Here is a 56,062-nt window from a genome sequence, read left to right on the forward strand (position 1 = left end):
GCGCTCGCGGTCGCCCTCGGTCACCTCAAGGGTGTAGGGACGGATGCGGTGCTCCTGGAGCTTGGCCTCGATCAGGGCCAGTGTCAGTTTGGAGCCGATCAGCGGGATGTCCGGCTTCTCCCGCAGCAGGTACGGAACGCCGCCGATGTGGTCCTCGTGGCCGTGGGTCAGGACGATTCCGTCGATGTCCTCCAGTCGGTCCCGCACGGAGCTGAAGTCCGGGAGGATCAGGTCGACTCCAGGCTGCTCCTCCTCGGGGAAGAGGACGCCGCAGTCGACGATGAGCAGTCGGCCGCCGTACTCGAAGACGGTCATGTTGCGGCCGATCTCGCCGAGACCGCCCAGCGGGGTGACGCGCAGGCCCCCCTCGGGCAGTGGCGGCGGCGGGCCGAGTTCGGGATGCGGGTGGCTCAAAAGTCTCTCCTCACCACGCGCGCCACGCACCCTGGCGGGCACGTGGCGCGCGATCGTCGTGCACTTGCAGTTGTTGGTCCGTATCCAGTTGTGAAGTCTGTTTCAGAGCTGTACCCCGCCGGCGGCGAGATCGCGCTTGAGCTGCTCGGTCTCCTCCGGGGTCAGCTCCACGAGCGGCATGCGCAGGGGGCCTGCCGGCAGCCCCTGGAGCGCGAGGGCGGCCTTGGTGGTGATCACACCCTGGGTGCGGAACATACCGGTGAAGACCGGCAGCAGCTTCTGGTGGATCTCCATCGCCTTGGTGACGTCACCACTGATGTGGGAGTCCAGCAGAGCGCGCAGTTCGGGGGCGACCATGTGGCCGACGACCGAGACGAAGCCGACGGCACCGACGGACAGCAGCGGGAGGTTGAGCATGTCGTCGCCGCTGTACCAGGCGAGTCCGCTGGTGGCGATGGCCCAGCTCGCACGCCCCAGGTCGCCCTTGGCGTCCTTGTTGGCGACGATCCTGGGGTGTTCGGCCAGTCGGACGATGGTCTCGGTGTTGATGGGGACGCCACTGCGGCCGGGGATGTCGTAGAGCATGACCGGCAGGCCGGTGGCGTCGGCGATGGCGGTGAAGTGCCGGTACAGGCCCTCCTGCGGAGGCTTGCTGTAGTACGGCGTGACGGCCAGCAGGCCATGGGCGCCGGCCCGCTCGGCCGCGCGGGCCAGCTCAAGGCTGTGCCGGGTGTCGTTGGTGCCGGCTCCGGCGACGACGTGGGCGCGGCCTCCGACCGCCTCGACCACGGCCCTCACGAGCTGGGTTTTCTCCACATCGCTGGTGGTCGGGGACTCGCCGGTGGTGCCGTTGACGACGATGCCGTCGTTACCGGCGTCCACCAGGTGGGCAGCGAGCTGCTGCGCGCCGTCGAGGTCGAGATCGCCGTCCGCGGTGAACGGCGTGACCATCGCGGTCAGGACCCGCCCGAAGGGCGTCTGCGGTGTGGAGGTCGGAGCCATGGATCCCACGCTACTCGCAGCCGGAGGTCCGGTGCGCCCTCGGGAGGCGGTTGAGGAGCCCGGCACTGTCCGCTCGGGGGTTCAGACAGTACCGGGTCCGTAGGAAAAGCGTAGACGAACATCTTCAAAGGCCGCAATCCGGACATAGATCGCAGCGGTCCCGTGCTCTACGGGGCGACCCGCCCGTTGGCGTTGAACGCCTCGTGCGTCAGCGGCATGAGACCGGCCCAGTGCGCCTCCATCCGCTCGGCGACCATCTCGATCTCCCGCTGCGGGAAGGAGGGCACCTTCGCCAGCTCGTGCCGGGTACGCAGCCCCAGGAAGTGCATCAGCGACCGGGCGTTGCAGGTGGCGTACATCGAGGAGTAGAGGCCGACCGGAAGGACCGCGCGGGCGACCTCGCGGGCGACGCCGGCGTCCAGCATCTCCTGGTACGCCTCGTAGGAGCGGCGGTAGGAGAACTCCATGCTCTCGACGGCCAGCCGGTGCTGCCCGGCCGTGCCCTCTACGAACCGGTACTTGCCCGGACGCCCCTCCTGCACCAGCTTGCGGGAGGTGTCCGGCACATAGAAGACGGGCTCCAGCTCCCGGTACCTGCCGCTCTCCTCGTTGTAGCTCCAGCCGGCCCTGTGACGGTGGAACTCGCGGAAGACGAACAGCGGTGCGCTGATGAAGAAGGTCATCGAGTTGTGCTCGAACGGGCTGCCGTGCCGGTCGCGCATCAGGAAGTTGACCAGCCCCCTGGAGCGCTGCGGATCCTTCTCCAGTTCCTCCAGGGACTGCTCGCCCGCGGTGGAGACCCGCGCCGCCCACAGCACGTCGGTGTCTGCGGCCGAGTGTTTGACCAGCTCGACGGTCATGTCACTGCGGAAGCGGATGTCGGGGGCGTCGGACACCGGGGATCCTTTCGGTCGTGCCACGCGGGAAGTCGGGGCGGCGCACAGCCTATGGCGGCGACGTCCGCGGGGGCGACCTCGCCCCCGCCGGAACGGCAACGGGCACGTTCGCTGATATTCTTCCGCAAGCAGCAGAAAACGGGCACTCAATCGGACGCCTGGACGTTCCCCCTGTGGCAGTACAGATCACCCTTCGAGGAGCAGCAGCAGATGGTCCGCCGCGAGGAGTCCGTGCCCTTCGCCTTCGTCGCCGACTCCGGACACTTCCGCAGTAACGTCACTCCCCCGCGCCACCGTCCGTCGAGGACGGATGTGGCCGGTCGAGTGCTGCTGGGGGTGGTCGTGGTCGCCGGCCTCGTGGGGTCCCTGCTTCTGGGGATGCCGGCCCTGGAGACCCCACGGCCGCAGGACGGCGGGCCGGACCGGCCGACCGCCGCCGAGAGCCGCTGATAATCTCCTCGCTCACAGGCCCCCACCCACTGTGTCCGTGAGCGAGGATCCCGTGCCACTGCACTTCCTGACGGCCGACGGCGAACTGGACGCCACCGCCTCCGACGAACCGCTGCCGTACGAGGAGCGGGAGAGATGGCGACGACCGTACCGGCCGGGCCCCTGGCGGGTGGCCGGAGCGGCGCTGGCGCTGCTGCTCGCCGCCTACATGCTGATGTCCACCCTGATCATCGCCATGGCGGGCGCCACCGCGGAGGCGGTCGTGTGCCTGCTCGTCGCGGCGCTGGTGATCGCGTACGCGCTGCGGCTGGTGCGGGTGGGGGTGTGGGTCAGTGCCCGCGGGATACGCCAGGTGGGCCTGGTCTCGACCACGACGCTGTCCTGGCGGGACGTCTCGGCCGTACGAACCGTGCAGCAGCCGGTGAAGTGGCTGGGCATGCCGCGGACCGTGCAGGGTCAGGCCCTGCTCGTCGAACCGCGGCGCGGCGAGGCACTGAGGCCGGTGCTGACCGACCACAACGCCGATTTCCTGTCCCGCCCCGGCTCCTTCGACCAGGCGGCGGACGTGGTCGAGGGCTGGGCCGCGGAGAACCGCCGCCCCTAGCCCGCGCCGACCCGTCGGGCCCGGGGGCGGCCGGCGCCGTTCAGGCGGCGGTCTCCCGCACGGGCCCGCCGTCGTGCAGCGCGATGGCACGCTGCATGGCCTTGCGGGCCCGCGGGGTGTCCCGGGCGTCGCGGTAGGCCACGGCCAGCCGGAACCAGCAGCGCCAGTCGTCCGGGGCGGCCTCGGTCTCCTCCTTGCGCCGGGCGAAGACCTCGTCCGCCGACGCCTTGTCCAGGCGTCCGCCCGCCGTCCGCGCGGGCCCGTCCTGTGGCAGCCCGCCCTCGGCCTCCAGTTCCCGCGCCAGGCGGCCCGCGTTCCACGCGAAGCGGGTGTTGTGCCACAGGAACCAGGCCCCGACGCACGGGAGGACGAAGGCTACTGCCCCCATCCCCATCGCGGCAGGCTCGCCCGTCCTCAGCAGCAGCACGCCCTCCAGTGCCACCACCGCGAAGACGACGACCAGCGAGACGGCGAGGAAGGTGTAGGTGATCTTTCCGCCCATGGTTCTCAGTCCAGGTCCATGAAGTGCTCCAGCCCCACGGTGAGGCCGGGGGTGCCCGTCACGCGACGCACTCCCAGCAGGATGCCGGGCATGAAGCTGCTGTGGTGCAGTGAGTCGTGGCGGATGGTGAGGGTCTCGCCGGTGTCACCGAAGAGCACCTCCTGGTGGGCCAGCAGTCCGCGCAGCCGCACCGCGTGCACCGGGACCCCGTCCACGTCCGCGCCGCGGGCGCCGTCGAGGGCGGAGGTGGTGGCGTCCGGCTGCGCCGGGCAGGCCGCCTCGGCCCGTGCCGCGGCGATGAGCCGGGCGGTGCGTGTGGCGGTGCCGGAGGGCGCGTCGGCCTTGTTCGGGTGATGCAGTTCGACGACCTCGACGGACTCGAAGAAGCGGGCGGCCTGCCGGGCGAAGCGCATGGTCAGCACGGCGCCGATGGAGAAGTTCGGCGCGACCAGCACTCCGGTGCCCGGGGACGCCTCCAGCCAGGTGCGCAGCTTCCCGAGGCGCTCGTCGGTCCAGCCGGTGGTGCCGACGACGCCGTGGATGCCGTGGCCGACGCAGAACTCGAGGTTGCCCATCACCGCGTCGGGATGCGTCAGGTCCACCACGACCTGGGCACCCGCATCGGTGAGCGCCTCCAGGCAGTCGTCCTTGTCCAGGGCTGCGACGAGTTCCATGTCGTCGGCGCCCTTCACGGAGCGGGCGGCCTCGGAGCCGATGCGGCCCTTCGCGCCGAGGACTGCTACGCGGAGCTTGCTCATGTGCGTGTTCCCTTTCACGGGTACGGGCCCGCGGGGCCCGGGTCGGGCGGACCGGTCAGGCGACGGCTTCGTCCAGGCGGGCGCCCTGCCGGTCGGTCAGCGGCCCGATGACCGACAGTGAGGGTCGCCACCCCAGGATCTCGCGGGCCACCGAGCGGATGTCGTCGGGGGTCACGGAGGCGATCTTCGCGAGCATCCCGTCGACCGACAGTTGCTCGCCCCAGCACAGCTCGCCCTTGCCGATGTGGTTCATCAGCGCGCCGGTGTCCTCCAGCCCCATGACCGTGGAACCGGAGACCTGTCCGATGGCGCGGCGCAGCTCCTCGTCCCCCAGACCGTGCGAGGCGACGTGGTCGAGCTCGTCGCGGCAGATCTTCAGCACGTCGTGGACCAGGTTGGGGCGGCAGCCCACGTACACGCCGAACAGGCCGCAGTCGGCGAAGCCGGAGGTGTAGGAGTACACGCTGTAGGCCAGCCCGCGCTTCTCCCGCACCTCCTGGAACAGCCGGGAACTCATCCCGCCCCCCAGAGCCGCGCTGAGCACACCGAGCGCCCAGCGGCGCTCGTCGGTGCGGGACAGCCCGGGCATGCCGAGGATGACGTGGGCCTGCTCGGTGGCGCGGTCCAGCAGGTCGACGCGGCCCGCGGTGCGGATGCGGCGCGAGCCGCTCCGGGGGCCGACGGGCTCGGTGTCGGTGCGGCCCAGGGCGCCCGCGCGTTCGAAAGCCTCGCTCACCTGGCGTACGACCGTGTCGTGGTCGAGGTTGCCGGCGGCGGCGACGACCAGGTGGGTGGGGTCGTAGTGCCGGCGGTGGAAACGGGCGATCTGGTCGCGGGTGAGGGCGTTGATGGTGTCGGTGGTGCCCAGGACCGGGCGGCCCAGCGGTGTGTCGCCGAGCATGGTCCTGGCGAACAGGTCGTGGACGCAGTCCCCGGGATCGTCCTCGGTCATGGCGATCTCCTCCAGGACGACGTTGCGCTCTGCGTCGACGTCCTCGGAGCGGATCAGCGAGCCGGTCAGCATGTCGCAGACGACGTCGACCGCCAGCGGCAGGTCGGTGTCCAGGACACGGGCGTAGTAGCAGGTGAACTCCTTCGCCGTGAAGGCGTTCATCTCACCGCCGACCGCGTCGATCTCCGCGGAGATGTCCAGGGCGCTGCGCCGCCCGGTGCCCTTGAAGAGCAGGTGCTCCAGGTAGTGGGTGGCACCGTTGAGCGTGGGCGTCTCGTCACGGGAGCCGACCCGCGCCCAGATGCCGAAGGTGGCGGAGCGGACGGTCGGCACCGACTCGGTGACGACCCGCAGACCGCCGGGGAGCACGGTCTTGCGGACTGTGCCCGCGCCGTTTCCGGCGGCGACGGCGGACGGGGACCAGCGTCCGGAGACGGATCCGGGCACGGGTCCGGCGGCCGGGCGGGAGGCGTGATGAGGACGGGCGACGGCCCGCCCCACCGGGTCGGTGGGGCGGGCCGTCGTACGGGGCGTGCGCGTCACTTGGTCGCGGTGTCCTTCGCGTCGGTGGTCTCGGCGCCTTCCTTCTCGTCCTCCTCGAGGACCGGGATCAGCGACAGCTTGCCGCGCTGGTCGATCTCGGCGATCTCGACCTGGACCTTCTGGCCGACCCCCAGCACGTCCTCGACGTTCTCCACGCGCTTGCCGCCGGCGAGCTTGCGGATCTGCGAGATGTGCAGCAGGCCGTCCTTGCCCGGGAGGAGGGAGACGAACGCTCCGAAGGTGGTGGTCTTCACGACCGTGCCCAGGTAGCGCTCGCCGACCTCGGGCATCGTCGGGTTGGCGATGCCGTTGATGGTGGCGCGGGCGGCCTCGGCGGCCGGACCGTCGGCGGCGCCGATGTAGATGGTGCCGTCGTCCTCGATGGTGATGTCGGCGCCGGTGTCCTCCTGGATCTGGTTGATCATCTTGCCCTTGGGGCCGATGACCTCGCCGATCTTGTCGACCGGGATCTTCACGGTGATGATCCGCGGCGCGTTGGGGGACATCTCGTCCGGGACGTCGATGGCCTCGCTCATCACGTCCAGGATGTGCAGGCGGGCGTCGCGGGCCTGCTTGAGGGCCGCGGCCAGCACGGAGGCCGGGATGCCGTCCAGCTTGGTGTCGAGCTGGAGGGCGGTGACGAACTGGCGGGTGCCGGCGACCTTGAAGTCCATGTCGCCGAAGGCGTCCTCCGCACCGAGGATGTCGGTGAGGGTGACGTAGTGGGTCTCACCCTCGATCTCCTGGGAGATCAGGCCCATGGCGATGCCGGCGACCGGCGCCTTGAGCGGCACGCCGGCGTTCAGCAGCGACATGGTGGAGGCGCACACCGAGCCCATGGACGTCGAGCCGTTGGAGCCCAGCGCCTCGGAGACCTGGCGGATGGCGTACGGGAACTCCTCGCGGGTGGGCAGGACCGGGACGATCGCCCGTTCGGCCAGCGCACCGTGGCCGATCTCGCGGCGCTTGGGGGAACCGACGCGGCCGGTCTCGCCCGTGGAGTACGGCGGGAAGTTGTAGTTGTGCATGTAGCGCTTGCGCGTCACTGGCGAGAGGGTGTCGAGCTGCTGTTCCATGCGGAGCATGTTGAGGGTGGTGACGCCCAGGATCTGGGTCTCACCGCGCTCGAACAGCGCGGAGCCGTGGACCCGCGGGATCGCCTCGACCTCGGCGGCCAGGGTGCGGATGTCGGTCAGCCCGCGGCCGTCGATACGCTTCTTCTCCTTGATGACGCGCTCGCGGACCAGGGCCTTGGTCAGCGAGCGGTACGCCGCGGAGATCTCCTTCTCGCGCCCCTCGAACTTCGGCAGCAGCTTCTCGGCGGCCAGCGCCTTGACGCGGTCGAGCTCGGCCTCGCGCTCCTGCTTGCCGGCGATGGTCAGCGCCTGGGACAGCTCGTCGCGGACGGCCGTCTGCAGCGCCTCGTACACGTCGTCCTGGTAGTCCAGGTAGACCGGGAACTCGCCGACCGGCTTGGCCGCCTTGGCCGCCAGGTCCGACTGGGCCTTGCACAGGGCCTTGATGAAGGGCTTGGCGGCCTCCAGGCCGGCGGCGACGACCTCCTCGGTCGGCGTCTCGGCGCCGCCCTTGACCAGCTCGACGGTCTTCTCGGTGGCCTCGGCCTCGACCATCATGATCGCCACGTCGCCGTCGGGCAGGACACGGCCGGCGACGACCATGTCGAAGACGGCCTCCTCCAGCTCACTGTGGGTGGGGAAGGCCACCCACTGGCCGCGGACCAGGGCGACGCGGGTGCCGCCGATCGGGCCGGAGAAGGGCAGCCCTGCCAGCTGGGTGGAGCAGGAGGCGGCGTTGATGGCGACCACGTCGTAGAGGTGGTCGGGGTTGAGCGCGAGGATCGTCTCGACGATCTGGATCTCGTTGCGCAGGCCCTTCCTGAAGGACGGGCGCAGCGGGCGGTCGATCAGGCGGCAGGTGAGGATCGCGTCCTCGCTGGGGCGGCCCTCACGGCGGAAGAAGGAGCCGGGGATCTTGCCCGCGGCGTACATCCGCTCCTCGACGTCGACCGTCAGGGGGAAGAAGTCCAGCTGCTCCTTGGGGTGCTTCGAGGCGGTGGTGGCCGACAGCACCATGGTGTCGTCGTCCAGGTAGGCCACGGCGGAGCCGGCGGCCTGGCGGGCCAGGCGGCCCGTCTCGAAGCGGATGGTGCGGGTGCCGAAGGATCCGTTGTCGATGACGGCCTCGGCGTAGTGGGTCTCGTTCTCCACCAGGGAATTCTCCTCGTCTGCGTCCGTGCCCGTGTGGCGCGGACGGTGGCGGTGGAGCGTCTTCCCGTGCGGGCCGGTCTTCGATCGAAGCTCCCGGGGCCTTTCGCCCGGGGGCCACTACCGAGGACCGGCGGCGTGAAGGCGCTCCGCCTCGTTCTCGTATGTCGTTGTGGGACCAGACTACAAAGCTTCCGGCCTCCGTGAGTGCCTGTGAGGTGCCGCGAGTACGGCGAAGGGAGCGGTTCCCCTGCCGGGAACCGCTCCCTCTCACGGCGTACTACCGGGCGCCGGCCGCACCGCGGCGGATGCCCAGGCGCTCGACCAGCGCGCGGAAGCGCTGGATGTCCTTCTTCGCCAGGTACTGCAGCAGGCGGCGGCGCTGGCCGACCAGGAGCAGCAGGCCCCGGCGGGAGTGGTGGTCGTGCTTGTGGGTCTTCAGGTGCTCGGTGAGGTCCGAGATGCGACGGGTGAGCATCGCGACCTGGACCTCGGGGGAGCCGGTGTCGCCCTCCTTGGTGGCGAACTCGGCCATGATCTGCTTCTTCGTAGCGGCGTCGAGCGACACTCGATACTCCTTGGATTCTTCGTCGAGGCCACCGAGTGCCCCTGGTCTTCCGCGCAGGGGATCTTCCATGACTCGGGAGGCGGGGTCCGCTGGGCGCTGCCTCCAGGTGGTCACCGGAAGACGCGTACACAAACGGCCGCCGACAACCCTACCAGTCGTGCGACGGGCCGCTCACCGCAGGCCGCCGCCGAAACCGCCGGAGGGGCTGGGAGGTTCCGGTCGTCCGTCTCAGCCGGTCATGCTCCGTGCGGCGGAGTAGGCGTCCAGCACCGCCAGGCACAGCGGGACCGGCGACAGCAGGACGAGGCCCTCGGCGAAGTCGAGGAAGCGGCCCCAGAAGGGGGTGACGCCGCGCCGCGGCACGATCAGGCCGATGGCCGTGGCCAGTGCCGCCGCGCCGGCCAGGGCGGCCGACAGCCAGACGGTGCGCAGATCCAGCGGGCCGCTGTTCCCGGCCAGCAGTTCGCCCACCAGGTCGGCCGGCGGGTTGAGGGCCAGCCCCAGGGTGAGGAGGGCCAGGGCGGCCAGACCCGCGGCGAGGGTGCAGGCGACCTGGGCGGTGTAGCGGAACAGGCGGGCGCGCGTCAGCGCCGCCAGACCGGCGGCCAGGGCGAGGAGCTGTCCCCAGCCGGAGTCGGAGAAGCCCAGGACGGCCGCCGAGGCGACGGTGACGGCCGAGCAGCCGCCGACGAGGCCGAGCAGCGTCTCGTGGCCGCGGCGGGCCTGGGCCGCGATGCGGTCCGCGTCGACCGGGCCCGCGGTGTCCGGGGCGGCGTCGGGGTCCTCGTCGTAGCGCATGGTGCCGGCGCGCGGTGCGTTGTAGCCGATGGGGAGCCGGGCGAAACGGGCGGACAGGCCGGGCAGGAAGGCGATGGCGCCGATCGCCACGGGGGCGCACACGGCCGCGGTCTGCACCGGACTCAGCCCGGCGAGGATGCCGGCGAAGGTGGCCAGGGTGCCGATGGCGGCGGCGAAGGCGGCGGCGACGAACGGGCCGTCCCCGCCCGGCGTGGCGGCGATCAGGGCGACGGAGGCGACGAGGACGGCCACGCATCCGAGCAGGAACTGCAGTCTGCCGATGCCTGCGCCGTCCGCCAGGGGCAGCAGCCCGGAGCCGGCGATCATCACGTGCGGCAGGGAGGCGAGTCCGAGCGCCGCCGCGCAGGGGCGGTCGTCGTACACCCGGGCCCGTACCGCCGCGAAGGCGATCAGCAGCACTCCGGTTACGGCGGCGAGGACGCCCGGCAGGCTGTGCATGTCGTGGCGGACCGGGTCGGCGAACCACAGCACGAAGGCCATGAGTGACAGCAGCACCACACCGCCGACCAGCCCGGCGCCGCGCATCAGGTCGTCGCCCCACATCCTGCGGTCCTTCGAGACCGCGGAGGCGACCGCGTCGGAGACGTCGTCGAAGACGGCCGGCGGCAGCGACTCGGCGAACGGGCGGAGGCTGAGGACCTCGCCGTCCAGGACCCGCTGGGCGGCCAGGGAGCGGGCGCTGTCGAGCACGCCGCCGTCGCGGCGCACCAGGTGGTAGCCGACGGGGGCGCCCTCGGCGGAGGCCTGGCCGCTGAGGCGGAGGATCTCGGGGTACAGGTCGGCGACCGGGACGTCCTCGGGGAGGGCCACGTCGATACGGCTGTCGGGCGCGACGATGGTGATCCGGCAGAAGCCGGTGGCGGCTGCCGGTGCAGTCGTACTCACCTTGAGATCCCCCTCGTGGGCTGCTCGCTGGCTCACTGGCTCCACACGGTGCGCGCGGCACCTTCGCGGGACCCCGCGTTCTCCCGCGGCTTTTCACCCCTGGTCGGCCGCTCACGCCGCGCGTATGGCGCGCGCCACCCTACCGCCCTCCCGGCGCCGCCGGCTGCCAGTAGTATCGCCCCGCGCGGACCGGGTCCGTCGCCACGGGGGCGCCGGCAGACACACCACCGTCCCGCTCTGCCCGAGGGATTGATGCTTCCGTGAGCCAGATCGTCGTCAAGCGTCCGCCGCGGGTGCTCCCGCCCAGCGTGCCCGGCGAGGATCTGAGGCTCGAACCGCCACCCGAACTCCCGCGCGGACAGCAGGAGGGCATGCTGTTCCAGCTTCTGCCGATGCTGGGCATGGGTGGTTCGGTGGTCTTCTTCTTCATGCCGAACGCGCATCCCTTCATGCGCATCATGGGCATGATCATGATCGCGTCCACCGTGGCCATGCTCATCGCCACCATCGTGCGGTTCCGGCGCGGCACACAGGGCGAGATGGCCCAGATGCGCCGCGACTACCTCAAGTACCTGGCGCAGACCAGGCGCAAGGTCCGCAGGACGGCGCGGATGCAGCGGGACGCGCAGTACTACCTGCACCCCTCTCCGGACCAGTTGTGGACCCTGGTCGCCGAGTCCTCCCCACGCTTCGCCGGGGAGGCCCCCGGCCGGGTGTGGGAACGGCGCGCGAGCGACGACGACTTCGTGCACGTACGTGTCGGCCTGGGCGAGCAGCGGCTCACAACCCCGCTGGTGGCTCCGGAGACGGCGCCGGTGGACGAGCTGGAGCCGCTGACGGCCGGTGCGATGCACCAGTTCCTGCAGACGCAGGGAACCGTCGCGAACCTGCCGATGGCCGTGTCCCTGCGCGCCTTCTACCACCTGACGGTGAGCGGCGACCCGGACTCGGTGCACGGCGCCGTCCGCGCCATGGTCGCCTCCCTGGTCACCCTGCACTCCCCCGAGGACCTGGTGGTCGGCGTGGTGACCGGGCGGGACGGCGCCGAGCGCTGGGAGTGGGCCAAGTGGCTGCCCCACGTCCAGGTCTCCGGCGTCGCCGACGGCGCGGGCAGCGGGCGGCTGATCACGGGCGATCCCGCGGGCCTGGAGCATCTGCTGGGCGCGGGACTGGAGGGCCGCCCCCGCTTCAACTCCTCCGCACCGCCGCTGCTGGATCAGCCGCATGTGGTGGTCGTGCTGGACGGCGGTTCCGTGGTGCCCCCGGAGTCGATGCTGGCCTCCGCCGAGGGGTTGCAGGGAGTCACCGTCATCGAGGTCGTTCCCGGTGACATCGGCAGTCCGCGCGGCGGCCTGTCGGTGGTCGTACGCCCCGGTGAGCTGCGGCTGGAGTCGGCGCACGGCGCGGTGTACCGGGGCCGGCCCGACTTCCTCCCCCCGGAGACCGCCGAGGCGCTGGCCCGTCAGCTCGCCCCGCTGCGCATGGGTGCGGGCGGCGACGACGACGAACCGCTGCTGGCGAACCTGGAGTTCACCGACCTTCTGAGTCTGGGCGACGCCGCCTCGGTCGACGTGCGGCGCACCTGGCGGCCGCGGTCGACGGCCGAGCGGCTGCGCGTGCCCATCGGCGTGGGCGAGGCCGGCCAGCCGGTCATGCTGGACCTGAAGGAGGCCGCGCAGGACGGCATGGGCCCGCACGGCCTGTGCGTCGGCGCGACCGGTTCGGGCAAGTCGGAACTGCTGCGCACCCTGGTCCTGGGCCTGGCGGTCACGCACTCCTCGGAGACGCTGAACTTCGTGCTGGCGGACTTCAAGGGCGGCGCGACCTTCGCCGGGATGTCGCAGATGCCGCACGTGGCGGCCGTCATCACCAACCTGGCCGACGACCTCTCGCTGGTCGACCGCATGGGCGACTCCATCCGCGGCGAGCTCAACCGCCGCCAGGAACTGCTGCGCGACGCCGGCAACTACGCCAACATCCACGACTACGAGCGGGCCAGGACCGCGGGCGCTCCGCTGATCCCGCTGCCCTCGCTGGTGCTGGTCATCGACGAGTTCAGCGAACTGCTGACGGCCAAGCCGGACTTCATCGACATGTTCATCCAGATCGGCCGCATCGGCCGTTCGCTGGGCGTGCACCTGCTGCTGGCCTCGCAGCGCCTGGAGGAGGGACGGCTGCGCGGTCTGGAGACCTATCTGTCGTACCGGATCGGTCTGCGCACCTTCTCCGCGGCCGAGTCCCGCGCGGCGCTGGGCGTGCCGGACGCGTACCACCTGCCGTCGGTGCCCGGCTCGGGCTATCTGAAGTTCGGCACCGACGAGATGGTCCGCTTCAAGGCCGCCTACGTCTCGGGCGCCTACCGCTCCGGCGCCTCCGCCTCCGCCGGAACCGCCGGCGGGCCGCTGCCCGCCGAGCGCCGGCCGGTGCTCTTCACCGCCAGGCCGGTGCCGGTGCCCGCCCCCCGGCGCGCCGAGCCCGCCCCGGCCCCCGTACCCGCCGCCCCGGCCGACGACGACGCGCTGGCCGACACCGTTCTGGACGTCGTCGTGCGCCGGCTGGAGAACCAGGGCCCGGCCGCCCACCAGGTGTGGCTGCCGCCGCTGGACCAGGCGTCGCCGCTGGACGAGCTGCTGCCCGGCCTGGAGGTGGTCCCCGGCCGCGGCCTGACCCGGCCGGACCATCCGCACGCGGGCCGGCTGACGGTTCCCCTGGGCCTGGTGGACAAGCCGTTCGAGCAGCGGCGCGAGACGCTGCTGCGCGACTTCTCCGGCGCCGCGGGCCACATGCTGGTCGTCGGCGGCCCGCAGGCGGGCAAGTCCACCCTGCTGCGCACTCTGATCGCCTCCTTCGCCCTCACCCACACCCCGCAGGAGGTCCAGTTCTACGGACTGGACTTCGGCGGCGGCGGTCTGGCGGCCGTGAAGGACCTGCCGCACGTGGGCGGCATCGCCTCCCGGCTGGACCCGGAGCGGGTGCGGCGGACCGTGGCCGAGGTCGCCGGTGTGCTCAACCAGCGCGAGGAGTACTTCCGGGCCGGCGGTGTCGACTCCATCGCCACCTTCCGGCGCCGCCGGGCCCGCGGGGAGATCACCGACCAGCCGTGGGGTGATGTGTTCCTGGTCATCGACGGCTGGGGGGCCTTCAAGCAGGAGTACGAGATGCTGGAGGCCGTCGTCACCGACATCGCCTCCCGCGGTCTGGGCTACGGCATCCACGTCGTGGTGGCGGCCTCCCGGTACATGGAGGTGCGGCCGGCCCTGAAGGACCAGCTGCTGAACCGGCTTGAGCTGCGGCTGGGCGACACCATGGACTCGGAGTTCGACCGCAAGGTCGCGGCGAACGTGCCCACCGGTGTCCCCGGGCGCGGCCAGACGCCGGAGAAGCTGCACTTCATGACCGCGGTGCCGCGCACCGACGGCGTCGCCTCCGACGAGGAGCTCTCCGACGCCACCGCGGCGCTGACCCAGGCGGTGGCCGACGCCTGGCAGGGGCCCCCGGCCCCGCCGGTGCGGCTGCTGCCGCGCGAGCTGCCCGCCGGCCGGCTGCCGGGAGGCGGCGACCACCCGCGGTACGGCGTCGCCTTCGGCATCGACGAGAACACCCTGCGGCCGGTCTTCGTCGACTTCGAGACCGACCCGTTCTTCCTGGTCTTCGGCGAGAGCGAATCGGGCAAGACTGCACTGCTGCGTCTGCTGGCCAAGCAGATCTGCGAGCGCTACACGCCCGACGAGGCGCGCATCGTCGCCGCCGACTACCGGCGCTCGCTGCTGGGGGACATCCCCGACTCCCACCTCATCGTGTACGCCGCCATGTCCAACGCCATGGACACGCACATGGCAGCGATGAAGGACCTGATGGAGAAGCGCACCCCGCCGGAGGACGTCACCCCGCAGCAGCTGCGCGACCGCAGCTGGTGGCACGGTCCGAAAATGTTCATGATCATCGACGACTACGAGCTGGTCTCCACCTCCAGCGGCAACCCGCTGGCGATGCTCGCCGAGCACCTGCCCTTCGCCCGGGACATCGGCGTCTGCTTCATCATCGCCCGCAGCTCGGCCGGGGCCTCCCGCGCCTCCTACGAGCCGTTCATGCAGCGCATGAAGGAGCTCGGGGCCCAGGGCGTGGTCCTCTCCGCCGACCCCGGCGAGGGCGATCTCCTCGGCAATGTCCGCGGCCGGCCGATGCCGCCCGGCCGGGGCCACTTCGTCTCCCGCAAGCGCGGGGCCCCGCTGGTCCAGGTGGGCTGGCTGCCGCCGAGCTGACCCCCCTTCCCCCGGGTCCCCGGGGCGGCGGCACACCCGGCCCGCCGGCATGCCGCCGCCCCGGCGCGTTCCCGCGCCGGGGAAGAGCCTCCTCGACCGCTCCCGCACGCCCGGCGGGCGCCGGGTGCTGGGGCCGGGGGCCCAGGAGTTGCGCCCCCGGGACTCGTCGGCGCCGCCATCGCGTCGCGCTCCGTCCCGGAACGCTCCGGGCGGTGACTCCCCGGCCGGCCCCGGACGTGTCCGCGAGTCGTCTCGAACCGGCGTTCCCCGTGGTCCGGAGGTTGCGCGGACGCCCCTCGGAGCACGTACCGGGCTGTTATCTTGCCCGGGGGCCGTGAGCCGCGCAGCGCCGCGCCGGGCCCCTCACGTTCACCGACGCCGCGCCGGGGATCCGCCGGTGCGGCGTGGCACGGGGCACGCTCCCGTCGCCGGCGTCCATCGAGGAAGGACACTGATGGGGACTCAGCAGGATAAGGACGAGCTGTACGCGATGGACATCTCAGACGCCGTGTGGGAGAGCGCGCCCGGCGGTCCGGAGGACGAGAAGGTGGAGATCGCCCATCTGCCGGGCGGTGCCGTGGCCATGCGCAACTCCAAGGACCCCGGCACCGTGCTGCGCTACACCGCCGCCGAGTGGCGGGCCTTCGTCCTCGGTGTCCGCGACGGGGAATTCGACCTCAAGCCCTGAGACCCCGCGCCCCGGATCTCTCGCCGGCCGGGGGACGAGCGGAAAAGCGGGCGGGCGCGACGGACCCCAGGGGTCAGAACTCGAACCGCTGGGCCGCCTTGCGGTCCGTCTGCTGGTAACCGCTGGTCGATTCGACCAGGTTGTCGGCGATGGCGTTCAGGGTGGCGTTCAGGCCGCTGACGTCCCGGCCCCAGCCGTCGTGCTTGGCCTTGAACGCCTGCTTCGCCTCACCGTCCCAGGTGTTGACGACCTTCATCACCTTGTCCTCGAGCGCGTTGAGCTGGTTCGTCAGCTCCTTGGCCGCGTTGCGGACATCCTCCGCCGCGCTGATGACGGTGCCATAGGTGATCTTGATGGTCATTTCGGCCCCTACCTTCTCTGTATGGCTCGTTACTTGACGGTCGGGGTGACGCCCGTACCGGCGAAGTCGCTGATCGGGCTCGCCTTCGCCAGCTGGTTGAACTTCTCCATCTGGTCGATCTCGTTGGCGGTGAACCCGTCCTTGCTCGCCTGGAGGGCCTCCTCGATCATCTGGAGCCTGCCGTCCAGCTTCCGGGCGTACTCGTTCGTATCCCGCTGGAGCCGGTCGTAGGAGCTCGCGGCATCGCCCTTCCATGCGCCCTGGATCGTGTCGACCACGGCGTTCAGGTTGGAGATCTTGCTCTTGAGCTTGGCCTGCATGTCGTTGACCTGGTCGATCAGCGACTTGAGATCGGCATCATTTGACTGGAAGTCGCCGCCGCCTTCTCCGGACATACCGCTCTCCTCGAATGTGGTTGATGGTGATCACTGACTGGTCGTCATGGGTGCTCCGCGCACGGGCCCCGTCATGTCCTGCGGATCGTCCTCCGCACGAGAACGAATGCGCCGACGACCACGATGGCCGCCGCGGCACCCGCCCCCAGGTAGATCCACAGACTGCCGTCGTCCTCCGACGCGGCGGCCGCGGTCTCACCCTGGTCCTTCCGGTCCTCGTCCGTTCTCCCGGCACCGTCCCGGTCGTTCTTGCCGTCGCTCTCCCCCTCGGCGGAGGACGCCGCCGGCGGGAGGGTCGGTTCCGTGGCCTCGATCGGGTTCCTGTCCGGGTCTCCGGAGTCGCCCCCGCCGTCGAGTAGGTGGATGCGGGGCCGGACGGCACCGTATCCGATGTGCACGCTGGAGGCCCCCTCCTTCTTGTCCTTGCGCCCGGCGGTGTCCACCAGCACACGGAGGACCTGGTTGGCCGTCCAGTCGGGGTTCCTGGCCCAGATCAGAGCCGCCGAGGCGGAGGCGAGGGCGGTGGCCGAACTCGTGCCTCCGTCTCTGACGCAGTACTTCTGGAAGCTCTTGTCACACCAACCGGGCATCTCGCTTCCCGGAGCGGACAGATCCACGTTGACGCCGTACTGGGAGAAGCCCGTCACCTCGCCCTGCTCATCGGTGGCGCCCACGCCGACGACGCCGGGGTACGAGGCCGGATATTCTGGCCTGTTTCTTCCTTCGGCGTCGTTTCCGACGGCAGCAAAGAGCAGTTTCCCTTTACCAATGGCGTACTCGATCGCCTCTGCTCTAGCCGGGTCGTAGTACGGGCCTCCGAAGGACATGTTAATAATCTTGGCGTCGCTGTCGGCCGCCGCACGGATCGCCTTCACAAAACCGTTGGTTTTGGACTTGCCGTCGAGACCCTTCAGCGGAATTCGGTATGGGATGACCCTCGCTCCAGGGGCCAGTCCCCGGACGCCCCCGTTCTTCCCCGTGCCGGCGATGAGCTCCGCCATGGCCGTCCCATGGCCGAGGTAGTCGTCGGTGGCCTCCCCCGGGGTCCCGGTCATGTCCTCTCCGGGTAGTACCTGGCCCCGGAGAGCATCGGTGGAGTCGTTGACGCCGCTGTCGACGACGGCCACCTTGACACCTTCGCCCGTGCTGACCTTCCACATCTCCTCGGCCCGCATGGCGTCCAGGTACCACTGCTGCGAACGGACATCCTCCGCTTGAGCCACAGGTGCCGTCCCGACAAGGCATATGGTCCATGCACCGGTTACAGCCAGTGCGGAGAGCAGGCGCCGTCGCATACGCCGCGACGGCAACCTGTGGCCGTGGTCGTGTCCTGCCGTCATCGCCGCTCTCCGTCGTGGGTTAGTCGATAACAGGAGGGGCGGTTCCGTTGCGCCCCGTCCGCCAGGTCTCCTCGTCCTCGGTGAGGTGGCCGGGCCTGCGGGAGTCCTTCCGGTTCTCCTCGTGGGGGCCCGTGCCTCCGCCCCGTGGTACCGCGCCCACCGTGCTCTGGCCGACTCCACCCGCACCACCTGTGCCGCCTCTCGCCAGCCCGGAGCCGCCGGGCGTGAAGGGACGTACCGCGCCCCCCTGGCCGGGGGTGTTCCGGGGAGCTCCGACGGCACCGCCGCCGGTCGCCGCACCCGGCCTGCGCCCGGTAGGGCCGCAGCCCGTCCCCGAGCCGATCGCTCCCGTGCCCGCGGCTCCCGCCGGGGGCCGTCCCGTCGTGCCGTGCTCCGCTCCGACCACGGTTCCACGCGGGAGGCGCGGGCCACTGGACGTCCCTCCGCCCTGCTGCGGAGTCCCCCCGAAGATGCCACTGCCGCCCCGCCCCATGGGCGGTGCCGTCGCGGTGGGCGCCCTTCCGGCGGGAGGGCCGGAGCCCGTGACCGGCCGGGGGTTCGTGTTGTCCGCCGGCGGAACGGTGGACGGACCACCCGCACGTCCCGTTCCGGGCCGGCCAGGCCCCTGGCCCGGAGCGTGTGTGGTCGGAAGCCCGGAGGTACCCACCTGCTTGAGATTCCCCCCTCCTCCTCCGTGAGGGGGAGCAGGGGCGGGGCCGGGCAGGGCGGGGCCGGGTGCGGCGGGCCCGCCGCCCGTCGGGGCGGCCGGGGTGCGCGGGCCGGTGTCGGCGGGCGCGGTAGGTGCCACGGGAGCAGCGGTGTTCAGGTCTGTGCGCACAGGTTCCCGAGGCGCGGGGACTCCCCCGACGAATCCGGGTTCGCCCTGAGCGGAGGGCGTCGCTCCCACGCCGGTGGCCTGCGAGCCGTTCACGGGTCCCCCACCTCCGTGACCAGGAGACGCGGAGACGCCCCCACCCCCGGGGGCGGGTTTTCTCCCGTCCTCGTGCGGCGCGGGCGGCATGCCGACGTTCGGCATCGGGCCGAACTCCGGCTCCTCCAGGCCCGTCATGTTGTCGTGCGAGACCTTGTAGTAGGAGGCCAGGCGGTTCATCTGGTTGATGGCCTCCTGGCGGTTGTCCTCCTTCTCCCCGGCCAGCCTGTACCTCTCGCTGGACTCGTCGCGCTCCTCGGGCGGGATGCTCTCCAGGCGCGGCGCGGCCATGACCGCCGGATCGCGCTCGGGCATGCCGCCGCGCACCATGGACAGGCCGACTCCGGCGGCCTTCAGCTGGGTGCTGGCCTTCTCGGTGAAGTCCGCGAGGAGCAGGGTGTTCCTGCTCAGCTTCCGGCCCCACCCGCGGAAGCTGTCGCCGAACTCACCCTCCCAGTCGACCTTGTCGATGTGCTTCCTGAGGTCGTCGCCGACCTGTCTGATCTTGCCGCCCGCGTCCCAGAGCGTGTCGGCGGCGGTCTCGATGTCGGCCGGGTCCGCGTCGTCCACCAGGGAGAACATCTCTTCGAGGTCCTTGTTCTCGAAGTCCGTGGTGCCCATGACACTGTTGCGCGCGGCCATGCCCCCGAACAGGTCGACCGGGACGAGGGCGCCGTTCCGCTTGAGATCGGTCATGACGAGCTGTCCTGCGACGAACGGCTCCTCGGGCCTGTCCTGCCCGCTCTGCCCGTCCTTGTCGGTCACGGTCGTACCTCCCCCGTCAGTAGGTGACCCCGGTGGCCTCGTCCTCGGGCGGCTGCCTGCTCGCCGCATGCTGCTGATGCTGGTGGGCCCTGGTCTGGAGCGCCCAGAAGCGCCGCTTCAAGTCGTCCTCCAGGTTGCCGAAGCCGACGTCGGCACCGTGGACGGCGATGCGCATGGCCTCGATCTGGTCGCCGAGGACTCCGGAGAGCCTGGTGAGCTGGGCGTGCACCCGGGCGTACTGCGAGTAGACGCCGTCCGCCTCGGCGAACTCGCCCCCGAAGGAGGACCGCTTCACTTCCTGCTGCCCGACCTTCGTGGGGGAGGCGGGCGAACTCCCCAGATCCTCCAGGATGTCGTCGACCCGGTTCTTGAAGTCCTTGAGCGACTCGAGTTCACCCTTGAGCTTTCCGGTCGGCACCCCCATCAGGCTCCCCCTCCGCCTGCTCCAACGCACATCCCGATCCGTGCCCCATCACTCTAGACACTGCCTGTGACACGACGGCAACCCGGTTCTCCGGCGCGTCACATGGGCGTCCCGGCGCCGCGGACGCGGTCCTCGGCCGGTCCCCGTCTGCGCCGCCAGTCCCGGTACACCAGCGAGCCCCCGGCTATCACCGACACCAGGACGCCTCCGCCGACCACCGTGTAGGTGCCCAGGCGCCTGTCACGCTCCTGCGGGGTCTCGCCCAGGTGGAGTTCGGCCGGGGTCGGCGGTTCGGCCCGGTCCACACCCTCGCGGGCCACCGGCTTCCCGACCGGCCTGTCGTCCTCGGTGAGCGCCCGGACGGGGTCGACGACGCCCCAGCCCACATGGCGGTCGTGCCCGGGTACGGAGCGCTCGGCGGTCTGCGCGATCTGGGCGGCGATGTGGTGCGGCTCCCAGTCCGGGTGCTCGGCCACGAGCAGGGCTGCCACGCCCGCCACGTAAGGCGCCGAGAAGCTGGTGCCGTCGTCGGCGCAGTGGCCTCCGCCCGGGACCGTGGAGATCATGTCGACGCCGGGCGCGGCGACGTCCACGAAGTCGCCCGACTGGGAGAAGGGCGCCCTCTCGTTGTTCCGGTCGGAGGAGGCGACGGCGATGACGCCCTCGTAGGAGGCCGGATAGGTCTCCTTCACGTTGCCGCCCAGGCCGTCGTTGCCGGCCGAGGCGACGATGACGACGCCCTCGGCCAGTGCGCGGTTCACCGCCTGCTCGAGCTTTGAGTTGGGCAGCAGGGGCTCGGCGGTGTCCTGCGAGATGTTGACGACCTTCGCCCCGACGTCGACGGCGTGGTCGATTGCCTCGGCCATGCTGTCGGTGTTTCCCCTCCCGGCGGCATCGTTCTGCTGGATGGGGACGATGGTCGCGTCGGGGGCGATGCCGACGAAGCCGGTGTTCCCGGCCGGGCGTGCGGCGATGATGCCCGCGACCTTGGTGCCGTGGCCGACGGCGTCGTCCGTGCCGTCCTTCGCGGGAGGCTTGGGGATGTTGCCGTACTCGTCCTTCTCGGGGGCGGGCAGATTGCTCATGCCCAGTCCGGCGTCGACCGCGTCCTTCAACTGGGGGTGGTCGTCGTCCACTCCGGTGTCGATGACCGCGACCTTGACGCCCTTGCCCTTCGTCTTCTCCCACAGCTGGTCGAGGATCACCCGTTTCAGCGACCAGGGCCTGCCCTCGAAGGGCTTGGCGGGGAAGGTGCACTGCCCGGTGTCCGCGGCGGCCGGCGGCGCCCAGGCCAGGGGGGCTGCGACGGCGCCCAGGGCCGCCAGGCCGATCGCCGCGGCCGTCGGGAGCGCCGCCCACCTCGCCGGCGCGGGCGTGTTGGGAGCCGAAGTGTCCGTCATCTCGCGCTCTCCCGGCTCAGGAACCCTGCGGCTGCTTCGCCGCGTTCGTGCTCAGCCTCGGCCCGGTGGGCAGGAAGCCCGACCAGGCGGCGGGCACCGGGACCGGCCGGACGCCCTGGTAACCGAGCATGATCTGCGCCTGGTTGCCCTCCCGGACGCTCTGCGCCGGGTCCTTCTTCCTGCCGTCCGTGCCGATCCCGGACTCGTCGTGGCCGCTGTCGGTGTTCGCCTGCACCGCGTAGCGCAGACCGGTGTCGGTCACCAGGAAGACGCCACCGGAGCCGGTGTCCCGCCCTGTGACCTGGCGGAAGAGCAGGCCCGATCCGGGGGTCACGTAGGCGCTGGTGGCCCCGTTGGGGAGAGTGGCCGGGTATTCCTCGCCCGCCCAGGTGCTGAGCGTCGTGGTGCCCTTCTTCTCGTCGACGCCGCGCAGCACGTTGCACAGGGCGTCCCGGCCGCTGTCCGCCCGGTTGACCGCGCTCGGTTCCGCCCCGGGCCAGTTCCGGCTGTTCCCGTAGAAGGTGCTCTCGGGCCGGATGGCGCCGGCGCTGACCTCCCGGGCCTTGCCCTGCTGGCCGAGCGGGGTGGCCTGCGGACTGTTGAGCAGCAGCTTGGCCATGAAGTCGGTGACCGGCCTGGTCTGGCCCCTGAGCACCACGTAGTGCTGGTGGCCGGTTCCGGAGGGGGCGCGCAGCACCATGCCGACCCGGTTGGCCTCGGCGTCCAGGTCACCCGGGGCGCCGGCCGGGGTGCCCGTCCCCCCGATCCCCTCGGGGAACAGGATCGGGTCGCCCTGCCTGAAGGTCTTGAGCCAGTCACCGGTGACGTCCTGGGGGCGTGTGTTGCCGACGACGGTGCGCAGCAGAGTGTCGTCCGCCTCGATGGGGTACGCGGTGCCCTGCGCGTCGATGATGTGGAGGCCCTTGCCGGGGTCCCTGACGTACATCACCTGACCGCCGCGCAGCCGGTTCTTCCCCTCGACCCGCTTCTCGTCCCGGTCGGCGAGGACGAAGACCGCCTTCTGTACGCCGTCGTCGCCGGGCTGGACGCACACGGCCCAGCGCTTGCCCTTCGTCGCGTCCTCCTTGCCGGGCAGCCGGTCGGGGGCGTAGGGGATGCCGAGGGTGGCGCCGTGCGGGATCCTCCCGCTGTCGAGGACCTTCTCCTCGACCTCGACGATCCCGAACTTGCCGGGGTCCAGCAGGAGTTTCGCGGAGGCCAGGTTGAGCACCGGGTGGAGCTGCTTCTTCCCCCTGGTCTCGAGGACGACGTACCGGGTGGTGGACTCGCTGCCGATGATGACCTTCTCGCCGGGGTTGTCCCAGCCCTTGGGTGCCTTGGGTTTGAACATCCCCCAGGCCCCGAAACCCGCCAGGACCACGGCCCCGATGACCAGCCCGGGGAGCACCGCGCGCAGCGGGCGCGGCGCCCCCTCCTCGGTACCGGTCGGTGTGGGCTGGAGGAACGCCGAGACCAGCCGCTTCTTGGCGAAGGTGTAGGCGTTGAGCTCGTCCCGCCGTGATGCCATCTCTCGCTGCTTCTCCCCGCTGGTGGGCCCGGTGTCCCCCGGGGTTCCGGAGCCCGCCACTACTGCCTTCTGTCGGACCGGGCCCCTACTATGCCCGTTGGCGATCGGCGCTCGCTGCTCCGGTAGGGTGATCGCCCGACCAACGCCCTGGAGTCTCAGGGCGATTACGGACACAAGGGGATTCACAGGGGATGGGGACCGCCACGCGGGCCCGGACCGCCACGTCCGCGCCCGACAGCCCGGCGCCGGACGGCGCACACCCCGAGCCCGCGAGGCCGCATCCGGTGCGCTCGGCCACACCGCGCGCCGAGGCACGCCGCCGAGGCCTGGGGCCGCTCCGGCTGCACCAGCTGGTTCTGGCCGAGCTGGCCGCGGCGGGAGTGCTGGCCGCGGCCGCCGTGCACGAGGTCCTGGTGATCCCGGCGGCCGTGGTGGCCGTCGCCCTGCTGCTCCTGACGGTGCTGCGGCGGCGCGGCCGTCCGCTCCCGGAGTGGCTGGGCACCGTCATGGCTCTGCGCCGTCGCAGGCGGCGGGCCGCCGCCGAGGCGCTGCCGCCGGGCACCGACCCGGGCCTGGCCCCGGCCGTCGAGTGCGATCCGGCCCTGCGCAGCCTCACCTACGTCGACCGCGAACGGCGCGGCGTCGGCATGGTGGGGGACGGCACGTTCCTGACGGCCGTGCTGCGCGTCGAGCCCCGCCTCTCCGCTCTGCGCTCCGGCCCCGACGAGCGGCCCCTGCCGCTGCGGCTGCTCTCCGACGCCCTGGAGGTGGACGGCATCCGGCTGGAGTCGGTGCAGGCGGTGCAGTACACCCGGCCCGCCCCGGCGCCGCATCTGCCGGCGCAGTCGGTGGCCGCCTCCAGTTACGGCCCCCTCCAGGCTTCGTGCGGCGCACCGGCCGTACGTGTGACCTGGGTGGCCCTCAAACTCGACCCGGAGCTGTGCCGGGAGGCGGTCCGGGCGCGCGGGGACGGCCTGGAGGGCGCGCAGCGCTGCCTGGTTCGCGCCGCGGACCAGTTGGCGAGCCGGCTGGCCGGCGCGGGGTTCCGGGCGACGCTGCTGCCGGAACAGGAGCTGGTCACCGCGCTGGCGACGTCGGCCGGGGCGAGTCCGGCGGCCACGGCGCGGGCCGGGCGTCCCGACTCCGTCCCCGCACGGCGCACCGAGGAGAAGGCCCGTGCCTGGCGGTGCGACGACCGCTGGCACACCACGTACTCGGTGGCACGCTGGCCCGAGCTGGGGCCGGGGGCCGCTCCGCTGCCGTCGCTGGTGGCGTCGCTGACGGGGCTGCCCGCCCTGGCCACCACCTTCGGCCTGACCCTGAGCCGGGGCGGGAGCCGTTCGGCCGCGATACGCGGACATGTGCGCATCACCGCCCGCAGTGACGCCGAACTGGTCACCGCCCGGCATGTACTGGAGCGGCTGGCACGGGAGCACCACGTCGGGATCGCCCGGCTGGACCGCGAGCAGGTGCCCGGGGTGCTGGCGACACTGCCGCTGGGAGGGACACGCTGATGTCCGGATCCGCCGACTCGGTGCGCATGGCCGCACGTCCCCGTCTGGGATTCGGACTGCGCGGGCCGCGGACGGCCCGTCATGTCCTGTCCGTGGAGCAGTTGGACGCGCTCGCCCTGCCGGTCGGTGACGACGGAGTGGTGGCGGGAGTCGACGTCGAGGACCGTCCGGCCGTCATCGGCCTCCACCATCCGGCCCCCTACGACGTGGTGCTGATCGGCGGTCTGTGGACGGCTCAGGTGCTGTCGCTGCGTGCGGCGGGCACGGGCGCGCGGGTGGCCGTCGAGACCGGGCGGCCCCAGGCGTGGACGAGTCTGGCCCGGGCCGCGGGCGGCGACCAGCAGTGCATGACGCTCCACGACGTCGGCCGGGTTCCGCCGCTGGGCGCCACGGCCGTCTCGCCGGTGGTGGTGATCCGGGACTGCGGGATGAAACCGCCGCGCGGCCGGGTCTCCTCGGGTCCCTGGCAGTCGGTGCTGACGCTGCTTCCGTATCTGAGCCCGGTGGCCCCCCGGCTGCTCAGAGGCGCCTCGCTCACCGGAGTCCAGCAGGTCTCCCCCGAGGAGGCGCGGCAGGTGGGCAGGATCCTCTCCCTGTCCCGGCAGGAGGCCGAGGCGCTGTCCACGCTCGCCGACGGTGTGACGCTGTGGTGCGCGGGCCGGGACAGGCGGTTCGTGCTGACCCGGCCCACCGACGCCGAGACGGGGCTGCTGGGCGTGGCCCGGCGGCTGGACTGACGTCCGCCGCCTCCTGCACCGCCTCCACCGTCGCCCGCCCGCCGTCTGTCGTCCCGTCACCGGTCCGTTGTCCGAGCGGGACAGGACTGGGGCATGCCGTTTCGGCGCCCGTGGCGACTAGGGTGGACATGCGCGCGGCAGGACATTCCGAGGAAACATGCCGGAGGCCGCGGCGGCGGGGGAGCCGGTGGCCGGGTCCGCCCGTCGGCAGGGAGCGGTCCGCGCGGTTCGACCGGGATGCTCGACCAGATCAGCAGGAGGCATTGTGAACAGCGACCGGGACGAGATCCGCGTCGACGGGATCGAACCCGGCGACGACCTGCCCAAGGACGAACTCGATGCCACAGGCGAGTTCACCATCGACTACACGCCGCCCGCCTGGTACACGCGGAACGCCGACCCCGCCCCGCAGCCGCCGGCCGCTTCCGGTGACTCCGGGGACGCGGCGGGAGCGGACGGGACGGACGCGGGCACCGGTGCCGGTACGCCTCCCGCCTTCCCCCCTGCGACGCCGCACGGGGCCCCGGCGGCAGTCGCCCGGGAGGAGTCCGGTGAACCTCGGACCGGCCCGGAACCGGGGGCCGTCGACAGCGGTGGGAACGGACGGGACGGGCAGGACGGCCGGCAGGCGGAGCACTCCGCCGGCGACGGCCCCGTCACCGACGCGACCATGCGTTTCTCCTCCGCCGCGCTGCGCCGGGAGATCGCCGAACAGCAGGCGGAGGAGGAGCCCGCCGGGGGCGGGGACGACCGGGCGGAGAACACGGACGGCGAGCCGTCCGGTGGCACACTCCCCCGCGATGAGGCGCCCCCGGCCTCGGCGCCGTCCGCCGACTCCGAGGCCCGGCCACGGTCCCAGGGCGAGACGGGTGAGGAACCCGGGCTGGCCGACGGGCCCGCCGGGCCCGGAGCCGCCGGTGAGCCGCATCACTCCGCTCCGCAGGCCCCTGCGCAGCCATCGTGGCAGACCGCTCCGGAGGGCGGGGCACCGGTCGGACTGCCCCCTCTGCCGCCGCACTTCCAGCCCGCCGCTCCTCCGGCCGGCGCACCGGACCCGGCTGCGCCAGGCCCGCCCGTGCCGCAGGACGGTTACCACCTTCCGCAGCCGTCGGCACACCCCCAGCCGCAGCCGCCGGCAGCACCCGGCCCGCCTGCCCCGCAGGGGGGTTACGGCTTCCCCCGGCCGCAGCCCGCGAACGCGCCCGACCCGCCCGCACCGGAGGGCGGTCACGGCTTCCCACAGCCGCCGGTGCAGCAGCCCGGTCCGCCCCCCGGACCCGCGGCCGGTCAGGCCAAAGTCCCCATGCCGCCCCCGGAGCCCGCTTCCCAGGACGGCTACGGCTTCCCCCAGCCGCAGCCGCCGGCAGCCCCCGGCCCGCCTGCCCCGCAGGGGGGTTACGGCTTCCCCCGGCCACCCGCCGCGCCCCAGACCGGTCCCTCCCAACCGCTGCCTCCCGCCCAGCCCTCCGCGCCCGGCCCGCAGCCGCAGCCGCAGGATCCTCGTGCCGGCTCCGCCTGGCCCGACCCCCGTCAGCAGCCTCCGAGCCGGCCCGGCGCGCTCGGGTACACCGCGTCGGTTGAACTGTCCTCCGAACGCCTGCTGAACCAGAAGAAGAAGCCCCGCCCGCAGAGCAACCGCGGCGGCTCCCGCTTCCGCATCGGGGCCAGGAAGGAGGAGGCCGAGCGGCAGCGCAAGCTCGATCTCATCCGCACCCCGGTGCTGTCCTGCTACCGCATCGCGGTGATCAGCCTCAAGGGCGGCGTCGGCAAGACGACGACGACCACGGCGCTCGGCGCGACGCTCGCCAGCGAGCGGCAGGACAAAGTCATCGCGATCGACGCCAACCCGGACGCGGGTACGCTCGGCCGCCGGGTACGGCGCGAGACGGGTGCGACGATCCGCGATCTGGTGACGGCGATCCCGTACCTCAACAGCTACATGGACATCCGCCGGTTCACCTCGCAGGCGCTGTCCGGCCTGGAGATCCTCGCCAACGACGTCGACCCGGCGATCTCGACGACCTTCAACGACGAGGACTACCGCCGCGTCATCGGCGTGCTGGGTCAGCAGTACCCGATCATCCTCACCGACTCGGGCACCGGCCTGCTCTACAGCGCGATGCGCGGCGTCCTCGACCTCGCCGACCAGCTGATCGTCATCTCCACTCCGTCCGTGGACGGTGCCAGCAGCGCCAGTACGACGCTGGACTGGCTCTCCGCGCACGGTTACGGCGATCTGGTGCAGCGCAGCGTCACGGTCATCTCCGGGGTCCGCGAGACCGGCAAGATGATCAAAGTGGACGACATCGTGGCGCACTTCAAGACACGCTGCCGCGATGTGGTGGTCGTCCCCTTCGACGAGCACCTCTCGGCGGGCGCGGAGCTGGATCTGGACATGATGCGGCCCAGGACGCGCGAGGCGTACTTCAACCTCGCCGCCCTGATCGCCGAGGACTTCTCACGCCACCAGCAGGAGCAGGGCCTGTGGTCGCCCGGCGGGAACCCGCCGCTGACCGCGCCGCCCATCCCCGGCCGGCCCCAGCAGCCGCCGCAGCCCGGCCAGGTACACCCCGGCCACCAGCAGCAGCCACAGGCCCACCCGCCGCAGCCGCACCCCCAGCAGCCGTACGGACAGCCCCAGCCGTACCCCCGGCAGCAGCCGCCGCAGCCCGGCCACCAGCCGTATCCGGGCCCGCACGGCCACCCTGGTCAGCCCGGCCAGGCCCAGGCCGGTCCCTACCAGCCGCACCCCCACCAGCAGCCGCCCGGCGCCGCGGGGCCGCCCGTGCCCGGTGCGCAGTGGCAGCAGCCGGAGCGGTGACGGCGGCGCGCCGTCGCGGAACGTGAACGGGCCCGCCGGCCCGAGCCCCCGAGGGGCTCGGGCCGGCGGGCCCGTTCGTCCGCCCGTCCGCCGTAAGCGGGCCGGGACGCTCAGCCCAGCAGTTCCTTCGCCACCCGCACGTCCTCGGCCATCCGCTCCAGCAGCCCGTCCAGCGTGTCGAACCTCTCCTGCCCGCGGATGTAGGCCAGGAAGTCCACCGCGACATGGAGCCCGTAGAGGTCGAGGTCCACGCGGTCGATGGCGTACGCCTCCACCGTCCGCTCGGTTCCTTCGAACTGCGGGTTGGTGCCGACGGAGATCGCGGCGGGCATCGGCTCACCCTCCACCACCAGCCACCCGGCGTAGACGCCGTCCGCGGGGATCGCGGTGTGCGGCAGTGTCTCGACGTTGGCCGTCGGATAGCCCATCTCCCGTCCGCGCTGCGCGCCTCGGACGACGACGCCCTCCACCCGGTGCGGCCGGCCCAGCACCTCGGCGGCTCCCACCACGTCGCCCTCGGCGACCAGGCGGCGGATGAGGGTGGAGGAGAACGGCTCGCCGCCGCCCGCCTGCCCGCGCTCGAACAGGTCGACGACCATCACGTCGTAGTCGTACGTCCGGCCCAGCTCGGCCAGGGTCTCCACGGTGCCGGCCGCCCGGTGGCCGAAACGGAAGTTGGGGCCCTCGACGACGGTGCGGGCGTGGAGTCGGTCGACCAGCACCTTCACCACGAACTCGGCCGGCGACAGCTTCGAGAACTCCTCGGTGAAGGGCAGGACCAGGACCGCGTCCACGCCCAGTTCGGCCATCAGTTCCGCGCGCCGGTGGTGCGGGGCGAGCATCGGCGGGTGGCTGCCGGGCCGCACGACCTCGCTGGGGTGCGGGTCGAAGGTGACGACGACAGCCGGTACGCCCAGCTCGCGGGCGCGACCGACCGCCCTGCCGATGATCAACTGGTGCCCGCGGTGCACCCCGTCGTAGGAGCCGATGGTGACGACGCTGCGCCCCCAGTCCTCGGGGATGTCCTCCAAGCCACGCCAGCGCTGCACAGTGCCCGCTCCTCGCCGAATGCCAGTGGATGGTGCCGGGTCCAAGGGTGCCATGTCCCCCCGCCGCGTTCGCACGGGGACCCGCGCCGTAAGGCTCCCACCGGAAAGCGCCCCGGTGCGCGCCGTGATTCACTCCGCGCGCCCGCCAGGTGGGGTGATTCCGGGTCCGTAAGTGGACAGAGAACCGGATGCACACAGGAGGGGGATCGTGGGTGCGGGTGCCGCATCCGGCGCCCGCACCCACGGTGCGTACCGCCCCACCGGGCCCGGCCGGGCCCGGTCAGGCGAAGACGGCCAGGCTCCTGGCTCTGCCCTCCTGTTCCTCGACCAGCGCGAGGAAGCGGTCCTCCGGCCCGAAGACCGCGACCGGCCCGGGACGGCCGGACGGCGGCATGGCGATCCGCACGCCGTTGGCCAGCAGCCTCGCCCGGCGTTCGTCCACGTCCCAGCGCGGGAAGGCGGCCGCGGCCGCCTCGCCGACGGGCATGACGGCCAGCGACTCCTGGTGCTGCTCCAGGGTGCGCGCCGCGTCCAGGCCGTACGGGCCGACCCGGGTTCGGCGCAGTGCCGTGAGGTGGCCGCCGACCCCCAGCCCGGCACCCAGATCGCGGGCGAGCGCCCGGATGTAGGTACCGGAGGAGCAGACGACGGAGACCAGCAGGTCCAGCACGGGGGTGCCGTCCTCGGCACCCCCGTGCTGGACGTCGTGCACGGTGAAGGAGGAGACGGTGACCGGCCGGGCGGCCAGCTCCACCTCCTCGCCCTCGCGCACCCGGGCGTAGGACCGCCTGCCGTCGACCTTGATCGCACTGACCTTCGAGGGGATCTGGAGGATGTCGCCGGTCAGCTTGGCGACGCCGTCGTCGATCGCCTCGCGCGCGATGCCGTCCGCCGGTGCGGAGGAGGTGGTCTCGCCCTCCGCGTCGTCGGTGACGGTGTTCTGGCCGAGGCGGATGGTGCCGACGTACTCCTTCTCCGTCAGCGCCAGATGCCCCAGCAGCCGGGTCGCCTTCTCGATGCCCAGGACGAGGACGCCGGTGGCCATCGGGTCCAGCGTGCCGGCGTGCCCGACCCGGCGGGTGCGGGCGATGCCGCGCATCCTGGCGACCACGTCGTGCGAGGTGAAGCCCGCGGGCTTGTCGACGACGACCAGCCCGCCGGGCTCCTGGGTTCCTTTGCGTGCCACGGGTCAGGCGTCCCCGCCGTCCGTCCCGCCCCCGGAATCCGCCGAGCCCCGGGCGCCGTCCGCCTCCTCGGCGTCCTCCTCGTGTACGGGCTTGCGGTAGGGGTCGGGCTCGCCCGCGTACGTGGCGCCCGAGGACGCCTGCCGCACCTGGGCGTCCGACGCCCTGGCCCTGGCCAGCAGGTCGTCGATGGTGCGGGCGTTCTCCGGGAGGGCGTCCGGGACGAACGTCAGCGACGGCGTGAAGCGCACGCCGGTCTGCCGCCCGACCTCCGAGCGCAGCACGCCCTTGGCGCTCTCCAGTGCCGCGGCGGAGGCCGCCCGCTCCTCGTCGTCCCCGTAGACCGTGTAGAAGACGGTCGCCTCCCGCAGGTCGCCGGTGACCCGGGTGTCGGTGATCGTCACATAGCCGAGCCGCGGGTCCTTGATCCGCCGCTGGAGGGTCTCCGCGACCACGACCCGGATGCGGTCGGCCAGTTTGCGTGCCCGCGCGGTGTCGGTCATGTGTCTGCTTCCTTCTGTTTCGGATCGTTCGGTTCGGGTCCGGTCGGGGCTGCGCACCGGACGCGGTCAGTCCTCGTCCCCGTGGAACCGCCGCCGCACCGACAGCAGCTCCACCTCCGGCCGGGCGGCCACCAGCCGCTCGCACCGGTCGAGCACGTCCGAGACGTGCCCGGCGTCCCCGGAGACCGTCGCGAGGCCGATCAGGGCCCTGCGGTGGATGTTCTGCTCCCCGACCTCCGCGACGCTCACCGTGTACTTGCGCTGCAGCTCCGCGATGATCGGGCGGACGACCGACCTCTTCTCCTTCAGCGACCGTACGTCGCCGAGCAGCAGGTCGAACGAGATTGTGCCTACGTACATGGGGTGCGGGTCCAGCCGACCCGTGGGGCCTCGTGGGGCGAAGCCCTGCCGACTCCCGGCAGGACACGGGAAACCGTACACGCAACGGTTCCCGTTGATCGACGCATATAACGGCCGGGAGCCTCCCGCCGGGGCGGGAGGCTCCGTGGCCGTTCACCGGTGGCACCCACCGGCGGGGGTCAGGCGCGGGGCTTCTCCCGCATCTCGTACGTCGCGATGACGTCGTCGACCTTGATGTCGTTGAAGTTTCCGAGGTTGATACCGCCCTCGAAGCCTTCGCGGATCTCGGTGACGTCGTCCTTGAAGCGGCGCAGACCCTCGATGTTGAGGTTCTCCGCCACGACCTTGCCGTCGCGGATGAGGCGGGCCTTGGTGTTCCGCCTGACCTCGCCGGAGCGGATGATGACACCCGCGATGTTGCCGAGCTTGGAGGAGCGGAAGACCTCGCGGATCTCCGCCGTGCCCAGCTCGACCTCCTCGTACTCCGGCTTGAGCATGCCCTTGAGGGCAGCCTCGATCTCCTCGATCACCTGGTAGATGACCGAGTAGTAGCGGACGTCCACGCCCTCGCGCTCGGCCATCTGCGTGGCACGCCCCTCGGCGCGCACGTTGAAGCCGATGACGATGGCGTCGGAGCCGGTCGCCAGGTCGATGTCGGTCTCGGTGACCGCACCCACGCCGCGGTGCAGGATGCGCAGGTCGACCTCCTCGCCCACGTCGAGCTGGAGCAGCGAGGACTCCAGGGCCTCGACCGAACCGGACGCGTCGCCCTTGATGATGAGGTTGAGCTGCTGCACCTCGCCGGCCTTGAGCACCTTGTCCAGGTCCTCCAGGGAGACCCTGCGGGTGCGCTTGGCGAAGGCGGCGTTGCGCTCGCGGGCGGCGCGCTTCTCGGCGATCTGCCGGGCCGTGCGGTCCTCGTCGACCACCAGGAAGTTGTCGCCCGCGCCGGGGACGCTGGTCAGGCCCAGCACCAGGACCGGGGTCGCCGGACCTGCCTCCCCGACGTTGTTGCCCTTGTCGTCGAGCATCGCCCGGACGCGGCCGTACGCGTCGCCGACCACGACCGTGTCGCCGACCCGCAGGGTGCCGCGCTGGACCAGCACCGTGGCCACCGCGCCGCGGCCGCGGTCGAGGTGGGCCTCGATCGCGATGCCCTGCGCGTCCTGCTCCGGGTTGGCCCGCAGGTCGAGCGAGGCGTCCGCGGTCAGGACCACGGCCTCCAGCAGCCCGTCGATGTTCAGGCCCTGCTTGGCGGAGATGTCGACGAACATGGTGTCGCCGCCGTACTCCTCGGCCACGAGCCCGTACTCGGTGAGCTGGCCGCGCACCTTGGTCGGGTCCGCGCCCTCGACGTCGATCTTGTTGACTGCCACCACGATCGGCACGTCGGCCGCCTTGGCGTGGTTGAGCGCCTCGACCGTCTGGGGCATCACACCGTCGTTGGCCGCCACCACCAGGATCGCGATGTCGGTCGACTTCGCACCGCGGGCACGCATGGCGGTGAACGCCTCGTGGCCCGGGGTGTCGATGAAGGTGATCTTCCGGTCTTCGCCGTTGACCTCGGTGGCGGCCTGGTACGCACCGATGTGCTGGGTGATGCCGCCGGCCTCGCCCTCGATGACGTTGGTCTTGCGGATCGCGTCCAGCAGGCGCGTCTTACCGTGGTCGACGTGACCCATGACGGTCACCACCGGCGGGCGCGAGACGAGTGCCTCCTCGCCGCCCTCGTCCTCGCCGAACTCGATGTCGAAGGACTCGAGCAGTTCGCGGTCCTCCTCCTCCGGGCTGACGATCTGGACGACGTAGTTCATCTCCTCGCCGAGGAGATGAAGCGTCTCGTCGGAGACCGACTGGGTCGCGGTGACCATCTCGCCCAGGTTGAACATCACCTGGACCAGCGACGCCGGGTTGGCGTTGATCTTCTCCGCGAAGTCGGTGAGCGACGCACCGCGCGACAGCCGGACGGTCTCGCCCTTGCCGCGCGGCAGCATCACGCCGCCGATGGACGGGGCCTGCATGGCCTCGTACTCCTGGCGCCTCTGCCGCTTCGACTTGCGGCCGCGTCGCGCCGGACCGCCGGGACGGCCGAAGGCGCCCTGCGTGCCGCCGCGGCCACCGGGACCGCCGGGGCGGCCGCCGAAACCGGGACGGCCACCGAAGCCGCCGCCACCACCGCCGGGACGGCCGGCGAAGCCGCCGCCACCACCGGGACGACCGCCACCGCCGCCGGGGCGGCCGCCGAAACCGGGACGGCCGCCGCCGCCACCGGGACGGCCCGCGCCGCCGCCGGGACCGCGACCGCCGGGGCCCGGACGCGGACCCGCGGCCGGACGCTGCGGCATCATGCCCGGGTTCGGGCGGTTGCCGCCCGGACGCGGACCCGCCGCGCCGCCCTGGCCGCCCTGCGGACGCGGCATGTTGCCGGGGCTGGGACGGCCGCCGCCGGGAGCCTGCTGACGGGGACCGCCCTGGCCGGCTCCGGGACGCGGACCGCCCGGGGCGCCGGGGCCGCCGGGACGCGGGGCGCCGCCCGGACGGGGCGCCTGCGGGCGCGCCATGCCGGTGGAGCCGCCGGAGGTGAAGGGGTTGTTGCCCGGACGCGGGCCGGACGGACGGGCGCCCGGCTTGGGACCACCCGGCTTGGGACCGCCGGGACCGCGGCGGTCCTGGCCCGCCGGGGCGGGACGACCGCCCGGCTTGGGGGCACCCGGACGCGGCGCGCCCTGGCCGGACGGCGGCGCGGTGAACTCGGGCTTGGCCGGGGCCGGGGGCTGCGCCGGGCCCGGCTTGGCCGGGGTCGGCTTGGCCGGGGCCGGACGCGGTCCGGGGGTCGGGCCGCCCCTGGCGGGCGCCGGACCCGGGACGTTCTTCTGGGGCGCGCTCCTGGGTGCCTCGGCCGCGGGGGCCGGGGGCTTGGGCGCGCCGGGCTTGGGGGCACCCGGGCGGGGTGCGGAGGCACCCGGCTTCGGGGCGCCCGGCTTGGGGGCCGCCTTGCGGGGGGCGGCGGGCTTCGCCGCGGACTTCTTGGCGCCTCCGGCGCCGTTGCCCGCGTCGAACGCGTCGGTCAGTTTGCGTACCACCGGCGCCTCGATCGTCGAGGACGCCGAACGGACGAATTCACCGAGTTCCTGGAGCTTGGCCATGACGACCTTGCTCTCGACTCCAAGCTCCTTGGCGAGCTCGTATACCCGGACCTTAGCCACTTCGCTCCTTACGGTCCGGGGGGATTCGTCCGCCGGACCTTCGCTACTGCATGGGCGTACTCATCGCGTACTCATCGAGTGCTCATCGCAATCTCGACCTACTTCCAACTCGCGAGGTACCTCTCCCGCACGGCGGGATGCCGTACGGGCGTCGTGCGTGCTTGCCGTCTTACGGTGTTGCCCGCGGTACTGCCTGCAACAGTTCCGCGGTATCGAGCGGTCCGCCGGCCCGGAAGGCCCGCTGGAACGCCCGGCGGCGGACCGCCAGGTCGACACAGGTCGGTGCGAGGTGCAGATAAGCACCCCGGCCGGGCAGCGTACCGCGATGGTCCGGAACGCATCTGTTCCCGACCAGCACCACACGCAGCAGATCGCCCTTGCCCGACCGCTCCCGACAACCCACACAGGTGCGTTCAGGGCATGCGCGGGCACGCGTCCGGTCAGCCACTCTTCAGTCTACCTCCCCGCGCCGATTGCGCCGTTGGCGGGGTCGCCGGAGGGGTACGAACGGTGACAGGCCTCTCAGTCCCTCTCCGCGCCGCTCTCCCGGTGCTCCCCATCGCGCTCTCCGCTCTGCTCGACATCCGGGCGGATGTCGATCCGCCAGCCGGTGAGCCGGGCGGCGAGCCGGGCGTTCTGCCCTTCCTTCCCGATCGCCAGCGACAGCTGGTAGTCGGGCACGGTGACCCTGGCCGACCGGGCCGCGGCGTCCACGACGTCCACCCTGCTCACCCGGGCGGGCGAGAGCGCGTTGGCCACCATCTCGGCCGGGTCGTCCGACCAGTCCACGATGTCGATCTTCTCACCCTGCAGCTCGGCCATCACGTTGCGCACCCGGCCGCCCATCGGGCCGATGCACGCGCCCTTGGCGTTCAGGCCCGCACGGGTGGACCGTACCGCGATCTTGGTGCGGTGCCCGGCCTCGCGCGCGATGGCCGCGATCTCCACCGAGCCGTCCGCGATCTCGGGCACCTCCAGGGCGAAGAGTTTCTTCACCAGGTTGGGGTGGGTGCGCGAGAGAGTCACCGACGGGCCGCGTACGCCCTTGGCGACCCGCACGACATAGGTGCGCAGCCGGGTGCCGTGCGAGTAGTCCTCACCGGGCACCTGCTCCTGCGGGGGCAGGATCGCCTCGAGCCTGCCGATGTCAACAAGGACGCTGCGCGGATCCTTCCCCTGCTGGACGACTCCCGCGACGATGTCGCCCTCGCGCCCGGCGTACTCGCCGAGGGTGACCTCCTCCTCGGCGTCCCGCAGACGCTGCAGGATGACCTGCTTGGCGGTGGTCGCGGCGATCCGGCCGAACCCGGAGGGGGTGTCGTCGAACTCGCGCGGCTCGGCGCCCTCGGGCAGGTCGGCGGGGTCCTCCCTGGCCCACACGGTCACATGTCCGGTGGAGCGGTCCAGCTCCACACGGGCCTGGCGGCGGCTTCCCTCGGTGCGGTGGTACGCGATGAGGAGAGCGGCCTCGATCGCCTCGACCAACAGGTCGAAGGAGATCTCCTTCTCCCTCACCAGACCCCGCAGGGCACTCATGTCGATGTCCACGGCTACGCCTCCTCCTGGCTCTCTTCGTCAGAGGCCGCAGCCTGACGCGCCTTCTCGGCCTTCTCGGCGGCCTTGCGGTTGAACTCGATCTCCACCCGGGCCCTGGCGATCTCGGTGTAGGCGAGCCGGCGGGCGGTGGCCCTGCGTCCCTTGACGCCGGGCACCTCCACGTCCACGCCGTCCTCGTCCGCCGCACCGACGCGGGCGACCAGCTCGCCGCCGCCCGCCTCCTCCGTCAGCTGCGCCCTGACCAGCCTGCCGACGGCGCGGCGGTAGTGCCGCGGCTCGGTCAGCGGGCGGTCGGTGCCGGGTGAGGTGACCTCCAGGACGTACGGGGCGCCGCCCATCACGTCGGTCTCGTCCAGCGCATCGGAGGCCTCGCGGCTCAGCTCCGCGCAGGTGTCGAGCCGCACGCCCCCGTCGGAGTCCACCACCACGCGCAGCACCCGCCGTCTTCCGGCCGGGGTCACGGTGATCTCCTCGAGATCCAGCCCCTTCGCGGTGACGAGAGGCTCCAGCAGTCCTCGCAGCCTCTCGCTCTGGGTGGTGCTCATCCGGGTGACTCCTCGGCCGCGTGTGCTGTTGTGGGAACGTCCAGTCCTGGGTACGGGGGTCAAGCCTATCGCCTGCCGAGGGCTGCGCCGACCAGACGGCCGGGGGTGCTGCGCCGGGCGGCCGTCCCCCGCACGGGGCATGCGCGGGGCGCGGTGGTGCCCCGCCGAGAGGGACGGTACGAACACGGGTACGCTCACATCCGCGGTGATCGCCGCCCGTCCCCCCCGCACCGCCGAACCACCTCCCCTGGGAGCGCCCGTGCCGATCGACCCGCGTCCCCGCCGGCGGAGCCTGCTGGGCACCGGTGCGGCGGGCGCCGCCGCGCTGCTGCTGACCGGATGCTCGCAGGAGAAGCAGACCGCCGCCGAGCGCAGGCTCGCCTCCGCGGGCGTGCGGCTGCGCGGCGCCGCCGCACGCGGCAGCGCCGCGCTGCTGGCCCGCTACGACCGCACCCTCGCCGCGCACCCGGACCTGGCCGGGCGGCTGGAGCCGCTGCGGGCGGACGTGGCACGGCATGTGCGGGCCTTCGGCGGGACGGAGCCCGGCGGTTCCGGGGGGCCGAAGCCCTCCGGCGACCCGAAGGCCTCCGCAAGCACCGGCGGCTCTCCGGCCCCGGAGGCCTCCCGGGGCGCCGGGGCGGGCGTGCCCGCCGATCCCGAACGCGCGCTGGCCGCCCTCGTGAACGCCGAACGCGCCGCCGCCACCGCCCTCGCCCGTGCCCTCGACGGTGCCCCGCCCGAGCTCGCCCGGCTGCTCGCTTCCGTCGCGGCGGCCGGGGCGGTCCACGTCTATCTGCTCACGGACGGCGAGTGATGAACCAGGCGACGAACCAGGCGGCGATTCCGGCGGCGGCCACGGCCGCCTCTCCGGGCTCCCCCGCGTCCTCTTCCCCCGGCGGGAAGGACGACCCCGCGCTGACCGCGCTGCAGGCCGCGCTCTCCGCCGAGCACGCCGCCGTCTACGGCTACGGCGTCGTGGGCGGGCGGATCGCCGCGGACCGGCGCACGCAGGCGCGGGAGGCCCACGACGCCCACCGCGCGCGCCGTGACGCCCTGCGCCGCGCGGTACGGCGGATGGGCGGTACTCCCGAGCCCGCCGCGGCGGGCTACTCCCTGCCCTTCCCGGTCCCGGACGGCGCCGCGGCGGTGCGGCTCGCCGCCGAGCTGGAGGAACGGGTGGCCGCCGTCTACGCCGACCTGGTCCGGGCCGGCGAGGACGGGCTGCGGCGGGAGGCGGCCGCCGCGCTGCGGGAGGCCGCGGTCCGCGCGGCGCGCTGGCGCGGCACGGGCGTACCCTTCCCAGGGCTCGCCGAGCGCGCCGCGCCGGCGAGCCCGGAGTCCCTCTGAGGGGCTCCTCCGCGCAACGCCGACGACGAAAGGGACGCCCGGGCATGACATCGGCTCCGCACGTCGAACCCCCGCAGCGGCTGGTGCGCTCCCTGGGCGCGGACTCCCCCTGGCTGGCACGGCTGCCCGGCCTGCTGCAGGCGTCGCTGGCGCGCTGGGGGCTGACGGCCGAGCGGGTGGTCTCCCCCGGCGGACGCGGCAGCCTGGTCGTCCTGGTCTGCCGGGCCGACGGCTCACCGGCCGCGCTGAAGCTGCGCGCCGTCGGCGCGGCGGACGAGGCGGCGGCGCTGGCCCGGTGGGAGGGGCACGGCGCGGTACGGCTGCTGGACGCCGCACCCGAGGAAGGCGCGCTGCTGCTGGAGCGGCTGCACGCGGACGTGTCGCTGCGCTCGCTGCCGGACGCGAAGGCCACCCTGGAGGCGGTCTCGGCGCTGCACCGGCTGTGGGTCCCCCCCGCGCTCCCCGGCGCGCCGGCCGGCGGGCACCCCTTCACCACCGTTGAGGAGTACACCGGCCGGGCGGTGGAGGGCATCCGCGCGCATGTGCCGGAGGAGGCCCGCCCGCTGGCCGACGAGGCTCTGGCGCTGCGCTCCGGACTGCTCGCCGACACTCCCGAACACGTACTGCTGCACGGCGACTTCCGGCAGGGCGCGGTGCTGTCGGCGGGTCCGGGGCGGGCGCACTGGCTGGTGGCCGGCCCCGATCCGCTGGTGGGCGAGCGGGCGTACGACCTGGCCCGGCTGGTCCGCGACCGGCTGCACGACCTGGCCGCCGGCTCCGGCGCCCCCGCGATCGCCCGGCGCCGGGTGGCCAAGCTCGCGAACTCCCTGGAGGTGGACCGCGACCGGCTGCGCGGCTGGAGCCTGTACCGGGCGGTGGAGTCGGGCGCGCGGCACATCGCCGTCGGCGACCGCGCCGACGGCGAGGCACTGCTGGAGTTCGCCGGCTGGCTGTGAGCCCCGGCCGCGGGCCCCGCCCGGGCCCGCGGCGGGAACCGCCGCGACGGCTCAGGCGGATTCGCCGGCCGAGCGGGCCAGCCGCTCCACCGCCTCGTCCACCGGGACCTCCTCGCGCTCGCCGGTGCGCCGGTCCTTCAGTTCCACCAGACCCTTGGCCGCGCCCCGGCCCACCACCAGGATCTCCGGCACGCCGATCAGCTCCGCGTCGGTGAACTTCACGCCGGGCGAGACGCCCGTACGGTCGTCCACCAGGGTGCGCACCCCGGCCCCGGCCAGCCTCTCGGCCAGTTCCAGGGCCAGTTCGATCTGGGCTCCCTTGCCGGCGGCGACGATGTGGACGTCGGCCGGGGCGACCTCGCGCGGCCAGCACAGGCCCTGGCCGTCGGCCGTCTGCTCGGCGAGCGCGGCCACCGCGCGCGAGACGCCGATGCCGTAGGAGCCCATGGTGACGCGGACGGGCTTGCCCTCGCGGCCGAGCACGTCCAGGGAGAAGGCATCGGTGTACTTGCGGCCGAGCTGGAAGATGTGGCCGATCTCGATGGCCCGGTCCAGCTTCAGCCCCTCGCCGCAGGACGGGCAGGGGTCGCCGCCCTCGACGGTGACCACGTCCAGGTACTCGTCGACCTCGAAGTCGCGGCCGCACACCACGTTGCGGGCGTGGGTGTCGGGCTTGTTGGCCCCGGTGATCCAGGAAGTGCCGGGGGCCACGCGCGGGTCGGCGACGTAGCGGAAGGCGGTGCCGGCCAGCCCCTGCGGGCCGACGTAGCCGCGCACCAGGGCGGGGCGGCCGGTGAAGTCCTCGGCGGTGACCAGTTCCACGGTGGCGGGCGCCAGGTGCTCGGTGAGCTTGCCGAGGTCCACCTCGCGGTCGCCGGGCACGCCCACGGCCCAGATCTCCCCGTCCACCTTGACCAGCAGGTTCTTCAGGGTGGCGGAGGCGGGCACGCCCAGGTGGTCGGCGAGGGTCTCGATGGTGGGGGTGTCGGGGGTGTCCAGTTCCTCGACGGGCGGGCGGCCCATGGGGTCGGCCGGCTTCAGCGGGAAGGTGACGGCCTCGGTGTTGGCCGCGTAGTCGCAGGCCGGGCAGTCGGCGAAGGTGTCCTCGCCGGCGGCGGCCGGGGCGAGGAACTCCTCGGAGGCCGAGCCGCCCATCGCGCCCGAGACGGCGGAGACGACCCGGTGGTCCAGGCCGAGCCGGGTGAAGATCCGCACGTACGCCTCGCGGTGCAGCCGGTAGGACTCGGCCAGTTCCTCGTCGGTGGTGTCGAAGGAGTAGGAGTCCTTCATCAGGAACTCCCGGCCGCGCAGGACGCCCGAGCGAGGGCGGGCCTCGTCGCGGTACTTGGTCTGAATCTGGTAGAGCATCACCGGCAGGTCCTTGTAGGACGTGCACTGGTCCTTGACGACCTGGGTGAAGATCTCCTCGTGGGTGGGCCCGAGCAGGTAGTCGGCGCCCTTGCGGTCCTTGAGCCGGAACAGCAGGTCGCCGTACTCCTCCCAGCGGCCCGAGGCCTCGTAGGGCTCCCTGGGCAGCAGGGCCGGGAGCAGCACCTCCTGGGCGCCGATGGCGTCCATCTCCTCGCGCACGATCCGGGTGACGTTCTCCAGGACCTGCTTGCCCAGCGGCAGCCAGGCCCAGATCCCGGCGGCGGTGCGGCGTACGTAGCCGGCGCGGACCAGAAGCCTGTGGCTGATGGTCTCGGCGTCGGCCGGGTCCTCGCGCAGCGTCTTCAGCATGAGCCGGGACATGCGCTGGACACGGGCTGCCATGGGTTTCTCCTGCGTGCGGTGGGTCGGTTTCCGGAGCCGCACCGGTGGTGCGGCCCGTCCAGGAGACTACCGGCGCCGCGGCGGCAGCGGCGCACCCGTCACCGCGTACTGACCTCCCGGCACCGGGCTCCGCCTCCCGGAGGTCGCCCCGGATCCCGGCCGGACCCGCCTCACCGCCGCAGCGGCAGTGGCGCGCCCATCACCGCGTACGGACTCCCGGCACTGGGGAACAGCACATGGCGTGCCAGGTCCCGGTAGCCCAGCGAGCGGTAGAGGGCGCGGGCCGGGCTCTCGGTGTCGATCGCGGAGAGGATCGAGCGTGGTTCGGCGGCGGCGTCGGTGATCGTGGTGATCAGCTCCCGGCCGATTCCGTGCTTCTGGTACGCCGGGTGGACGTGCAGCTCGGTGATGACGAACGCGTCGTCCAGCCACCCGGCGTTACCGTTGCGCCGCAGGTACGGCTCGACGACCGTGGACCACCACTGCGTGCGGTCGTTGGGCATCCCGTAGACGAAGCCGACCAGCCGCCCCAGTGGTGTGGTGACGCCCAGCGCCCGGACTCCGGGGAAGGCGGCGTGCCGCAGCACGATGTGGCGGCGCACCTCCACCTCGTCGTCGGTCAGTCCGAAGGCGATCGCCTGTACGGCGAGTGCCTCGTCCACGCGGGCTGCGAGGTCCAGGGGACCGACCTGGGCGTCTTCCATGCTGTCCGACCCTACTGGAGGGATCGGCGCGCTCCGGCGAACACCCGCGCGGGCACCGGCCCGTTCGGGATCGTCCGGTGCCGCCCGGCTCCGGGCGAGACCGCCCGGGACCGTTCAGAAGAGCACGCTCATGAACGCCCCGGCCTCGCGGAAGCCGACCCGGCGGTAGGCGGCGCGGGCCGCGGTGTTGTAGTCGTTGACGTAGAGGCTGACGACCGGGGAGACCTCGGTCAGCGCGTAGCGCAGCACCGCCGCCATGCCGGCGACGGACAGGCCCCGGCCGCGGTGTTCGGGCGCGACCCACACGCCCTGGATCTGGCACGCCCGCGGTGTGACGGCGCCGATCTCGGCCTTGAAGACCACGCGGCCGTCCTCGATGCGGGCGAACGACCTTCCGGCACCGACCAGTTCGGCGACGCGGGCCTGGTAGATCAGCCCGCCGTCCCCGGCCAGCGGTGAGACGCCGACCTCCTCGGTGAACATCGCCACGCAGGCGGGCATCAGCACGTCCATCTCGTCCTTGCGGACGCGCCGCACATACGGGTCGGGGCGTATCCCGGCCGGCATGCGGTCGGCGACCATCAACGGCTGGTGGCGGCGGACCTCGCGGGCCGGTCCCCAGTGCGGCTCAAGCCGGGCCCACAGAGCGGCGGTGGGCCCGGCCGGGCCGACGACGGACGAGCAGCGCCGCCCCTGGCGGCGTGCCCGATCGGCGAAGGCGCGCACCGCCTCCCGTCCCGCGCAGACGGGGACGAGGTTGGCGCCCGCGTAGCACAGTGACTCCAGCCGCCCGCGGTGGTACCAGCCCCACATCTCGCCGCCCAGCCGCCACGGGTCCAGGCCCGAGACCCGGACGCGGGCTGCGACGAAGGCGTTGTTGACCGGCTCGCGGTCGAGCACCGTGAGGGCGTCGTCGAGCTCGTGGGGCTCGACGACGCGGGTGGTGGTGGTCGTCAACACGTGGGATGCCTCACCGTGCGGCCGTGGTGGCGGGGAGCGTCTTCCGACTTTACCCCCGGGCCGTGGTGGGCGGCGCAGGCCGGTCGGTCAGCTCACGGAGACCTCCGGCTCACCGGAGATCACGCCCTCCTTCTCCATCTGCTCGGCGATCTTCATGGCCTCGTCGATGAGGGTCTCGACGATCTTCGACTCGGGTACGGTCCTGATGACCTCGCCCTTGACGAAGATCTGGCCCTTGCCGTTGCCGGAGGCGACGCCGAGGTCGGCCTCGCGGGCCTCGCCGGGCCCGTTGACGACACAGCCCATGACGGCCACCCGCAGCGGCACCTCCATGCCCTCAAGTCCGGCGGTGACCTCGTCGGCGAGCTTGTAGACGTCCACCTGGGCCCGGCCGCAGGAGGGGCAGGAGACGATCTCCAGCCGGCGCCGGCGCAGACCGAGGGATTCCAGGATCTGGATGCCGACCTTGATCTCCTCCACCGGCGGCGCGGACAGCGAGACGCGGATGGTGTCGCCGATGCCCTCGCTCAGCAGGGCGCCGAAGGCGACGGCCGACTTGATGGTGCCCTGGAAGGCCGGTCCGGCCTCGGTGACGCCCAGGTGGAGGGGGTAGTCGCACCGCGCCGCGAGCTGCCGGTAGGCGTTGACCATCACGACCGGGTCGTTGTGCTTGACCGAGATCTTGATGTCGCGGAAGCCGTGCTCCTCGAACAGCGAGCACTCCCACAGCGCGGACTCCACCAGCGCCTCGGGGGTGGCCTTGCCGTACTTGGCCAGCAGCCGCTTGTCCAGGGAGCCGGCGTTGACACCGATGCGGATGGGGACGCCGGCGTCGGAGGCCGCCCTGGCGATCTCCTTGACCTTGTCGTCGAACTGCCGGATGTTGCCCGGGTTGACGCGCACGGCCGCGCAGCCGGCGTCGATGGCGGCGAAGACGTACTTGGGCTGGAAGTGGATGTCCGCGATCACCGGGATCTGGGACTTCTTCGCGATGACCGGCAACGCCTCGGCGTCGTCCTGGGACGGGCAGGCCACGCGGACGATCTCGCAGCCCGACGCGGTCAGCTCGGCGATCTGCTGGAGTGTGGCGCCGATGTCGGCGGTGACGGTGGTGGTCATCGACTGCACGGAGACCGGGGCGTCGCCTCCGACGGCCACCGAGCCGACCTGGATCTTCCGGCTGACCCGTCTGTCGGCCAGTTTGGTCGGTACGGACGGCATTCCGAGCGAAATGGCTGTCATTGTGGTGTGCAACCCCAAGCTGTGGTTCAGTGCCCCGTTCGGCGGCGGGCTCCGGCCTCCGAGATTACGGTACGCCCGGGGCCCGGGGCACACCGTGGTCCGCCGTACGCGGTGCGGGGCCGCGGGCGCGCGCCCGCGGCCCCGCACCGGGCGTCAGCCGGTCAGGCGTACGGGGTTGACCACGTCCGCGATGAGCACCAGCAGCGTGAAGCAGACGAAGACACCCGCCACCACGTACGCCACCGGCATCATCTTCGCCACGTCGAACGGGCCGGGGTCGGGACGGCGCAGCACCCTGGCCAGGCCCCGGCGCAGCGACTCCCACAGGGCTCCCGCGATGTGGCCGCCGTCCAGCGGCAGCAGCGGCAGCATGTTGAACAGGAACAGGGAGAGGTTGAACAGGGCGAGGGTGAGGAGGGTGATCGCCACCCGCTGCTCCGCCGGGATCTCCAGGGCGAAGATCTCCCCGCTGACGCGGGCCGCGCCGACCACGCCCATCGGGGAGTCCTGTTCGCGCTCGGCACCGGCGAAGGCCGCGTTCCACAGGCCGGGGATCTTCTCCGGCAGGCGGGTCAGTGCCTCGGCGCCGGCGACCATCATGTCGCCCATGCGGTCGACGGCCTGCGGGAAGGACTGCTCGACCACGCCGGTGGCCGGGGAGAAGCCGAGGAATCCGGTGGTGACGTACTCGCCCTCGACGTAGCCGCCGCGCCCGTCGGACTTGGCGACCTGGTTCCTCACCAGATCCGCCTGGAGCACCTCGCGCTCGCCGTCGCGCTCGACGGTGATGGTGGCCGGTCCGATGGTGTCGCGGATGCGCTGCTGGAGGTCGCCCCACTCGGCGACCTCGGCCCCGTTGAAGGCGACGATGGTGTCGCCGGGCTTCAGGCCGGCGGTCTTGGCCGGGGAGTCGGGGGCGTCCTTCGGGCAGGTGTCGGTGCGCTCGGAGACCCTGACCACGCACTCGGAGACGGAGGAGACGGTGGTGGTCGTGGTGTTGATGCCGAAGGTCATCAGCGTGCCGAGGAAGATCGCCACGGCCAGCACCAGATTCATGAACGGGCCGGCGAACATCACGATCACGCGCTTCCAGGGCTTGCGCGTGTAGAACATCCGCTTCTCGTCGCCCGGCTGGAGCTCCTCGTAGGCCGCCGCGCGGGCGTCCTCGATCATCCCCCGGAAGGGGGAGGTGGAGCGCTGCCGGACGACGCCGTCGTCACCGGGCGGGAACATGCCGATCATGCGGATGTAGCCGCCGAGCGGGATCGCCTTGACGCCGTACTCGGTCTCGCCCCTCTTCCGCGACCACAGGGTGGGGCCGAATCCGACCATGTACTGCGGCACGCGGACGCCGAACATCTTGGCCGTGGACAGGTGGCCCAGTTCGTGCCAGGCGATGGAGAACAGCAGGCCGACGACGAAGACGACTATGCCGAGGATGGTCATCACCGTCGTCATGCGCGTGCCTCCGCTGTCGGTCGTGTCATGTGTGCCGCCAGTTCGCGGGCGCGGGCGCGCGCCCAGGTCTCGGCGTCGAGCACCTCGTCCAGGGTCAGATCGCCTCCCCTGGGGGTGCCGTGTTCCTCGACCACCGCGGCGACGGTATCCACTATGCCGTTGAAGGGCAGCCCGCCGGACAGGAACGCCTCGACGCACTCCTCGTTGGCGGCGTTGAACACCGCCGGTGCGGTGCCTCCCAGGGCCCCGACGTGGCAGGCCAGCGCCACGGACGGGAAGGCCTTCTCGTCCAGCGGGAAGAACTCCCAGCTCATCGCCTTGGACCAGTCGAAGACGGGTCCGGCGTCGGGCACCCGGTGCGGCCAGCCGATACCGAGCGCGATGGGCAACCGCATGTCGGGCGGGCCGCACTGGGCGATGGTGGAGCCGTCCATGAATTCCACCATCGAGTGGATGTAGGACTGCGGGTGGACGACGACCTCGATGCGGTCGAAGGGGATGTCGTACAGCAGGTGTGCCTCGATGACCTCCAGGCCCTTGTTGACCAGGGTCGCGGAGTTGACCGTGATCACCGGGCCCATCGCCCAGGTGGGATGGGCCAGGGCGTCCTGGGGGGTGACGTGCTCCAGTTCCTCGCGGGTGCGTCCCCGGAAGGGGCCGCCGGAGGCGGTCACCAGCAGCTTGCGGACCTCGGCGCGGGTGCCGCTCATCAGCGCCTGGAACAGCGCGGAGTGCTCGGAGTCGACGGGGATGATCCGGCCGGGCCCGGCCAGCGCCTTCACCAGCGGGCCGCCGACGATCAGGGACTCCTTGTTGGCCAGGGCCAGCGCGCGGCCGGCCTTGAGGGCTGCCAGGGTGGGACGCAGGCCGATGGAGCCGGTGATGCCGTTGAGGACGGTGTGGCACTCGGACGCGGCCAGTTCGGTGGCCGCGTCCGGCCCGGCCAGCACCTCGGGCAGCGGCTCGGCGGAGCCGTAGCGGGCGCGCAGCGCCTCGCGCAGCTCGCCGGCCCGGCTCGGGTCGGAGACCGCGACGGTGCGGACCTTCAGCCGGTGGGCCTGCTCCGCCAGCAGCTCCACCCGGCCGCCCGCGGCGGACAGCGCGGTCACCCGGAAGCGGTCGGGGTTGGCCAGCACCACGTCGACGGCCTGGGTGCCGATCGATCCGGTGGAGCCCAGGATCACGATGTCGCGCGGGCCGCCCCCGGTGAGGGTGTCGGCCGGGTGGCGCAGATGCGGGTCTGCGAGAGGAGCGGGACTGTCGGTCATCCCCCTATTGTGTCCGGTCCGCGAGACGGCCAGGACACCGAGTCGCGCCGCGCCGAGCCGAGCCACCTGGCCGCCACCCGGCCGGTGTCCTGCCGGTACCCGGCCGGGTGGCGCGAGGCCCGGCCGTCAGCCGGTGCGCAGCTCCTCCACCGAGGTGCCCGAGCGCAGGAACAGCAGCCCGAGGCCGGTGGCGGCCGCGACGAGAACGAGCACTCCCAGCCCGTGGAGGGCGAGGTCGCCCAGGGGGACGGGGACGGCGCGCACGATGTCGGGCACCTCGACGAGGTGGCTGTACTTCTCGAAGTTCTCCTGGCACAGGGCGGGGGCCGCGTCGCAGGTCTGCGCCTGGCCGCCGCCATCCCGCACCTCACCGCCGAAGTACCCCCGGCCCATCAGGGCGCCCACGGTCATCGCCAGCGCCACGGCCGGGACCAGGGGCGCGAACGTCTGCCACACCAGCGCCCGGCCCAGCACGGAGCGGGGCACGCCGGCCGCGGCCAGGGCCGCGTGGGTGCTTCGGCGGGCGACGACGGCCTCGGCGACGGTGACCAGCAGACCTGCGGCCGCGATCACCAGGCCCACGGCGACGGCCGTGTCCACCACGTCCATGGCGTCGAGGTAGAAGGTGTCCGTGCCGTATCCGCCCGTCGTCTCCCGCCCGGCCGCCTCGTCGTAGAAGCGCTGGACCTCCCGCCGTGCCTCCAGCAGGGTGGCGAAGAAGGCGCGTACGGCCAGTGCTCCCGCGCCGAAGACCACGGCCACCAGCAGGGCTGCGAGGGTGCGGCTGCCGTGCCAGGGATCGGCCAGCAGCCGGCGGGCGGCCAGCAGCGGGGCCGGGCGGCGGGCGAAGCGGTGCAGCACCCGGCCGGTGACATGGGAGATCCAGCCGGCGCCGAGCACCACGCCGAGGGCGGCCATGAGCCCGCCCCCGAAGAGCAGCAGGAGCGGCAGCGGAGAGAGGAAGGCCGGATCGCCGGAGTCCTCGTAGTTCTCCCGGATCACCGCGAAGGCAAGGGAGCCGCCCACGCCGAGCACGATCAGGACGGCGGGCCACGGCCTCGGCGACCGCTTCGGCCGCGCCTGCCGGACGACTCCGAGCGGGGTCACCACCACCCGGCGCAGCATCACCGCGGCGGCCGGCGCCGCCAGCAGCGGCAGCCCGAGTACGGCGGCGGCCAGGGCCGGGACGGACGGCAGCACGTCGGTGGGCAGTGGAATCCTGCCCTCCGCGTCCGGCCTGTGCAGCACCTCGCGCCCGATCAGATAGACCACGAGTCCGGCGCAGGTGCCCAGCAGACTCGCCACCCCCGTCTCGGCGGCGGCGACGGTCATCGTCTGGCGCGGGGTGCCGCCGGCCAGCCGGATCGCGGCGAGCCGCCGGTCACGGGAGGGCGCACCCAGCCGGGCGCACTGCCCGGCCAGGGCCAGTACGGGGATGGTGAGCAGCAGCAGGCCGGCGACCACGCCGGGCCGCAGCCCGGGTTCCTTCAGGAGTGCGCTGGTGTACTGGTCGGCCCAGGCGTCACTGCCGTCTCGCGGGCCGAAACCGGCGGGGAGGGGTATGGCCTGCACCGTCAGCGCGGCGAGGACCGCCAGGGCTGCGAGCATCGCGCTGAACGCGGTGAGCGCCACCCGCAGGGTGTCGGTGCGTGTTCCGGCCAGAGCCAGCCTGAGCAGTGCGGTGGGCTTCACCGGCGACCGCCGATCGACATGTCGACTCCACCCTCGATGCCGAGCCCGGTCGGGTCCGGTGCGCCGTCCCGCAGGGCGATCTCGCGGTCGGCGTAGGCGGCCACGGACGCCTCATGGGTGACGAGCACGACGCTGGTGCGCTGTTCCTGGGCGACCCGCGTCAGATGCCCCAGCAGGCGCTCCCCGGCCAGCGCGTCCAGCGCGCCGGTGGGCTCGTCGGCGAAGAGCACCTTCGGTTCGGTGACCAGCGCCCGCGCCGCGGCGCACCGCTGCTGCTGGCCGCCGGACATCTCGCCGGGCCGGGAGTCGGCCACGTCGGCCACCTCCAGCCGCTCCAGCCAGTTCAGCGCGGCGGCAAGCGCCTCGCGCCGCCCCTTGCCGGCCAGCAGCAGCGGCAGGGCGACGTTCTCGGCCGCCGTGAGTTCGGCGACGAGTTGTCCGAACTGGAACAGCACCCCGAAGTCGGTGCGCCGCATCCGGGAACGGTCGGCCTCCGAGCGGGCGTCCAGGCGCTGCCCCCCGTACAGTACCTCGCCCGCGTCGGGGCGCAGGATTCCGGACAGGCAGTGCAGCAGTGTGGACTTGCCGCAGCCGCTGGGTCCGGTGACGGCGAGGATCTCGCCCTCGGCCAGTTCCACGGTGACGCCGCGGAGCGCGGGCGTCGGCCCGTAGGACTTCACGATCCCGCGTGCTTGCAGGAGCGTCATGGGTGCACCTCCCGGTGCAGGTCGGTGACGCGGTCCAGCGTGGTGTGCAACCAGCGCAGGTCGGCGTCGAGATGGGCGATGGCGAAGTCCGCGGCGATCACGTCGCCGAGCGAGGACTTCGGGTCGGTCTTGACGGCGGTCAGCTCGCGCAGCCGCGCGGTGTGCGCCCGGCGCTGTTCGGCGAGGTAGCCGCGGGCTTGTTCGACGCCGTTGACCAGCAGGGCGACGACGACCTTGGCCAGCAGTGTGCTGGTGACGTACGGGGCCGGGGTCTCGATCTCCTCCAGCCAGACGCGCAGCTTCTCGCGTCCGGCGTCGGTGAGGGCGAACTCGGTTCGGTCCGGACCTCCTTCGCGGCTCTGCCCGCGCTTCTCCACCAGGCCGTCGCGCTCCAGCCTGCCGAGCGTGCCGTAGACCTGACCGAAGGCGATCGGCTTGGCCTTGGGGAAGCGCTGGTCGTGCGCCTTTTTCAGGTCGTAGCCGTGCTGCGGCCCGGCGGCCAGCAGGGCGAGCAGTACATGGGCTGCGGTCGACATGACGGCGACTATTCCCTGAGAGAATAGTCGCCGTCAAATCGCGTCTCCTCCAAGCCTGTTGCCGCTCATCCGGAGGCGAGCAGCCAGGCGACACCGGAGGCGGACAGCACGGTGAGCGCCGTCAGGACGGTCTCGGTCACCGCGAGCGCGTAGCGCGTCACCGCGCCGGCTGCCGCGCCCGGCAGTCGGCGCAGGTGCTGACCGGACAGGACAGATGCCCGCCGGGCCGCCCGGTGGCGACCCGCGCCCACCCGATGTAGGTGAGCGGCGCGGCACGGGCGCCGCAGTGGACGCAGGCCCGGCCGTTGAGGCGGTCGTCCGGGGTGTCGGCGGGCAGTTCGATCATCGTCTCGGAGGTGGCCCGCCTCGGCAGCGGCGCGGCGCTCACGCCCACTCCCCCGTCCGCCCGTACCGGTCGCGGCACTCGATCAGCCGGCCGAGCTGCGCGTAGTGCAGCTCCAACCGGCCCGGCTCCAGCACCACCTCGGTCTCGACGGACATGCCGTCGTCCCCGTGGACGGTGACGGGAACCGCCACCCGGTCCCACACCCGGTCGTACCGCGCGTCCCTCTTGCTTGGCGTTGCGTGCAAGGCGATGCCTTCCTGACGTTCGATCACGGAGAGCTGAAGCGCTCTACACTCAGAGTCCCGCAGCATCACGCAGAATCGCAAGCCATTCATGCAGATCTGCATGAATGGCTTATGCCTCTGCGTCCCGTCTGGTCTACTGTGTCGGTCTCGACGTGCCGTCAGATAGATGCGGCAGACTCGTCAACGGACAAGGAGGGGTGCCCTGATGAGCGGTCCCACGGTGAGGCGCAGGCGACTCGGCGCGGAACTGCGCTCGCTGCGCGAGGGACTGAAGTACACGACCGAGACCGTCGCCCGGAACTTCGGCTGGCACAACGCCAAGGTGTCCCGCGTCGAGACAGGGCGCACCGCCGCGAAGCAGGGCGATGTCGAAGCGCTTCTGGACTTCTACGGTGTACAGGACGAGCCCAGAAGACAGGCGCTTCTCCGGCTGGCCCGGGACGGCGGTCAGCGTGGTTGGTGGCAGCGGTACACCGACGTCCTCACTCCCGTCTACGCGGACTTCATCAGCCTGGAGTCGGACGCCAGGGCGGTGCAGACCTACGAGTGCGGCTTCGTTCCCGGACTGCTCCAGACCGCCGCCTACGCCCGCGAGATCATCTCCGCCCTCAACATGACCGAGGCGCCGGAAGAGGTGAACCGCCTCGTGGAGGTCCGCCAGGCGCGCCAGTCCGTACTCACCCAGTCCAGCCCTCCGGAGATCTGGGCGGTGGTGAACGAGAGTGCCCTGTGCACACGGATCACGGACCGGCCACAGGTCATGCGAGACCAGCTACAGCGACTCCTGGACCTGTCCGAGCTGCCGAACGTCACGCTCCAGGTGCTGTCGTCCACGGCCGGGCCGCATCCCGGGTTGAGCGGTGCGTTCACGGTGCTGAGCTTCCCCGAGAGCCAGGACCACGACGTGGTGCTGCTGGAGCACCTGACGAACTCCCTGTACATCGAGGAAAGGCCCGAGGTGGAGCGGTACTCGGCGGCCTTCCGGCGCATCGTCGCCGACGCGCTGTCCCGCGACGCCTCGCTCCGGCTGATCCGCGACCTGAAGGAAGAGAGCTCATGAGCAAGCGCATAACCGACTCCTCCGCGCTCGGCGTCATATGGACCGCCTCGTCGCACAGCGGCAACACAAACTGCGTGGAGGCCGCAGCCCTGCCCGGCGGACACACCGCCGTACGGGACTCCAAGGAGCCCGCCGGGCCGGCGCTCGCCTTCGGCGCCGCGCCGTGGGCGGCCTTCCTGGAGCGGGTGCGCGCGGAGAACTGACCACCCACCGGCGGGCGTAATCCCGTTGCCCGCGCCCCGGGCGACGCCGCAGACTGCCCCGGTGCTGATCCGACGCGAGAGCCCCGCCGACGTTTCCGCCGTACGCGCCGTGACCGGTGCGGCCTTCGCCGCCCGGTCACAGACGCCCGTTCCGGTGGAGGTCACCCTGCTGGACGAACTGCGCGGCTGCGAGGCATGGCTGCCCACGCTGTCGCTGGTGGCCGAGGGCCCCGGCGGCGAGGTCGTCGGCCATGTGGTCTGCACCCGGGGGCACATCGGCGCCGCGCCCGCACTGGGGCTCGGCCCCATCGGCGTCCACCCCGGCCACCAGGGGCGCGGCATCGGTTCGGCGCTGATACACACCGCACTCGGCGCCGCCGACGCCCTCGGCGAACCGCTGGTGGCCCTTCTCGGCGAACCCGCCTACTACCGCCGCTTCGGCTTCCGCACCTCCACCGAGTACGGCGTCACCCCGCCCGACCCGGCCTGGGGCGAGTACTTCCAGGTCCGCGCCCTGGCCGCGTACGACCCCGGCGACCCCGGCCTGCACGGCACCTTCGCCTACGCCGAGCCGTTCGGCCGGGTGTGAGCAGGCACAGAGCCGAAAGCTCCTCCTGGGCACTGCACGATTCCATGCGGATCCGCCGTCCCGGACCGCATGCGTTCGCGGCGGGCCGGCTGCTCCCTGCTCCCGGGTCCCGGGTGCCGGGTGCCCTGCTGACAGCGGATCCGGTTCAGGAGACGACGACTCCCCCCAGATCATCGGCCGCCTCGCGCCCCAGAGACCTGTCGCAGAACTGGATGGACCAGTTCCCCGCCGTGACGATGAACCTGGGGAGTTCCGGCACGCTGATGGCCAGGCGCAGTGCGTCGTCACGCTCGGCGGACGTGTCGTGCAGTTCCAGATAGGCGCAGGGCTCCTCCGACCGCTGCGTCACGCACGTCATCGCGTCCGCCGCGTCCTTCTCTCTCTCACGCCTCTCACACCCCACGGAAGCGTCCAGCGCGTCCGCGAGCGAGTCGAGATCCGTGTAGCGAGGCTTCTTCGGAATGTCGGGCAGCGGGAACAGCGGCGGAAGGACAACGGCGTCAAGCGCCTCGGCTACCTGGGGCGCGTATGCGGGCTTCAGCACGCGGATGTACCAGTTGCCGGCGGCGACGATGGTGCGGGGGCGCGGGGGTGTTCGCCAACTGGCAATGGAGTCCCCCACCTCATCACGGGTGAACTCTTCGGTGTTGAGCACATGCACCTCGTTCTCGACCCTCACACCATCGATCTCGGCCGCGCAGTCGAGGCCGGAAGCACCTCCCCTTCGCCGTAGGACCACGCATTCGACACCTCCACGCTCAAGAGCCGCCACCACCTCATCCGCGGTCTTGAACACCGGTTGCTCAGGAACGCTCCCAGGGAGAGGGGTAAGCGGCTCCGGATCCTCTCGCGTGAATGACGAGCAGGCGGTGAGCACCACCGCCAGGAGACATGAGGCCAGAGTCGGCACGATTCTTTGCATGCCTCAGCCCCCCGCTGGGGGAGTCGGGGACGGAGCCGGGCTCGGAGACGGAGTGGGCGGACCGAGATCGGGATCCTTCTCGCCAACACCGCCGACCGGGTCATCGTCGCTGTAGATCGGCTCAATATAGATGTCTCGCGGCACCGGGGTCTGCGACTTCAACTGCTCCACGGCTTGAGCGCGATCTTCGTCACCGAGAGCTTCCCACGCCATGGCGTCCTCCAGGTGCGGTTCGATCCTGTCCCAGTTCTCACCTCGGGACTTGATATCGCCTCCGCGCCGTCCGGATTCATCGCCGTACATCTCGTTCAACTCCCGGACCCCGGGAGTGTCGGCGGCGTAGAGCACGAAGAGGTCCTTGTCCGATCTGGAACCGTATGGATCCTCCTTGAGCTCCTTCAGGTGGTAGGCGCTGAGCCGAACGTCCAACTGGGGGTTTGCCTCGATCTCGGCAGCGAGTTCGGCGTCAGTCAGCTCACTCATGTACCGTCCGTCGGTCAGTTTGAACACCTCGCGGTTCTTCTCCAGAACCTCCCGCGCCGTTTCCAGCTTGATGTGGGTGATCCCCAGCGACTTGTCCGGCTTCGGTCCAACGGCGAGGCTCCAGTTGAAGAGCCGGCCGAACTCGGTGACCGGTCCGCGCAGGCTGGGGCTGTGGTTCTGGTGCCACTGCTGTTCCTGCCACAGGACGGCCAGCAGAAGCTTCCGGCTCATACCCGTCTCCAGCGCGGCCCGGTCCACCGCGGCGAGGACCGCCGGCGGGACGTTGATCCGGCGGAGCCCGTCGAGCCCGCCCGACAGGCGTAGCGCGATGCCCAGCGGACTGTCGTCCTTGAGTGCGTCTCCCACCAGCTTCGGGTCACCGATGTCGGTGAGACCTCCGATGGTGCGCAGGGCCCGCGCGGCCTCGATGTCCGCCCGGGTGGCCTTCGACAGCGCGGCGGAGATGATGTCGCGGGCGTGTTTCACCGGCTCCAGGTGCTCGGTACCGCCCTTGGGACCCATGACGGACTGGGCCGACTGCACACGGCCGCTGTCGTCCACCTTCAGATCGTGCCTGCGCGCGTAGTCGAGCGCGCTGCGCAGGTCCCTCTGCGCGTCGGCGATGTCGTCGGCGAGATCGTCGTAGACGCGCGCCAGGGCGCGTAAGGCGACGGCGGCCGCTTCGTAGTCGTCGGCGTGCCTGACGAAGCGGCTGCGGGCTGCCTTGCCGGTGTCGCCCACCCAGCAGGTCCGGAGTGTCCCGGCCACCTCGTCACGGGCGTACGAGGCGAGTCCGTCGCACTGCTTCGCCGCGGCCACCGCGTCGTCGGCGGCGTCCCGCCACTTCCGGGGACTGGCTGTGTCGAGTTCCGGGACGGAGACCATCAGGCGCCCTCCAGCCAGCGGGCCGATGACCGAAGTCCGGCCGCCGTGGAGCGGTCCTGGTCGATCTGCTGGTCCATCGCCTTCGTCAGCGCGTCGGCGGCGTCCTCGACCAGGTCGCTCAGACCGTGGAGCCGCTTCTGCCAGGCGTTCACGCAGTCGTCGCTCGCGGCACCGGCAAGCCAACCGGAGTGACTTGTTCCCGCCGCCCGCGCATCGGCCAGTCTCGACTTCGACCGGGCGTCGGTATTGACCGTGCGGATGCCCGACGCCTTCGACCGGACCGGTCCGTCCTCCAGCCCGAAGTCCGCGTTCCCCAGGTCGGCCCCGCCCCGGCCACCACCCTCCGCGGACGCGAGCCGTGTCTGCGCCTCGCGCCTGCGGTTCGCCTCCGCCACGAGCTGATTCCACTCGTCGTCGAACGACATGCTCCCCCTCATGTGTCCGGCCAGGGGCGAGCCGGTCTCTGCCTCCACTGGCACGGCCCCCGCTGTTGCAGAGGCATCCTGTAGTACGGCCTTCTGCGGGGCAAAGGCATACCGGCTGGTTTCCGACAACCGCCGTCGCGCGGACCGGTCCGCCACAAGGCACGAGCGGAGCATCGATACCGGAGCCGGCCGGCCATGGCGCGGGACACGGCCCGGTCGTCGGACGGGCCGAAGCCACGGTCTGCGGCTTCGGCCTGGCCACCGACTACATCCGCGTCAACGCGGACTGCACGACCTGACCGGGCCCGGCCGAGAGCGCGTACCGGCCGAGCGCGGCTGCCGATACACCGCGCTCGGCCCGGTACCGCAGGCGGTTCGGAATGTCGTCGCCCACGCTCCGCGAGTTCCGGCGGGAGCCGGACACGTACCGGTTCCCGGGTCAGTGCGCCACCGTGAACCGCCTGCGGCGGTGCCGGGGATTCTCCGCCTCGTCCAGCAGGGCCACCGCCAGGTCGGCCACCGTGATGCGGGAGACGCCCTCGGCGTCGGTGATCAGTTCGTCGGCGCCCAGCCGGTAGCGGCCGGTACGCTCCCCCGGCTCCAGCCGGGCGGGCGGGCTGAGGTACGCCCAGTCCGCAGCGGACGTGTCGGCGCGGCAGACCGCCAGTTGCTCGGCGCCGGCCTCGGCGACGACCCGCCAGTCGGGGTGGAGGTACCGCGGGTCGTCGAGGACGGTGCGGCCACCGGTGCCGGGCACGGTCAGGCTTCCGGCGCCGCCGACGAGCAGTAACCGGGTGCCTGCTCCGGCCGCGCCCGCCAGCAGGGTCCGGGTGGTGACGGTGAGTTCGCGCTCACGGCCGGGTGCCGGGCGGGTGGCGCCGACCACCACGTCCTGACCGGTGCTCAGTTCGGCCACGCCCTCGGCGCTGCGGGCGTCGCCGGTACGGCCCAGGGCAGTGGCGGGCAGCTCGGGCAGGCGGGCCGCGTCACGGACGACGGCGGTGACCCGGTGGCCCCGGGCCAGCGCCTCGGCCACCACCTGGCCGCCCACGCTGCCGGTGGCTCCGAAGACGGTGATGTTCATGGTCTTCATGGCTTTCAACTCCTCTGGGATTCGGGAGTCTTGACTTCGGCGGATACAGCGGGCACAGCAGGCCCGGCGGGTGCGCCGCCGGCAGAACGGGGCCGGGTCCGGGCTGCGACGAGGGCGGCCAGGACGGTGAGTGCGCCCGCCGTCTGTGCCCAGGTCAGGTGCTGGCCGAGCACCAGCCGGCCGAGCGCGGTGGCGACCAGCGGGCTGAGCAGGCCGAGGAAGGTGACGGCGGTGGGCGACAGGGCGCGGATCCCCCGGAACCACAGGGCGTAGGCGAGTGCCGCGCCGACGACCGACAGGTAGCCGTAGCCGAGCAGGTTGCCGGCGGTCAGCCCGGCGGGCGGCGGCCCCTCGGTGGCCAGGGCGACGGGGAGCAGCAGCAGCCCGCCCGCGACGAGTTGCCAGCCGGTGACGGCGAGCAGGGGCGCGGGCGCGCTCCACCGCTTGCTGAGGACGACGCCGGTGGCCATGACGGCCGCGCCGCCGAGCGCGGCGGCGACGCCGACCGCGTCCAGCTTCGCGTCGGCCCGCAGGACGAGCAGACCGACCCCGGCCACACCCGCCACCCCTGCGAGCGCGGTGCGGACGGTGAACCGCTCGCCCAGCACGGCGGCGGACAGCCCCGCGGCGATCAGGGGCTGCACCGCTCCGGCGGTGGCCGCGACGCCACCGGGGAGCCGGTAGGCGGCGACGAACAGCAGCGCGAGGAACACCCCGATGTTGAGGGCGCCGAGCACGGCCGCGCGCCACCACCACTGCCCGGTGGGCAGGCGGCGGGTGAGGGCGAGGAGGAGGAGCCCGGCGGGCAGGGCACGCAGGACGGCGGCCAGCAGTGGGCGGTCGGGAGGCAGCAGTTCGGTGGTGACGAGGTAGGTGGTGCCCCAGATGGCCGGGGCCAGGGCGGTGGCCAGCAGGATTCCGGCTCGATTACTTAGCACTAAGCAAAAGTATCTCAATGCTAAGAGATCTGGCCATGGCGA

General features: G+C 72.3%; 53 protein-coding genes (1 of these 53 only partly in view). 13 read left to right on the forward strand and 40 right to left on the reverse strand.

The features are described from left to right. From ACGRHY_RS06555 to thyX, 3 genes are all read right to left on the reverse strand, one after another. On the reverse strand, positions 1–414 hold the 5' end (the start) of the coding sequence (locus tag ACGRHY_RS06555; RefSeq protein WP_394634452.1) for a ribonuclease J. The gene continues 1,272 nt to the left of window position 1, outside the view; the window shows 414 of its 1,686 coding nt (coding positions 1–414); the start codon lies at positions 412–414; the stop codon falls past the left edge of the window. A gap of 102 nt (positions 415–516) precedes the next feature. After that, entirely contained in the window at positions 517–1,416 is a 900-nt protein-coding gene (dapA, locus tag ACGRHY_RS06560) for a 4-hydroxy-tetrahydrodipicolinate synthase (RefSeq protein ID WP_394634453.1), read from the reverse strand. A 167-nt stretch (positions 1,417–1,583) separates the two neighbouring features. Then, positions 1,584–2,276 carry an FAD-dependent thymidylate synthase gene (gene thyX / locus ACGRHY_RS06565; RefSeq protein WP_394637946.1) on the reverse strand — a complete coding sequence of 231 codons (693 nt, stop codon included), beginning with the start codon at positions 2,274–2,276 and terminating at the stop codon, positions 1,584–1,586. A 246-nt stretch (positions 2,277–2,522) separates the two neighbouring features. Here thyX and ACGRHY_RS06570 point away from each other — a divergent pair, with 246 nt between their 5' ends. Continuing rightward, positions 2,523–2,762, forward strand: a complete 240-nt coding sequence (locus ACGRHY_RS06570) for a hypothetical protein (protein ID WP_394637947.1) — start codon at positions 2,523–2,525, stop codon at positions 2,760–2,762. 52 nt (positions 2,763–2,814) lie between these two features. Continuing rightward, positions 2,815–3,366, forward strand: a complete 552-nt coding sequence (locus tag ACGRHY_RS06575) for an SCO5741 family PH domain-containing membrane protein (RefSeq protein WP_394637948.1) — start codon at positions 2,815–2,817, stop codon at positions 3,364–3,366. Between the two features lie 40 nt (positions 3,367–3,406). Here the strand turns inward: ACGRHY_RS06575 and ACGRHY_RS06580 are convergent, their stop codons facing one another. The 6 genes from ACGRHY_RS06580 to eccD all read right to left on the reverse strand — a co-directional run bounded on the left by ACGRHY_RS06580 (position 3,407) and on the right by eccD (position 10,618). Beyond that, positions 3,407–3,868, reverse strand: coding sequence for a hypothetical protein (locus ACGRHY_RS06580; RefSeq protein WP_394634454.1), 462 nt, complete (start codon positions 3,866–3,868; stop codon positions 3,407–3,409). A 5-nt stretch (positions 3,869–3,873) separates the two neighbouring features. After that, the gene (gene dapB, locus ACGRHY_RS06585) at positions 3,874–4,626 is read right to left on the reverse strand and encodes a 4-hydroxy-tetrahydrodipicolinate reductase (RefSeq protein ID WP_394634455.1); all 753 of its coding nucleotides are present in this window, start codon (positions 4,624–4,626) and stop codon (positions 3,874–3,876) included. A 55-nt stretch (positions 4,627–4,681) separates the two neighbouring features. Beyond that, a complete protein-coding gene (locus ACGRHY_RS06590) occupies positions 4,682–6,025 on the reverse strand; it encodes a M16 family metallopeptidase (protein ID WP_394637949.1) in 1,344 nt (447 codons plus the stop codon). A gap of 92 nt (positions 6,026–6,117) precedes the next feature. After that, entirely contained in the window at positions 6,118–8,349 is a 2,232-nt protein-coding gene (locus tag ACGRHY_RS06595) for a polyribonucleotide nucleotidyltransferase (protein ID WP_394634456.1), read from the reverse strand. Between the two features lie 277 nt (positions 8,350–8,626). Beyond that, positions 8,627–8,914: a 30S ribosomal protein S15 gene (rpsO, locus tag ACGRHY_RS06600; RefSeq protein WP_093662273.1), complete on the reverse strand. Its 288-nt coding sequence runs from the start codon at positions 8,912–8,914 to the stop codon at positions 8,627–8,629. Between the two features lie 228 nt (positions 8,915–9,142). Further along, positions 9,143–10,618 (reverse strand): type VII secretion integral membrane protein EccD, encoded by a 1,476-nt coding sequence (eccD, locus tag ACGRHY_RS06605; protein ID WP_394634457.1) that lies wholly within the window; start codon positions 10,616–10,618, stop codon positions 9,143–9,145. A gap of 260 nt (positions 10,619–10,878) precedes the next feature. On the opposite strand from eccD, the gene eccCa reads away from it, so the two are divergent. Both eccCa and ACGRHY_RS06615 read left to right on the forward strand, forming a co-directional pair. Beyond that, complete coding sequence (gene eccCa / locus ACGRHY_RS06610; protein ID WP_394634458.1) at positions 10,879–14,880, forward strand: type VII secretion protein EccCa; 4,002 nt, start codon at positions 10,879–10,881, stop codon at positions 14,878–14,880. A gap of 454 nt (positions 14,881–15,334) precedes the next feature. Beyond that, complete coding sequence (locus tag ACGRHY_RS06615; RefSeq protein ID WP_394634459.1) at positions 15,335–15,568, forward strand: DUF397 domain-containing protein; 234 nt, start codon at positions 15,335–15,337, stop codon at positions 15,566–15,568. Positions 15,569–15,641: 73 nt separating this feature from the next. On the opposite strand, the gene ACGRHY_RS06620 is transcribed toward ACGRHY_RS06615, so the two are convergent. The 7 genes from ACGRHY_RS06620 to eccB form a co-directional block, all read right to left on the reverse strand. Continuing rightward, positions 15,642–15,929: a WXG100 family type VII secretion target gene (locus ACGRHY_RS06620; protein WP_394634460.1), complete on the reverse strand. Its 288-nt coding sequence runs from the start codon at positions 15,927–15,929 to the stop codon at positions 15,642–15,644. A 29-nt stretch (positions 15,930–15,958) separates the two neighbouring features. Beyond that, complete coding sequence (locus tag ACGRHY_RS06625; protein ID WP_394634461.1) at positions 15,959–16,324, reverse strand: WXG100 family type VII secretion target; 366 nt, start codon at positions 16,322–16,324, stop codon at positions 15,959–15,961. Between the two features lie 71 nt (positions 16,325–16,395). Next, entirely contained in the window at positions 16,396–17,664 is a 1,269-nt protein-coding gene (locus ACGRHY_RS06630; RefSeq protein ID WP_394634462.1) for a S8 family serine peptidase, read from the reverse strand. A 19-nt stretch (positions 17,665–17,683) separates the two neighbouring features. Beyond that, the gene (locus tag ACGRHY_RS06635) at positions 17,684–19,360 is read right to left on the reverse strand and encodes a WXG100 family type VII secretion target (protein ID WP_394634463.1); all 1,677 of its coding nucleotides are present in this window, start codon (positions 19,358–19,360) and stop codon (positions 17,684–17,686) included. A 16-nt stretch (positions 19,361–19,376) separates the two neighbouring features. Beyond that, positions 19,377–19,784, reverse strand: coding sequence for a DUF2563 family protein (locus tag ACGRHY_RS06640; protein WP_394634464.1), 408 nt, complete (start codon positions 19,782–19,784; stop codon positions 19,377–19,379). A 98-nt stretch (positions 19,785–19,882) separates the two neighbouring features. Next, positions 19,883–21,184, reverse strand: a complete 1,302-nt coding sequence (gene mycP, locus ACGRHY_RS06645) for a type VII secretion-associated serine protease mycosin (protein ID WP_394634465.1) — start codon at positions 21,182–21,184, stop codon at positions 19,883–19,885. A gap of 16 nt (positions 21,185–21,200) precedes the next feature. After that, entirely contained in the window at positions 21,201–22,712 is a 1,512-nt protein-coding gene (eccB, locus tag ACGRHY_RS06650; RefSeq protein ID WP_394634466.1) for a type VII secretion protein EccB, read from the reverse strand. A gap of 191 nt (positions 22,713–22,903) precedes the next feature. Here eccB and eccE point away from each other — a divergent pair, with 191 nt between their 5' ends. The 3 genes from eccE to ACGRHY_RS06665 all read left to right on the forward strand — a co-directional run bounded on the left by eccE (position 22,904) and on the right by ACGRHY_RS06665 (position 27,784). Then, a complete protein-coding gene (gene eccE / locus ACGRHY_RS06655; RefSeq protein ID WP_394634467.1) occupies positions 22,904–24,226 on the forward strand; it encodes a type VII secretion protein EccE in 1,323 nt (440 codons plus the stop codon). Beyond that, complete coding sequence (locus tag ACGRHY_RS06660) at positions 24,226–24,963, forward strand: hypothetical protein (RefSeq protein WP_394634468.1); 738 nt, start codon at positions 24,226–24,228, stop codon at positions 24,961–24,963. Before eccE ends, ACGRHY_RS06660 begins: the two co-directional genes overlap by 1 nt. 265 nt (positions 24,964–25,228) lie before the next feature. Next, entirely contained in the window at positions 25,229–27,784 is a 2,556-nt protein-coding gene (locus ACGRHY_RS06665; RefSeq protein ID WP_394634469.1) for an SCO5717 family growth-regulating ATPase, read from the forward strand. A gap of 110 nt (positions 27,785–27,894) precedes the next feature. Here the strand turns inward: ACGRHY_RS06665 and ACGRHY_RS06670 are convergent, their stop codons facing one another. The 8 genes from ACGRHY_RS06670 to rimP form a co-directional block, all read right to left on the reverse strand. Beyond that, positions 27,895–28,833: a bifunctional riboflavin kinase/FAD synthetase gene (locus tag ACGRHY_RS06670; protein ID WP_394634470.1), complete on the reverse strand. Its 939-nt coding sequence runs from the start codon at positions 28,831–28,833 to the stop codon at positions 27,895–27,897. Positions 28,834–29,113: 280 nt separating this feature from the next. After that, a complete protein-coding gene (truB, locus tag ACGRHY_RS06675; RefSeq protein ID WP_394634471.1) occupies positions 29,114–30,019 on the reverse strand; it encodes a tRNA pseudouridine(55) synthase TruB in 906 nt (301 codons plus the stop codon). Between the two features lie 3 nt (positions 30,020–30,022). Further along, positions 30,023–30,520, reverse strand: coding sequence for a 30S ribosome-binding factor RbfA (gene rbfA, locus ACGRHY_RS06680; protein ID WP_394634472.1), 498 nt, complete (start codon positions 30,518–30,520; stop codon positions 30,023–30,025). Between the two features lie 66 nt (positions 30,521–30,586). Then, positions 30,587–30,880, reverse strand: coding sequence for a DUF503 domain-containing protein (locus ACGRHY_RS06685; RefSeq protein ID WP_394634473.1), 294 nt, complete (start codon positions 30,878–30,880; stop codon positions 30,587–30,589). 179 nt (positions 30,881–31,059) lie between these two features. Beyond that, entirely contained in the window at positions 31,060–34,086 is a 3,027-nt protein-coding gene (gene infB, locus ACGRHY_RS06690; RefSeq protein ID WP_394634474.1) for a translation initiation factor IF-2, read from the reverse strand. 169 nt (positions 34,087–34,255) lie between these two features. Next, positions 34,256–34,534 carry a YlxR family protein gene (locus ACGRHY_RS06695; RefSeq protein ID WP_394634475.1) on the reverse strand — a complete coding sequence of 93 codons (279 nt, stop codon included), beginning with the start codon at positions 34,532–34,534 and terminating at the stop codon, positions 34,256–34,258. Positions 34,535–34,608: 74 nt separating this feature from the next. Next, positions 34,609–35,634 carry a transcription termination factor NusA gene (nusA, locus tag ACGRHY_RS06700; RefSeq protein WP_394634476.1) on the reverse strand — a complete coding sequence of 342 codons (1,026 nt, stop codon included), beginning with the start codon at positions 35,632–35,634 and terminating at the stop codon, positions 34,609–34,611. A gap of 2 nt (positions 35,635–35,636) precedes the next feature. Then, entirely contained in the window at positions 35,637–36,188 is a 552-nt protein-coding gene (gene rimP / locus ACGRHY_RS06705; protein ID WP_394634477.1) for a ribosome maturation factor RimP, read from the reverse strand. A 259-nt stretch (positions 36,189–36,447) separates the two neighbouring features. On the opposite strand from rimP, the gene ACGRHY_RS06710 reads away from it, so the two are divergent. Genes ACGRHY_RS06710 through ACGRHY_RS06720 form a run of 3 tightly spaced genes read left to right on the forward strand, consistent with a single transcriptional unit; the run spans position 36,448 to position 38,491 of the window. Continuing rightward, positions 36,448–37,002, forward strand: coding sequence for a hypothetical protein (locus ACGRHY_RS06710; protein WP_394634478.1), 555 nt, complete (start codon positions 36,448–36,450; stop codon positions 37,000–37,002). After that, positions 37,002–37,535 carry a ferritin-like domain-containing protein gene (locus ACGRHY_RS06715; RefSeq protein WP_394634479.1) on the forward strand — a complete coding sequence of 178 codons (534 nt, stop codon included), beginning with the start codon at positions 37,002–37,004 and terminating at the stop codon, positions 37,533–37,535. The genes ACGRHY_RS06710 and ACGRHY_RS06715 overlap by 1 nt, the downstream gene beginning before the upstream one ends. A 44-nt stretch (positions 37,536–37,579) precedes the next feature. Further along, positions 37,580–38,491, forward strand: coding sequence for an aminoglycoside phosphotransferase family protein (locus ACGRHY_RS06720; protein WP_394634480.1), 912 nt, complete (start codon positions 37,580–37,582; stop codon positions 38,489–38,491). A gap of 51 nt (positions 38,492–38,542) precedes the next feature. On the opposite strand, the gene ACGRHY_RS06725 is transcribed toward ACGRHY_RS06720, so the two are convergent. The 11 genes from ACGRHY_RS06725 to ACGRHY_RS06775 all read right to left on the reverse strand — a co-directional run bounded on the left by ACGRHY_RS06725 (position 38,543) and on the right by ACGRHY_RS06775 (position 49,422). Continuing rightward, complete coding sequence (locus ACGRHY_RS06725; RefSeq protein ID WP_394634481.1) at positions 38,543–40,264, reverse strand: proline--tRNA ligase; 1,722 nt, start codon at positions 40,262–40,264, stop codon at positions 38,543–38,545. Positions 40,265–40,434: 170 nt separating this feature from the next. Then, complete coding sequence (locus ACGRHY_RS06730; protein ID WP_394634482.1) at positions 40,435–40,968, reverse strand: GNAT family N-acetyltransferase; 534 nt, start codon at positions 40,966–40,968, stop codon at positions 40,435–40,437. A gap of 114 nt (positions 40,969–41,082) precedes the next feature. Beyond that, positions 41,083–41,928, reverse strand: a complete 846-nt coding sequence (locus ACGRHY_RS06735) for a GNAT family N-acetyltransferase (RefSeq protein ID WP_394634483.1) — start codon at positions 41,926–41,928, stop codon at positions 41,083–41,085. 87 nt (positions 41,929–42,015) lie between these two features. Beyond that, positions 42,016–43,170: a flavodoxin-dependent (E)-4-hydroxy-3-methylbut-2-enyl-diphosphate synthase gene (gene ispG / locus ACGRHY_RS06740; RefSeq protein WP_394634484.1), complete on the reverse strand. Its 1,155-nt coding sequence runs from the start codon at positions 43,168–43,170 to the stop codon at positions 42,016–42,018. Between the two features lie 153 nt (positions 43,171–43,323). Then, entirely contained in the window at positions 43,324–44,628 is a 1,305-nt protein-coding gene (locus ACGRHY_RS06745) for a M50 family metallopeptidase (protein ID WP_394634485.1), read from the reverse strand. After that, positions 44,625–45,896: a 1-deoxy-D-xylulose-5-phosphate reductoisomerase gene (gene dxr / locus ACGRHY_RS06750; protein WP_394634486.1), complete on the reverse strand. Its 1,272-nt coding sequence runs from the start codon at positions 45,894–45,896 to the stop codon at positions 44,625–44,627. Before dxr ends, ACGRHY_RS06745 begins: the two co-directional genes overlap by 4 nt. 126 nt (positions 45,897–46,022) lie before the next feature. Beyond that, complete coding sequence (locus ACGRHY_RS06755) at positions 46,023–47,588, reverse strand: hypothetical protein (protein WP_394634487.1); 1,566 nt, start codon at positions 47,586–47,588, stop codon at positions 46,023–46,025. Continuing rightward, on the reverse strand, positions 47,585–48,295 hold the full coding sequence (locus tag ACGRHY_RS06760; RefSeq protein ID WP_394634488.1) for an ABC transporter ATP-binding protein: 711 nt from the start codon (positions 48,293–48,295) through the stop codon (positions 47,585–47,587). The genes ACGRHY_RS06755 and ACGRHY_RS06760 overlap by 4 nt, the downstream gene beginning before the upstream one ends. Continuing rightward, entirely contained in the window at positions 48,292–48,831 is a 540-nt protein-coding gene (locus ACGRHY_RS06765; protein WP_394634489.1) for a helix-turn-helix transcriptional regulator, read from the reverse strand. The genes ACGRHY_RS06760 and ACGRHY_RS06765 overlap by 4 nt, the downstream gene beginning before the upstream one ends. Positions 48,832–48,988: 157 nt before the next feature. After that, a complete protein-coding gene (locus ACGRHY_RS06770) occupies positions 48,989–49,219 on the reverse strand; it encodes a hypothetical protein (RefSeq protein ID WP_394634490.1) in 231 nt (76 codons plus the stop codon). Then, on the reverse strand, positions 49,216–49,422 hold the full coding sequence (locus ACGRHY_RS06775) for a hypothetical protein (RefSeq protein ID WP_394634491.1): 207 nt from the start codon (positions 49,420–49,422) through the stop codon (positions 49,216–49,218). Before ACGRHY_RS06775 ends, ACGRHY_RS06770 begins: the two co-directional genes overlap by 4 nt. 205 nt (positions 49,423–49,627) lie before the next feature. On the opposite strand from ACGRHY_RS06775, the gene ACGRHY_RS06780 reads away from it, so the two are divergent. From ACGRHY_RS06780 to ACGRHY_RS06790, 3 genes are all read left to right on the forward strand, one after another. After that, the gene (locus ACGRHY_RS06780; RefSeq protein ID WP_394634492.1) at positions 49,628–50,482 is read left to right on the forward strand and encodes a helix-turn-helix domain-containing protein; all 855 of its coding nucleotides are present in this window, start codon (positions 49,628–49,630) and stop codon (positions 50,480–50,482) included. Then, entirely contained in the window at positions 50,479–50,685 is a 207-nt protein-coding gene (locus ACGRHY_RS06785; RefSeq protein ID WP_394634493.1) for a DUF397 domain-containing protein, read from the forward strand. The genes ACGRHY_RS06780 and ACGRHY_RS06785 overlap by 4 nt, the downstream gene beginning before the upstream one ends. 61 nt (positions 50,686–50,746) lie before the next feature. Next, on the forward strand, positions 50,747–51,274 hold the full coding sequence (locus ACGRHY_RS06790) for a GNAT family N-acetyltransferase (protein WP_394634494.1): 528 nt from the start codon (positions 50,747–50,749) through the stop codon (positions 51,272–51,274). 145 nt (positions 51,275–51,419) lie between these two features. On the opposite strand, the gene ACGRHY_RS06795 is transcribed toward ACGRHY_RS06790, so the two are convergent. The 5 genes from ACGRHY_RS06795 to ACGRHY_RS06815 all read right to left on the reverse strand — a co-directional run bounded on the left by ACGRHY_RS06795 (position 51,420) and on the right by ACGRHY_RS06815 (position 56,020). Beyond that, entirely contained in the window at positions 51,420–52,070 is a 651-nt protein-coding gene (locus ACGRHY_RS06795) for a hypothetical protein (protein WP_394634495.1), read from the reverse strand. Between the two features lie 129 nt (positions 52,071–52,199). Next, positions 52,200–53,564: a hypothetical protein gene (locus tag ACGRHY_RS06800; RefSeq protein ID WP_394634496.1), complete on the reverse strand. Its 1,365-nt coding sequence runs from the start codon at positions 53,562–53,564 to the stop codon at positions 52,200–52,202. Next, on the reverse strand, positions 53,564–53,989 hold the full coding sequence (locus ACGRHY_RS06805) for a hypothetical protein (protein ID WP_394634497.1): 426 nt from the start codon (positions 53,987–53,989) through the stop codon (positions 53,564–53,566). Before ACGRHY_RS06805 ends, ACGRHY_RS06800 begins: the two co-directional genes overlap by 1 nt. 439 nt (positions 53,990–54,428) lie before the next feature. Then, entirely contained in the window at positions 54,429–55,082 is a 654-nt protein-coding gene (locus tag ACGRHY_RS06810; RefSeq protein ID WP_394634498.1) for an NAD(P)-dependent oxidoreductase, read from the reverse strand. Positions 55,083–55,087: 5 nt separating this feature from the next. After that, entirely contained in the window at positions 55,088–56,020 is a 933-nt protein-coding gene (locus ACGRHY_RS06815; protein WP_394634499.1) for an EamA family transporter, read from the reverse strand. Between the last annotated feature and the right edge of the window lie 42 nt (positions 56,021–56,062).

This window comes from Streptomyces shinuiensis, from assembly GCF_043660855.1.
Classification (GTDB): Bacteria; Actinomycetota; Actinomycetes; order Streptomycetales; family Streptomycetaceae; genus Streptomyces.

What these genes read in the sequence shown, in the direction of transcription:
- ACGRHY_RS06725 (WP_394634481.1), bottom strand. Translation starts at nt 40,264, where the DNA reads ATGGCAGCCCGTGTCCAGCGCATGTCCCGGCTCATGCTGAAGACGCTG.
- ACGRHY_RS06625 (WP_394634461.1), bottom strand. Translation starts at nt 16,324, where the DNA reads ATGTCCGGAGAAGGCGGCGGCGACTTCCAGTCAAATGATGCCGATCTC.
- ACGRHY_RS06615 (WP_394634459.1), top strand. Translation starts at nt 15,335, where the DNA reads ATGGGGACTCAGCAGGATAAGGACGAGCTGTACGCGATGGACATCTCA.
- ACGRHY_RS06660 (WP_394634468.1), top strand. Translation starts at nt 24,226, where the DNA reads ATGTCCGGATCCGCCGACTCGGTGCGCATGGCCGCACGTCCCCGTCTG.
- ACGRHY_RS06810 (WP_394634498.1), bottom strand. Translation starts at nt 55,082, where the DNA reads ATGAAGACCATGAACATCACCGTCTTCGGAGCCACCGGCAGCGTGGGC.
- ACGRHY_RS06570 (WP_394637947.1), top strand. Translation starts at nt 2,523, where the DNA reads ATGGTCCGCCGCGAGGAGTCCGTGCCCTTCGCCTTCGTCGCCGACTCC.
- ACGRHY_RS06640 (WP_394634464.1), bottom strand. Translation starts at nt 19,784, where the DNA reads ATGGGGGTGCCGACCGGAAAGCTCAAGGGTGAACTCGAGTCGCTCAAG.
- ACGRHY_RS06800 (WP_394634496.1), bottom strand. Translation starts at nt 53,564, where the DNA reads ATGGTCTCCGTCCCGGAACTCGACACAGCCAGTCCCCGGAAGTGGCGG.
- mycP (WP_394634465.1), bottom strand. Translation starts at nt 21,184, where the DNA reads ATGACGGACACTTCGGCTCCCAACACGCCCGCGCCGGCGAGGTGGGCG.
- eccE (WP_394634467.1), top strand. Translation starts at nt 22,904, where the DNA reads ATGGGGACCGCCACGCGGGCCCGGACCGCCACGTCCGCGCCCGACAGC.
- ACGRHY_RS06580 (WP_394634454.1), bottom strand. Translation starts at nt 3,868, where the DNA reads ATGGGCGGAAAGATCACCTACACCTTCCTCGCCGTCTCGCTGGTCGTC.
- ACGRHY_RS06760 (WP_394634488.1), bottom strand. Translation starts at nt 48,295, where the DNA reads ATGACGCTCCTGCAAGCACGCGGGATCGTGAAGTCCTACGGGCCGACG.
- ispG (WP_394634484.1), bottom strand. Translation starts at nt 43,170, where the DNA reads ATGACAGCCATTTCGCTCGGAATGCCGTCCGTACCGACCAAACTGGCC.
- ACGRHY_RS06720 (WP_394634480.1), top strand. Translation starts at nt 37,580, where the DNA reads ATGACATCGGCTCCGCACGTCGAACCCCCGCAGCGGCTGGTGCGCTCC.
- ACGRHY_RS06765 (WP_394634489.1), bottom strand. Translation starts at nt 48,831, where the DNA reads ATGTCGACCGCAGCCCATGTACTGCTCGCCCTGCTGGCCGCCGGGCCG.
- rbfA (WP_394634472.1), bottom strand. Translation starts at nt 30,520, where the DNA reads ATGACCGACACCGCGCGGGCACGCAAACTGGCCGACCGCATCCGGGTC.
- ACGRHY_RS06745 (WP_394634485.1), bottom strand. Translation starts at nt 44,628, where the DNA reads ATGACGACGGTGATGACCATCCTCGGCATAGTCGTCTTCGTCGTCGGC.
- ACGRHY_RS06780 (WP_394634492.1), top strand. Translation starts at nt 49,628, where the DNA reads ATGAGCGGTCCCACGGTGAGGCGCAGGCGACTCGGCGCGGAACTGCGC.
- eccB (WP_394634466.1), bottom strand. Translation starts at nt 22,712, where the DNA reads ATGGCATCACGGCGGGACGAGCTCAACGCCTACACCTTCGCCAAGAAG.
- thyX (WP_394637946.1), bottom strand. Translation starts at nt 2,276, where the DNA reads ATGACCGTCGAGCTGGTCAAACACTCGGCCGCAGACACCGACGTGCTG.
- ACGRHY_RS06685 (WP_394634473.1), bottom strand. Translation starts at nt 30,880, where the DNA reads ATGTACGTAGGCACAATCTCGTTCGACCTGCTGCTCGGCGACGTACGG.
- ACGRHY_RS06805 (WP_394634497.1), bottom strand. Translation starts at nt 53,989, where the DNA reads ATGTCGTTCGACGACGAGTGGAATCAGCTCGTGGCGGAGGCGAACCGC.
- ACGRHY_RS06715 (WP_394634479.1), top strand. Translation starts at nt 37,002, where the DNA reads ATGAACCAGGCGACGAACCAGGCGGCGATTCCGGCGGCGGCCACGGCC.
- rimP (WP_394634477.1), bottom strand. Translation starts at nt 36,188, where the DNA reads ATGAGCACCACCCAGAGCGAGAGGCTGCGAGGACTGCTGGAGCCTCTC.
- ACGRHY_RS06630 (WP_394634462.1), bottom strand. Translation starts at nt 17,664, where the DNA reads ATGACGGCAGGACACGACCACGGCCACAGGTTGCCGTCGCGGCGTATG.
- ACGRHY_RS06785 (WP_394634493.1), top strand. Translation starts at nt 50,479, where the DNA reads ATGAGCAAGCGCATAACCGACTCCTCCGCGCTCGGCGTCATATGGACC.
- dapA (WP_394634453.1), bottom strand. Translation starts at nt 1,416, where the DNA reads ATGGCTCCGACCTCCACACCGCAGACGCCCTTCGGGCGGGTCCTGACC.
- dxr (WP_394634486.1), bottom strand. Translation starts at nt 45,896, where the DNA reads ATGACCGACAGTCCCGCTCCTCTCGCAGACCCGCATCTGCGCCACCCG.
- ACGRHY_RS06730 (WP_394634482.1), bottom strand. Translation starts at nt 40,968, where the DNA reads ATGGAAGACGCCCAGGTCGGTCCCCTGGACCTCGCAGCCCGCGTGGAC.
- dapB (WP_394634455.1), bottom strand. Translation starts at nt 4,626, where the DNA reads ATGAGCAAGCTCCGCGTAGCAGTCCTCGGCGCGAAGGGCCGCATCGGC.
- ACGRHY_RS06620 (WP_394634460.1), bottom strand. Translation starts at nt 15,929, where the DNA reads ATGACCATCAAGATCACCTATGGCACCGTCATCAGCGCGGCGGAGGAT.